Genomic DNA, 55,496 nt, shown 5'->3' with positions numbered 1-55,496 from the left:
TGCCCCTCGATAACCAGCAGGGCGCCGATTGCCATCACACCCGACTGTAACAAAAGGCGGAATGTTCGGGAAATCGCGGCGAGCATGCCCGCCGTGTCCGACGTCGAGAGTGTGACGGCGCGGTAATTGGAGTGCAGATCGTCCCACATCGACGTCACCGCATTCATCATGCCCATGGTTCTTATGGACTCGATGTTGCGCTGGCTGCTGCCGACGAGTGCATTTCTCTGTCCGCGCACGGTGTAGGCCTGTTTGGTCGCCCTTTCGGTCAGCCAGTTGGTTATGAGCGTCAGCACGACAAGGACCAAGGCGCCGCCAAGCACGGCAAAACCGATCCAGGGATGCAAGGCAAAACAGATCAGCAGATAGATGGGCAGCCAGGGAATATCAAAGAAAGCTGCTGGTCCCGGCCCGGACAGGAATTGACGTATCTGATCGAGATCGCCGACGATCTGCAGCCCGTCTACCTTGCCGTAGGCGGCAAGTGGTGCGCTGATTGATGCCCTGAAGAGCTTCTGATTGAGCTCGTCGTCCATATTGTCCGAGATGCGAGCCAATATCCGGCCGCGCAGAGCATCGAACCCCACAAGAAAGGCATAGAGAATAACCAGCAGAACAACGAGAGCGACCAGAGAAGGAATACTCTTGCTCGGCAGAATCCGGTCATAAACCTCCAGCATGAAAAGGGAGCCGGAAAGGTTGAGAATATTCATGAGTGCGCTGGCAAGGCCGACAGCGAAGAAAGCGCGCTTATTTTTTGTTAAAAAAGAATTAAAAAAAAACATATCAACACCTAAAACTGCGCGAAAATTGCACAATAAGTGAAACTAGGCAATGCTATTAGAGAATGTTCTAAATAAATTAGGCAAAGAGATAAGTAGCAATACGACTTTGATCTTGATCTGTCGATACGGAGATGGGGTCGAAGGCTGGACGTGACGCTATGTCGCCCACCAGAGTGTTATGGCGCATCGATGCAACAAAAAAGGCGGTCCAAAGACCGCCTTCTCCGTAAATCCATCAAAATGGAAATCTTATTCCGCTGCAGTTTCCGCAGCCTTTGCTGCTTCTTCTGCTGCCTTGGCTTCTGCTGCTTCGGCTGCTGCCTTTTCGGCGGCGAGAGCCTGTGCTGCTGCTACCTTTTCAGCTTCCAGACGTGCCTTTTCTTCGGCGACTGCCTGGCGCTCGGATTCGTTCAGCTTGCGGGCGCGCGTACCGGTGTTTTCAACGATACGGGCAGCCTTGCCGCGACGATCGCGCAGGTAGTAGAGCTTCGCGCGGCGAACCTTACCACGGCGAACGATTTCAACGCCTTCGACCAGCGGGGAGTAGATCGGGAATACGCGCTCGACGCCTTCGCCGTAGGAGATCTTGCGAACGGTAAAGCTCTCGGAAAGGCCGCCGCCGGAACGGGCGATGCAAACGCCTTCGTAAGCCTGAACGCGGGTACGGTTACCTTCGGTAACGCGCACGTTGACGCGCAGCGTGTCGCCCGGAGAAAACTCAGGCAGGGTGCGCTTTGCTTCGATCTTGGCAGCCTGTTCGGCTTCCAGCTGCTGAATGATATTGGTCATGTTAACCTCTGATTTCTTCTGAAACAGCCAGAGCGCTCAACGTTTCGTCTGTCGGTCAACGCCTTCAGACCATGCCGTGCGGCAGGAGCGGGTTCGCCATTCTTTGCTTGCGGTTAAAGGGGAAAACCCCAATTCCACGCGGGCACATACACGAGGCAGCGCCATTTGTCATCCCTTCATGACAATATTTTATCAATTGTGGGCGACGTACGGGCTGTTGCGAAGGTGCGTTTCCCCGGTTATGGCATGAAAACCTTGGGAGGGGCCATGTCCGTACTTATTATCATGATGCTGTTTGCGACCGGCTTTCTATCTGGCGTGGTCAATGCGATCGCCGGTGGCGGCACCTTTTTGACCTTCGGGGCGATGACGCTTGCAGGCCTGCCGCCGATTGTCGCCAATGCCACGTCGGCGATCGTGCAGTTTCCCGGTTACATCACCTCCGTGATCGCCTACGGGCCTGAAATCCGCGCCCACTGGCGCGAGGCGATCCTCCTGTCGGCCGTCTCCATCGTCGGCGGGCTGGCGGGGTCGCTTTTGCTCCTGTCGCTCGACAACCCCTCCTTCCGCCAGCTTGTGCCATGGTTGCTTCTGGCCGCAACCGTTGTTTTCGCCGCTGGCCCGTGGCTGCGACCGAAGGCCAGTGCCGAGCGTTCACCCGGTAATGTGCCGAGCCTCTTCTTTCAGGGGCTCGCCTCCATCTATGGTGGTTTTTTCGGGGCGGGCATGGGCATCATGATGCTGGCCATCCTCGGAATGACCTCGGGTGGCAGCTATCATCATCTGAATGCCCTGAAGAACCTGCTCTCGGTGGTGATCGCGATCATCGCCATTACGATCTTCGTCAGCGGCGGCGTCGTTTCCTGGTGGGCCGCCCTCATCATGTTCCCGGCGGCCGCGCTTGGCGGATATGTGGGGGTGCACACGGCAAGGCGGGTGCCGCAGTGGATCATCCGCTGGCTGGTCATTGCAGTCGGGCTGGTACTGACGGCCTATTATTTTTTCGCGGTTTAAACCTTGGCCTTTTCCAGCAGGTCGGGCCGTCTTTCCTTCGTCAACGCCAGCGCCTGCTCGTGCCGCCATTTGTCGATGACGGCGTGATTGCCAGAGGTGAGAACGGCTGGGATGTCGCGGCCTTCCCAGACCTGCGGACGGGTGTAGTGCGGATGCTCCAGAAGCCCTCCCTCGAAGCTCTCATGCACGCCTGAGAGATCGTTGCCCATGACGCCCGGCAGAATGCGGACAATGGCGTCCAGAAGCGTCAGGGCGGCCGGCTCGCCGCCGGAGAGAATGTAATCGCCGATCGACACTTCCTCCAACCCGCGCGCCTCTATGACCCGCTGGTCGACGCCTTCGAAGCGGCCACACACGATAATCGCGCCGTCGCCTGCCGCCAGTTCGCGCACTCGGTCCTGCGACAGTGGCCTGCCGCGCGGGCTCATCAGCAGACGCGGTCGCGTATCTCCATCTGAAACATGGTCGATGGCTGCGGCTAGAATGTCGGGTTTCAGCACCATGCCGGCGCCGCCGCCTGCCGGGGTGTCGTCCACGCTTCTGTGCCTGTCGGTGGCGAATTCACGGATCTGCACGGCCTCAAGTGACCATTGCTCGCGCTCCAGCGCCTTGCCCGCCAGCGAATATCCGAGATGCCCGGGAAACATTTCCGGGTAGAGCGTCAGAACTGTAGCCTTGAACGTCATGGCCTTATTTCTTGCCGAAAGGCGATGCGCCGGTTTCGTCTTTGTCGTCCGGATTGTCGATCAGGCCAGCGGCCATGGGATCGATGAGAATGCGTCTCGCCTCCAGATCGATTTCAAGCACGGCTGCTTCCGAAAAAGGGATGAGGGCGGGACGGCGGCCCGCACCTTTCAGCTCCAGGAGATCGCCTGCGCCGAAATCGTAAACGGCGCTGACGGCGCCATAGCTTTTGCCTTCGGCATCGACGGCTTCCAGCCCTTCGAGGTCGGCATAATAAAATTCGTCGTCGTCCAGCTCGTCATCCGGCAGATTGTCGCGTTCGATGAACAGTTCGAGCCCGTTCAGGCTTTCCGCCGCATTGCGGTCGTTGATACCCCTGAAGCGGACGACAACCACATTCTTGCCCTCGCGCACTTCCAGAATTTCGAAGACGCGGCCATCGGCGCTCACCAGATTGCCGTAATCGCCGAGCGCCATCGGTTCGTCCGTATAGGTGCTGACGCGGACTTCGCCGCGCAATCCCTGTGCGCCGCCGATCTTTGCCATGAGTATCGGGTTTTCCAGCTTTGCCATCGGGCCGTCCGTCTTCTGGTGTTGGTTGCGTCTGGTTTACAGCATCAGCGTGAAAATCGGAATCGATTTTCACAGGGCACGATGCGCAGATCCAACGCGTTAGAGCATAGTTCCTGACGCTCTAAAGTTTGTTGATACCAAAATAAACAAAAAACGGGCGGCATGGAAAACCACGCCACCCGTTCTCTAAAATTCTATTGCAGATTATTCTGCAGCAGAAGCTTCTGCTGCGGCAGCAGCTGCGTCTTCAGCCTTCTGCTTCTTTTCTGCAACGCGTTCCAGAGCGCGCTTGCCCGGCAGTGCCTTTTCCGGGTTGCTGCGAGCGGCGCGATCGGCAAGGCCTGCCTCTGCGAGGAAGCGCAGAACGCGGTCGGTCGGCTGTGCGCCCTTGGCGATCCATTCCTTGATGAGGTCAGCCTTCAGCTCGATGCGCTGCGGGTTGTCCTTGGCGAGCATCGGGTTCCAGGAACCGACCTTCTCCAGGAAACGGCCGTCGCGGGGCGAACGGGCGTCAGCAACGACGATCTGGTAGTACGGGCGCTTCTTGGAACCACCGCGTGCGAGACGAATTTTAAGTGCCATGTTATTTACTCCTTGAGATAGCTTGTCCGCCGGTTAGGCGGTCTTTTCATTACCGCCATGTTCGGCGGCTATTGCTTCATGATGCCGGATGACTTCCTTGATGACGAAGTTTAGAAACTTCTCGGCGAAATCCGGATCCAGATTTGCATCCTTTGCCAGACGGCGAAGGCGTTCGATCTGGTATTCCTCGCGCGCCGGGTCCGCCGGCGGCAAATTGTATTTTGCCTTCAGCACGCCCACCGCCTTGGTACAGCGGAAACGTTCGGCAAGAATGTGAACCAGTGCGGCATCGATATTGTCGATCGACTGGCGGTATTCGGAAAGCTGGGCTTTCACTTCTGCGTTGTTCACTGGCGTCGCCCTCACTTCTTTTTCGGGAAGCCGGGCAGGCCCGGCATGCCGCCAAGACCCGGCAGCTTTGTCCCGCCCAGACCGGGTAGCCCGCCGGGCAGACCACCGAGACCGGGCACTGCGCCCGGCTTGCCAAGACCGGCGGCTTCAGCCTGTTTTTGAAGCGCTTCGAGCTGCTTCGGGTCGATGTTCGACAGATCAGGCATGCCGCCGCCCATCATGCCACCAAGCCCCATCTTGCCCGCAAGGCCGCCCATCATCTGCTTCATGATGCCGCCCTTGCCCTTGCCGCCCATGGCTTTCATCATGTCGGCCATGCCACGGTGCATCTTCAAAAGCTTGTTGATTTCGGCGGCATCGGTGCCGGAACCGGCGGCGATGCGCTTTTTGCGGCTGTGTTTGAGGATATCGGGATTGGCGCGTTCGGCCTTGGTCATCGACGAGATGATGGCGATCTGGCGGTCGAACATCTTGTCGTTGAGGCCTGCGGAAGCCATCTTGTCCTTCATGCCGGCCATGCCGGGCATCAGCCCCATGATGCCGCCCATGCCACCCATCTTCTTCATCTGGGCAAGCTGGTCGGAGAGATCGTTGAGGTCGAACTTGCCCTTGGCCATCTTCTCGGCCATGGCACGGGCTTTTTCCGCATCGATGTTTTCGGCAGCCTTCTCGACCAGCGAAACGATGTCGCCCATGCCGAGAATACGGTCGGCGATACGGCGCGGATGGAACTCGTCGAGTTCGTTCATGCGCTCGCCGATACCGATCAGCTTGATCGGCTTGCCGGTGACGGCGCGCATGGAGAGGGCCGCACCACCGCGCCCGTCGCCATCCATACGGGTGAGCACGAGACCGGTGATGCCGACGCGTTCATCGAAGTTGCGCGCCAGATTGACGGCGTCCTGACCGGTCAGCGAATCCGCGACCAGCAGGATTTCATGCGGGTTGGACTTCTTCTTGATGTCGGCCATTTCCAGCATCAAGGGTTCGTCGATATGGGTGCGGCCGGCGGTGTCGAGAATGACGACGTCATGGCCGCCAAGCTTTGCGGCCTGCACGGCGCGTGCGGCGATATCTGTCGGCGACTGGCCGGCGATGACCGGCAGCGTGTCGACACCGGTCTGCACGCCCAGCTGGCGAAGCTGTTCCTGTGCGGCCGGACGACGCGTGTCGAGAGATGCCATCAGCACCTTCTTCTTGTCGCGGTCGGTCAGGCGCTTGGCGATCTTGCCTGTGGTCGTGGTCTTGCCCGAACCCTGCAGACCCACCATCATGATGACGACGGGGGCGGCCGCATGCAGGTCGATCGAGACGCCTTCGGTGCCGAGCATCTCGACAAGTTCGTCATGCACGATCTTGACGACCATCTGGCCGGGCTTGATGGATTTCAGAACGGCTGCGCCGACAGCCTTTTCGCGCACCTTGTCGGTGAAGGAACGCACGACTTCCAGCGCAACGTCCGCTTCCAGAAGCGCACGGCGAACCTCGCGCAGGGCGGCGGCAACATCGGCTTCCGTCAGCGCGCCACGGCCGGTCAGTCCATTCAGAATGGAACCAAGGCGGTCCTGGAGGTTTTCAAACATCGTTTCTTCCTTCTTCGTTCCGGGATCTCCGAAACGTCGGTGCTTTCGCTGCCAAAAACAAGACGCAAAGCCAAAAAGCACCCGAGGGCGCATCGCGCTGTCGGGTGTTGACCTCCGGGATCTCTTTATACCTTTGCGGGTCCCGGTCGGCGGCTTGGAGTCATGAAACTGCCAGCTGATTGGCCGCGATAAACAGGAAAGTGCCGTGAAAGTCAAGACAGTGCCGGTTTTCATGCGGCAAAGCGTGCCTTGTCATCTTTACGTGATCAGACGAAAGCTGCGATGGCGGTGCTTGAACGGCGTCGCCTGGCTTCCTATACCTTTCCCATGAAACGTCGAAACTTCTTTCGTTTTTCCGCACTTGGTCTGCTTGCTCTTGCGGGCGGCGGCCTGTTTGCGCGCCGCTCTAACGCCAGCGCCTATTATAGTGGGCCGGTCTCCGATCATTTCGACGGGGTGCGTTTCTTCAATCCCGGCGGTTCGCCGCCCGGCAATTTCATGGGCCTCCTGAAATGGCGCTTCAACGGTGAGCGCGCCACGTGGCCGGAAAACTACCCCAGCCCGTTTCCGTTCGCAAAGCCGGAGCCCCGCATCGACGGCAAGGACATTCGCGTCACCTTCGTCGGTCACGCCTCCTTTCTCATCCAGACGGCAGGGCTGAATATTCTCATCGATCCGGTGTGGTCGCAGCGTACCAGCCCGTTCAGCTTCGCCGGTCCCAAACGCGTCAACCCGCCCGGCATCCGTTTTGAGGATTTGCCGCCGATCGATCTGGTGCTGGTGACGCATAATCACTACGACCATCTGGATATGGAAACGCTGAAGCGCCTGCATGTCGCGCACAAGCCGCTTTTCATCACGCCGCTTGGCAATGACTCCATCATCCGCACCGGCGTCGAGGCAGCGCGCATCAAGGTGGGGGACTGGGGCGATGTCCTTGAGATTGGTTCGGTCAAAATTCATTTCGAGCCGTGCCACCATTGGTCGGCGCGTGGGCTGAATGACCGGCGCATGGCGCTGTGGGCGGCCTTCGTCATCGAAACGCCTTATGGCAAGATTTATCATATCGGCGATACCGGCTTCCACGACGGCCTCAATTATCACGCCGCGCGCAAGAAACACGGTGAGTTCCGTCTCGCCAACCTGCCTTTCGGCGCCTATGAGCCGCGCTGGTTCATGAAGGGCCAGCACCAGAACCCGGCGGAAGCGGTGGAAGGCATGAAGATCTGCGGTGCGGCACATGTCTGCGGCCACCATTGGGGCACTGTGCAACTGACCGATGAAGCGGTCGAAGCTCCTCTTGTCGCGCTGAAGGCAGCGCTTGCTGAGCAAGGGATAGAGGAGAGCCGCTTCCAGCCCATGCGGCCCGGCGAAGTCTTCGACGTACCTTCCGCCTGAGCGGCTCAGCGGTTTGCGCCGCAACAGTCTGGTAATTTGCCGCCCTTTCCGCCATATAGAGCGAAAGTGCGGGCAAAGCCCGTCTTTATTCCGGTTTCAGGTGGTTTTCAGGTTCAGTACGATGGCGGACACGGTCGAATTTGCGAAGATGAACGGGCTTGGCAACAAGATCCTCGTTGTCGACATGCGCGGCCGCAGGGATATGGTGACGCCTGCGGCGGCCATCGCGCTCAATGCCGATCCCGCCACGCAGTTCGATCAGATCATGGCGATCCACGATCCGCGTGTCGGCGGCACCGATGCATTCATCGATATCCTCAATTGCGACGGCACGAAGGCGCAGGCCTGCGGCAACGGCACGCGCTGCGTGGTGCAGGCGCTGTCCTCTGAAACCGGCAAGACCACCTTCACCTTCCAGACGGTGGCGGGCATCCTGAACGCCGTTGAGCATGAAGACGGCATGATTTCCGTTGATATGGGCCTGCCGCGTTTTCGCTGGAGCGACATTCCGCTTTCTGAAGAGTTCCACGATACGAGCCGCATCGAGTTGCAGATCGGGCCGATCGACGCGCCAATCCTGCATTCGCCCGCCGTCATGTCCATGGGAAACCCGCACGCCATTTTCTGGGTGGATCGCGATCCGATGGAGTTCGATCTGGAGCGCTTCGGCCCGCTTCTGGAAAACCACCCGATGTTCCCTGAAAAGGCCAATATCACGCTGGCGCAGGTTATTTCCGACAGTGCGCTTCGCACCCGCACCTGGGAGCGCGGCGCCGGGCTGACGCTCGCCTGCGGTTCTGCCGCATGTGCCGCTGCCGTTTCCGCTGCGCGCACCGGCCGCACGGGCAGGAAAGTCACCATCGATGTCGCCTCCAGCCATGTGCGTGTGCCGCTGACAATTGAATGGCGCGAGGACAACCACGTCATCATGACGGGGCCGGCCGAATGGGAGTGGTCCGGCATGGTCGATCCCATCAGCGGCGCCTGGTCGCGCGATGCCGTGGCTGAGCAGGGGGCCATATGAGCGGCGTCGAGGTCATAACCTTCGGCTGCCGTCTCAATACCTATGAATCGGAAGTGATGCGGGCGGAGGCCGAAAAGGCCGGACTCAACAATGCCGTCTTGGTCAATACCTGCGCGGTGACGGGCGAGGCGGTGCGCCAGGCGCGCCAGGCCATCCGTCGGGCAAGGCGCGACAACCCGCATGCGCGCATCATCGTGACCGGCTGTGCTGCCCAGACTGAAAAACAGACCTTTGCCGAGATGCCCGAAGTGGATGCGGTGCTGGGCAATGAGGAAAAGCTGAAAAGCGCCTCCTATCGCGCACTGCCGGATTTCGGCGTTTCGGCGGAAGAAAAGCTGCGCGTCAACGACATCATGAGCATCAAGGCGACGGCGCCGCAGATGGTCAAGCACATTGACGGGCATGTCCGTGCCTTCATTCAAGTGCAGAACGGCTGCGATCATCGCTGTACCTTCTGCATCATTCCCTATGGGCGGGGCAATTCCCGCTCCGTGCCGATGGGCGCTGTGGTCAAGCAGGCGCGCAGGCTGGTGGAAAGCGGCTATTCCGAAATCGTGCTGACCGGGGTGGATGCTACCAGCTACGGTGCCGACCTGCCGGGCGAACCTTCGCTAGGGCTTCTTGCCAAGACATTGCTGAAGCAGGTGCCGGAAATCTTGAGACTTCGGCTATCCTCGATCGACAGCATCGAGGCCGACCACCATCTGATGGATCTGATTGCAGGTGAGGCGCGTTTCATGCCGCATCTTCACCTGTCCCTCCAGCATGGCGACGACATGATCCTGAAACGCATGAAACGCCGTCATCTGCGGGCCGATGCCATCCGTTTCTGTCACGAGGTGCGGTCGCTCCGGCCGGATATCGCATTCGGTGCTGATATGATCGCCGGTTTTCCGACCGAGAACGAAGAGATGTTCGAAAACGCCGCGACGCTTGCGGAAGAATGCGGCATTTCCAGCCTGCACGTATTTCCCTACAGCCCGCGTGCCGGCACGCCGGCGGCGCGTATGCCGCAGCTCGACCGTGCGCTGGTGAAGGAGCGGGCGGCGAGGCTTCGTGAACGTGGCGAGGCACTCAGGCTCGTGCATCTGCAAAACATGCTCGGTTCGACGCAAACGATCCTCGTTGAAAACACCGGTTTTGCGCATACCGACAATTTCACGCTGGTGGCGGCGCCCGATCTTCTCCCGCGCACTCTTGCGCAGGTTGAGATTACCGGCCACAACGGCAAACATCTGAACATGAAGCTTCTCGCAGCGGACGCGGCCTGAAGCGGCACAGGAAAAGACACGGGAACGACCATGGCCCTCGGCTTCATCAAAAAAGTCTTTTCTTTCGGCAAGGACAAGGCCGGGACTGACGGCAAGCCGCAAGAGGATTCCGCGCTTGAACGCGCCAGAGAAAATGTCTCTTTCGATGAGGCACTGAGCGAAGCCGAAGCACATCCAATTGTCGAGAAAGACCCGGTTTCCGAACTGGAGATCGAGACGGCCGGTGGGCCTGCTCCGGATGCCGATGCGGCCCTTTCCGACGACCAGGAGGAAGAGGACGCGCCGCTTCTGCCCGGTGCCGAGCAGGCCGGAGACATCGGCGTTGTTCCGCTGTCGCTGTTGCAGGCCGAAGCCGCCGCCGAAGAACAGGCCGAGGTTTTGCCCGAAGCTGCCGATGCCGTGCTCGATGCAGATGCGATGGATGCGCTGCTCGATGAGGCGGAGGCTGCCGGTGCCGTTGAGCCCTCTGCCGTTTCGCCGATCTTGCCGAAAGGTTTTGCGGCGGCAAGCGAGCGCGAAGAGCCTGTCGCCGAAGCGCCGCAGCCGAAGCTTAGCTGGTTCCAGCGCCTGCGGGCCGGGCTTGCGCGCACCTCCTCGCAACTTACCACCCAGATTTCGGCGCTGTTCACCAAGCGCAAGCTGGATGAGGATACGCTCGACGAACTGGAAGACCTTCTCATCCAGTCGGATCTGGGTGTCGAGACCGCCATGCGCATCACGGGCGCCTTGTCTTCGGAACGTTACGGCAAGGATGTCAGCGGCGAGGATGTGGCGCGCATCATGGCGGGTGAGATCACCAAGGTCCTGAAACCTGTCGCCAAGCCGCTGGAACTCGATCTTTCACACAAGCCGCATGTCATTCTCGTCGTCGGCGTGAACGGCACTGGCAAAACCACGACCATCGGCAAGCTCGCCTCCAAGCTCTCGGGCTCTGGCCTCAAGGTCATGCTCGCGGCCGGCGATACGTTCCGTGCGGCGGCAATCGAGCAGCTCAAGATCTGGGCGGATCGCACCGGCTCGCAATTCATTGGCACCAAGCTCGGTGCGGATGCCTCGGGTCTCGCTTACGACGCCTATGAGCAGGCGCGTGCGCAAAAAAGCGATGTGCTCATCATTGATACTGCCGGCCGTTTGCAGAACAAGACGGAGCTGATGGCGGAGCTGGAAAAGATCGTGCGCGTGCTCGGCAAGCTCGATCCCGATGCGCCGCATACCGTGCTTCAGACACTGGACGCCACGACCGGGCAGAACGCCTTGAACCAGGTGGAGATATTCCGCAATGTTGCGGGTGTTTCGGGCCTGATTATGACAAAATTGGATGGCACGGCGCGGGGCGGTATCCTCGTGGCCATTGCCGCCAAACACAAGCTGCCGGTGTATTTCATTGGTGTGGGTGAAGGCGTGGACGATCTGGAGCCCTTCGAGGCGGAAGATTTCGCCAAGGCCATTGCGGGAGTTTGAGTATGGATATTGAAAGCAATTCCAAGGAAAGCGAAAAGATGGTGGCGGAAATCAGCCCGCTCCTGAAATTCGTGCTCGAGCTTGGCCCGCTTATGGTGTTCTTTTTCGCCAATTCCCGCGGCGAATGGCTGGCCTCCACTTTTCCGGTACTGACGGAGTTCGGCGGGCCGATCTTCATCGCCACCGGCCTGTTCATGATCGCAACCGCAATTGCGCTTTCCGTCTCATGGATGCTGACGCGCAAGCTGCCGATCATGCCGCTGATATCAGGCATTGTGGTTCTCGTGTTCGGTGCGCTGACGCTGTGGCTGCAGAACGATACCTTCATCAAGATGAAGCCAACCATCGTCAATGCGCTGTTCGGCGTCATTCTGCTGGGCGGCCTGTTTTTCGGCCAGTCGCTGCTTGGCTATGTCTTCAATTCGGCCTTCAGGCTGAACGATGAGGGCTGGCGCAAGCTGACGCTGCGCTGGGGCGTGTTCTTCCTCTTTCTCGCCGTGCTGAACGAGGTGGTCTGGCGCATGTTCTCAACCGACGCCTGGGTTGCGTTCAAGGTGTGGGGCACGATGCCGATCACGATCATCTTCACCATGGCGCAAATGCCGCTCGTCATGCGTCATTCGCTCGAACCGTTGAACAAGGACGAAAAATGACAGTTGCAGAGATGCCGGCTTCCCGTCCGCGCTCGTTCAAATGGTTCGGTGTCGCCGCCGGACTTCTTCTCCTGCAGATCGTCATCCTCTATGCCATGGGCCGCATTCCCATTTGCGAATGCGGTTATGTGAAGCTGTTCGAACCCGGTGTGAACACGCCGGGCAATTCCCAGCATCTTGCCGACTGGTACACGCCCTCACACATTATCCACGGCTTCCTGTTTTACGGGCTCGCCTGGCTGCTGTTTCGCAAGAAACCCCTTTCCATGCGGCTTTCTTTTGCGGTTTTGATAGAGGCAGCGTGGGAAATTCTCGAAAACTCGCCGCTCATCATCGATCGTTACCGCACGGCGACCATGGCGCTGGGTTATACCGGCGACAGCATCCTGAACTCCGCGATGGACACCGTTTTCATGGCGCTGGGTTTCCTCTTCGCCGCCCGCGTGCCGGTGTGGCTGACGGTTGTGATCGCCATCTTCTTTGAAATCTTCACCGGCTGGCTGATCCGCGATAATCTGACGCTGAACGTAGTGATGCTTGTCTGGCCCGTCGAAGCGATCAAGCAATGGCAGAACGCGCTCCCGCCAATGTGAAGATATCTGCCCGTACGTGCGTCGGAAAGGCACGAAAACCCTGCGTTATATGCAAGTTTTCTTAAGGGCATTGCGGTAGTGTCCGGGCTCAAAGGCTCGTCTTTCCGTCCGGCAGAACACTGTGCAAGATAATTTCGCCTACCTTCTCCCCTTCATCATGCTGACATTCGGTGTGGTATTCCTGTTCCTGCAGAGGACAGGCCACGCTTCGGCGCGATATTGGGGTTTCGGATATCTTTCGGCGGCGTTTGGTTTTGCCGCACCTCTGGTGCTTCGCGGCTTGCCCTTCGAAGTGCAGGCGATCGTCTCGAACCTGTTGTTCTTTTCTGCGTTTTTTCTCTACGGCCATGCGCTGCTCATCCATTTCGGACGGCCGCTTTATACGACGGCGCGACTGTCGATCGTGGCTGCGGCGGTTTTGCTGGTCTCGTTCCATGTCTTCATCACACCGGATCTGAAACGTGAGCTGGTCATCGGTGATCTTGTCTGCGCCCTGCTGCTCGCTATCCCGGTCTGGATCGTGCGGAAGCGGCCCCTGGCGCTTGCAGACAGGCTGATGGTGGCGATTGCGTCACTCGTGGTGCTCGAAACGCTGGTGCGCATCGGCATGTTGCTGGTGATGACGCCGAACGGTTCGATGATCGAACTAAGCGAATTCTTCGAATCCGATTATGCTTTCTACATGCAGCTTGCCGCGAGCATATTCGGCTTTCTGCTTGCGCTATCCGTACTTGCGAGCCAGATTTCCGTGACTGTCGACCGGCACCTGCAAGCGGCTGAGCACGATCCGCTGACGGATGTGCTGAACCGCCGTGGGTTCGACCGGCGCGTTCCCGATTTTCGCAGTGGGACACCAATAGGCGCAGTAATTGCGTGCGACATAGACCATTTTAAGCGTATCAACGATGACTATGGCCACGCCGCCGGTGATATCGTTCTCATCGGCCTTTCGGACCTTCTCAGGAAAAGCGCGCGTAGCGACGCTCTGGTGGCGCGTTTCGGTGGCGAGGAATTCGTGGTTTTCCTGCCCGGCCACACCGCCGCCGCGGCCGGTCACCTTGCCAATGCCATGCGTTTGAACCTTCTGTCGCTGGATTGGCGTAGCCGTGGCGTGTCCACCAAGGTCACGGCAAGCTTCGGCGTTTCAGCTGTTGCGAGGGGAGATCATTCAATTCACGATGCGATCAAACGCGCTGACGACAGCCTGTATGCGGCAAAGCGTGGTGGCCGCAATCAGGTCGTGCTTGAAGGAATGGGTTTGCAGGCGACAGCCGAAGGGCCGTCGCTAAGGGTGATTTCCAAGGCATAGTATCGTTCGGCGCGCGGGCTATTTTCCGGCCGCAGCGGTGATCGCCGGCAATAAATCCCGCTCGACGCTGCGGGCATCGAAGGGGCCGACCTTTTTGTAGAGGATCGTGCCGTCGGCGCCGACCAGATAGCTTTCAGGGATACCATAGACACCCCAGTCGATCGCGGCCTTGCCGTTCGGGTCGACGCCTATCGCGGCAAAGGGATTGCCGAGTTCGCCGAGAAAACGAAGCGCGTTGTCCGGTTTGTCCTTATAGTTGATGCCGACGACGGTGATGCGTTTGTCTTTCGCCAATTCCTGAAGGATGGGATGCTCCTGACGGCACGGAATGCACCAGGAGGCGAAGACGTTGACCAGCGTCAGCTTACCCTTGACGGCGGCATCGTTGAGGGCCGGCAGGTTTGAGCCTTCCAGCGGCGGCAGCGACAGTGCGGGCGCCTTGGTTCCGATGAGCGCCGATGGAATGGCGCTGATATCCAGCCCGTTGACGTCCTGATCGTAGAGCATCTTGCCGGCGATAATGGCAAAACCGCCGAAAAGCAGAAGCGGCAGAAGCGCCAGGGCATATCGTGTGCGCCCCGTGCTTTTGGCTTTGGTGTTCTGGTCCTGGCTGGCCTGCGTCATCGGGTTTCACCCGCAGAAGCGGCTTTTGCCCTGCGGCGCACGCCGGATGCTTCCAGTTCTTTCAGTTCCCGTTTGCGCGCCTGACCATCCAGAATGACCCAGGCGATGAGACAGAGGACGACAAGGCCGGTCGCCGCATAGGACATGCCGATATAAAAGGCGTGTGTCATGTTGTCATGCCTCCCGGTTTGCCATGCGGGCGGCAAGCCGCCGTTGGGCTGCCACGCGCCGGCGCCAGATTTCGTTACGCATTGCGGCGATGTGCAACGTGAAGAACAGTAGCGTGAAGCCGATCGCCATGGTCAGAAGCGGCCAGAGAAACTCCGAATCGATTGCCGAGCCGCCCATGCGGATGACGCTTGCCGGCTGGTGAAGCGTGTTCCACCATTCAACTGAAAACTTGATGATGGGAATATTCACAAAACCAACGAGGATGAGCACGGCGCTGACACGGGCGGCTCTGGAAGGGTCGTCCATGGCGCGGTTGAGCGCTATCAGGCCAAGATACATCAGAAAAAGCACGAAGACGGACGTCAGCCGCGCGTCCCATACCCACCAGGTTCCCCACATGGGTTTACCCCAGAGCGAGCCGGTAACAAGCGCAATCAGCGTGAAGGCAGCGCCTATGGGTGCGGCCGCCTTGTGGCTGACATCCGCAACCGGATGACGCCAGACGAGCGTGCCGATCGCTGAGACCGCCATGACGGTATAACACATCATCGAAAGCCAGGCGGACGGGACATGCACATACATGATGCGCACGGTATAACCCTGCTGGTAGTCGCCCTCTGTCGTGAAAGACAGATAGAGACCGGCGGCCAGCACCAGTGCCGTCAGGACCGCAAGCCAGGGCAGAATGCGTGCCGAGAGCGCCAGAAACCGCGTGGGATTGGCGAGATCACTGAATTTGGTGATGGTGAAAGTCTGCTCGTTCATGCCGTTTGTGTAACCCGAGAATGGCTGCCCCGCAATTGATCGCCGTCAATCGTAGATCGGCAATTGCGGTTTCATCAATCCATAACATTGCGCAATGCCAAAGCGGCAAAGAAAGGACCGGTCACGGCTGAAAATAACGTGATCGCGCAGAGAATGAGGAAGGGCGGCAGAAAGGGTGCCGGATCCTGCACCGCCGCATAGGACGCGCTGACGCCGAAGATCAGAACCGGAATGGCCAATGGCAGCACCAGGATGGAGACCAGAAGGCCGCCGCGCGGCAAGGCAACGGCGACAGCGGCACCCACCGCGCCGATGAAGGTAATGGCGGGCGATCCGACAAGGAGTGTGAGCATCACCGCGCCGATCGCCACTTCGTCCATATTCATGAACAGGCCGATGAGCGGCGAGGCGATGACCAGTGGCAGACCCGTTCCCACCCAATGTGCCAGGCATTTGACGAGCACGGTCAGCACAAGCGGGTTTTCCTGCATGAGTATGAGGTCTAGCGAGCCGTCATCCCGCTCTGCCTGAAACAGCCTGTCGAGGCCGAGGAGGGTGGAGAGCAGCGCGCCGATCCAGACGATGGCCGGGCCGATGCGTGCAAGCAGATTGAGATCAGGCCCGACACCGAAGGGGATGACGGCGACAACGGTCATGAAGAACAAGACGCCGATCAGCGCGCCACCGCCGGCGCGGATGGAGAGTTTCAGGTCGCGGAGGAAGAGGGCGGTCATTGGGAGTGCTCCGTGCGTGGGTCTTCACCCCCCTCTGCCCTGCCGGGCATCTCCCCCACAGGGAGGGAGATCGATCTGCGGCAAGATTTCGCCCGTCGCGCAGTTTTCGGATGGAGCGGCGAAGGTGCCTCCTGCTGATCTTCCCCCTTGTGGGGGAGATGCCCGGCAGGGCAGAGGGGGGTATACCCCCCGCGCATAGCCCTCATGCCCAAGCCTCCACACCTGCAAAGCCCGTCATCTGCAATTCCCGCGCATTGTCGAGCCCAAGAGGCTGATGGGTCGCAGCCATGACGATGCCGCCTCTCCTCAGGTGGCTCTTGACCAGATCCGTAAACATGCCGTCCGCTGCTTTGTCGAGCGCCGCTGTCGGCTCGTCGAGAATCCACACCGGCCGCCACGCGATCAAAAGCTTTGCCATGGCAAAACGTCGCTGCTGGCCTGCGGATAGGTAACCGAAGGGCAGGTGGGTGATGCCCGCAAGGCCGACGATGTCTGCCGCCTCATCGATATCGACACCGGCGCCGCCGGCGAAGTCACCGAGAAAGTCTTTCCAGAACCGCAGATTCTCCGAAACCGTCAGTTCCGTTTTCATTGCGTTGCGATGGCCGAGGTAATGGCAGGCCTCCGATGGACGCATGTCCGCTTCTATTCCTTTGCCGGCTATCTTTACCCAGCCCTGCTCGGGGCGCAGCAGGCCGGCCACAGTGCGCAGAAGCGTGGATTTTCCCGAGCCGTTGCGGCCGGTCAGCACCAGCGCTTCGCCGTCACTTAACTTGAAGGAAATGTTCATGAATATGAAATCTTCGCCGCGTCGCACGCCAAGATTTTCCGCCGTCAAATCCATGCTGCGTTTCCGTATAAGATTTTCATCGTCTCGCATAAAAAAATCGATTTGATTTCCTGAATGGTCTGGCACGTTTCTGAGAAATTATCTATATGGGTGTCAACCACGCCAGCGGCCGGCGTGAACATCATCTTGCGCCGGACTTGACGATTGCGAGGAGCAATTTTCACGTGCGGACAGCGGAAATGGTCGTACCCGCATCCTGATGTGCATGAGTGCATAGGTGTCCGCACGCACGTGTTGGCTATCAGAGTAAGCGGGGTTTTTTATCCATGCCCAAATCACTCGACAGTTTTCATTGTCGTTCCGTCCTTACCGTTGATGGTAAGGACTACGTCTATTTCAGCCTTCCCAAGGCTGAGGCAAACGGCCTGAAGGGCGTTTCCAAGCTCCCCTATTCCATGAAAGTTCTTCTGGAAAACCTGCTTCGTTTCGAGGACGGCCAGTCCGTCACCAAGGAGCATATTCTGGCCGTTGCAGAGTGGCTGAACAATAAGGGCCTGACCGAAAACGAAATCGCTTATCGTCCCGCCCGCGTTCTCATGCAGGACTTCACCGGCGTTCCGGCTGTGGTCGATCTCGCCGCTATGCGCGATGCCATGGTGTCGCTCGGTGGCGACCCGGAAAAGATCAATCCGCTCGTTCCCGTCGACCTCGTGATTGACCACTCTGTTATCGTTGACGAATTCGGCACGCCGACGGCGTTTGCCCGAAACGTCGAGCTTGAATATGAGCGCAATGGCGAGCGTTACCGCTTCCTGAAGTGGGGCCAGCAGGCATTCAAGAACTTCCGCGTAGTTCCGCCCGGTACCGGCATCTGTCACCAGGTAAACCTCGAATATCTCGGCCAGACCGTCTGGACCAAGGAAGAGGACGGCGAAACGATCGCTTACCCGGATACCTGCGTCGGCACCGACAGCCACACCACCATGATCAATGGTCTTGGCGTTCTCGGCTGGGGCGTTGGCGGTATCGAGGCTGAAGCAGCGATGCTCGGCCAGCCTGTCTCCATGCTCCTGCCTGAGGTCATCGGCTTCAAGCTGACCGGCAAGGTGAAGGAGGGCGTGACTGCGACCGACCTCGTGCTGACCGTCGTGCAGATGCTGCGCAAGAAGGGCGTGGTTTCCAAATTCGTCGAATTCTTCGGCCCCGGCCTCGATTCGATGACGCTGGCCGACCGTGCCACCATCGGAAATATGGGTCCGGAATATGGCGCTACCTGCGGCTTCTTCCCGGTTGATGGCGAGACCATCAACTATCTGACCATGTCCGGTCGCACCAAGGATCGTATCGCGCTTGTCGAAGCCTATTCGAAGGCACAGGACATGTGGCGGACCGGCGACGGTTCCGACCTCGTCTTCACCGACACCCTTGAACTCGACCTCGGCGACGTCGTGCCATCCATGGCCGGTCCGAAGCGTCCGGAAGGCCGTCTGCCGCTCGAAACCATTGCACCGAATTTCGCGACGGCTCTCGAGAACGACTACAAGAAGCCCGGTCAGCTCCACAGCCGCTATGCGGTTGAGGGTGAGGAGTTCGATCTCGGCCATGGCGATGTGGCGATTGCCGCCATCACCTCCTGCACCAACACGTCCAACCCTTCCGTTCTCATCGCTGCCGGCCTTCTCGCCCGCAATGCGGTTGCCAAGGGTCTGAAGTCCCAGCCGTGGGTGAAGACCTCGCTGGCGCCGGGGTCGCAGGTCGTTGCCGAATATCTCGACAAGTCGGGTCTGCAGAAGGATCTCGATGCGATTGGCTTCAACCTCGTCGGTTTCGGCTGCACCACCTGCATCGGCAACTCCGGCCCGCTGCCCGCACCGATCTCCAAGACGATCAACGACAAGGGCCTGATCACGGCCGGCGTTCTTTCCGGCAACCGCAACTTCGAAGGCCGTATCTCGCCCGATGTTCAGGCGAACTATCTCGCCTCGCCGCCGCTCGTCGTGGCCTACGCGCTTGCCGGTACGGTCCAGAAGGACCTGACGAAGGAGCCGATCGGCGACGACCAGAACGGCAATCCGGTCTATCTCAAGGATATCTGGCCGACCTCGCAGGAAATCCAGGAATTTATCCTGAAATACGTCACCCGCGAACTTTACGAATCGAAGTACGCTGATGTCTTCAAGGGTGACGCGAACTGGCAGGCCGTTCAGGTTCCCCCGGGCCAGACCTATGCCTGGGACGACAAGTCGACCTATGTTCAGAACCCACCTTACTTCGTGGGCATGGGCAAGACCGGTACGGGCCTTACGAACATCAAGGGCGCCCGCGTTCTCGGTCTCTTCGGCGACAAGATCACAACCGACCACATTTCCCCGGCCGGTTCGATCAAGGCTGCTTCGCCCGCCGGCGCCTATCTGACGGAGCACGGCGTGGGCGTTGCCGACTTCAACCAGTACGGTACGCGTCGCGGCAACCATGAAGTCATGATGCGCGGCACCTTCGCCAATATCCGCATCCGCAACCACATGCTCGGCCCGAACGGCAAGGAAGGTGGCTACACCATCCACTATCCGTCGAAGGAAGAGATGTCGATCTACGACGCTGCCATGAAGTACAAGGCGGAGGGCGTTCCGCTCGTCATCTTCGCCGGTGTCGAATATGGCAACGGGTCTTCCCGCGACTGGGCGGCGAAAGGCACCAACCTGCTCGGCGTCAAGGCGGTCATCGCACAGTCCTTCGAGCGTATCCACCGCTCCAATCTCGTCGGCATGGGCGTCGTTCCCTTCGTCTTCGAGGAAGGCACGACCTGGGCAAGCCTTGATCTCAAGGGTGATGAAGTCGTCGAGATCGATGGTCTCGAAGGTGAAATCAAGCCGCGTGAAAAGAAGATCGCCAAGATCACCTACAGCGACGGTTCGGTGAAGGAAGTTCCGCTTCTTTGCCGCATCGATACGCTGGATGAAGTGATCTACATGAACAATGGCGGCATTCTGCAGACCGTTCTTCGCGATCTGGTTGCCTGACAAAGCTCAGACCAACAAAGGACGCCGGGATTTTTCCCGGCGTCTTTGCGTTTCATCATCTCTTTTTTTGTGATTGCCACTCACCCCTTCGTGACTTTCTATTGAAGTGGAATAGACGCTATTTTCCGGTTTGCATCCGGTTGGGTTGATCGCATCAATTCGTCTGGATATCTGCTCCGGACAAAGGTTCTTGTAATGCCGCTGAAATTGCCCCTGTCGATATGTCTTCTCGGCACGTTCCTCGTCACATCCGCGCATGCGCAGGAGGCTGTGAAGGGCGTTGTCGAGTTGTTTACATCGCAGGGATGCGCGTCCTGCCCGCCGGCGGACGAAGCATTGCGCAAGATGATCCAGAAGGGTGATGTGGTCGGCCTCTCCTACCATGTCGACTACTGGAATTATCTTGGCTGGACAGATTCCCTGGCATCGAAGGAAAATACAGAACGGCAATATGGCTACATGCGCGCTCTCGGCCGCAACGGTGTCTATACGCCGCAGGCCATCCTGAACGGTCGCGACCACGTCAAGGGTGCGGATGTCCGCGGGATTTACGACAGGCTGGATGCTTTCAAGCGCGAGGGCCAGGGGCTGAACGTGCCGGTCGCATCTAAATTTGCCGGTGACGAGGTGGAGATCGATATTGGCGCCGGCAGCGGCAAGGCCGATGTCGTGGTCGCCTATTTCACGCGCGAACAGACGGTGGATGTGCAGAAAGGCGAAAACCAGGGGAAGAAAATGTCCTACTGGCACAGCGTCTATGACGTGCAGACCGTGGGCATGTGGGATGGTTCACCGATGACGGTGAAGCTTCCGGCGAGCGTGGTGGCAAAGGTGAAAAAGGGTGGCTGCGCCGTGCTGTTGCAAACGGCAAATGCCAGCGGCGATCCGGCGGCAATCGTCGGTGCAAGTATTTTACTGGGGAACGAAACACCCTGATCGCCTGTCTGGCGATGGAAGATCCGATCCGGGCATTGGGGGCTGGGGGTAAAGGGTCAATGCACCGGATCGGGTCATCTTGGTGCCTAGGCATCAATTGACAATAGGACTATTCCATTCAATTCGGGCCATGGTTTGACCGAAATACGGCAGGCCATGCTAAAATGGCTGCCTAAATGGTTACCTTTTTTACCCCTGCTTTTTTCTAAGGCAGCGTCCTTATGGACATCGGCTGGTGTCTTTCTGCGTCCCAGACGCTGGGTTTCGCTGCCGTCCTAAGACCGTAAAACCCTCCTCCAAAGTTGCGATCTCATGTTCAATGGCTGTTCGAGACTTGCAATTTTGTCTTCTCCGGCTCACATTAATCGGACGAGTTGGGTGGAATCGGAGGTATTGGATGACCGATCAACCGGATGTGCAGCAGGTTCAGACCGCTTCACGCGACAGTTCCACCGTTGTCGATCTCCGCGAGTACAAAAAAGACAAAGACCCTCTGCCAATTACATTCCACCGGCGTGAGCTGGACGCGATCCTGCGCATCTATGGCCGCATGGTGGGAGAGGGCGAGTGGCGCGACTATGCCATCGACCACTTGAGGGAAAAGGCGGTATTTTCAGTCTTTAAACGCTCGGGTGAAATGCCGCTCTACAGGATCGAGAAGAACCCAAAGCTGGCGGCGAAACAGGGCGCCTATTGCGTGGTGAATACGGATGGCCGCATTCTCAAACGTGGCCACGAACTGCCGCAGGTTCTCAAGGTTTTCGACAAGGTCCTGAAGCTTATCGAGTGAGATGGGACTACGGGTTACCCATTCCGCCGCTTGATGCCACAGCGGGTTGGGAGACGGTCAGGTTTTGAATTTCTTGTAAATAAAAAGGCGGCCGAATGGCCGCCTTTTGCATGTTTGCCAGTTGGGTTCCTGCCCTTACTTGTCACGGTTGCCCATGAACTGCAGGAGGAACATGAACAGGTTGATGAAGTCGAGATAGAGTGTCAGCGCACCCATGATCGCCTTGCGGCCAGCCACGGCAACTTCGTCGCCATCGAAATACATTTCCTTGATCTTCTGCGTGTCATAGGCGGTGAGGCCAGCGAAGATCAGCACGCCAATCGCGGAGATCGCGAACTGCAGCGCGGAAGAGGCGAGGAAGATGTTGACGATGGATGCGATGATGAGGCCGAACAGACCCATGATCAGGAACGAACCCATGCCCGAAAGGTCTTTCTTCGTCGTGTAACCGTAAAGCGAGAGCGCGCCGAACGAGGCAGCGGTCACGAAGAACGTCTGTACGACGCTCTGGCCGGTATAGACCAGGAAGATCGAAGACAGGGACACGCCCATCAGCGCCGCATAGACCCAGAAGGTCATCTGGGCGGCGGAAACGCTCATGTTCTGGATACGGAAGCTAAGAAAGAACACCAGTCCGAGCGGTGCGAGCATCACAACCCAGCGCAACGGCGATGCATAGAGCAACTGGGCGAAAGCCGGATTGGTGGTCGCGAGCGTGAAGGTAGCGAACGCAGCAACACCGGTGATGACCAGAGCCAGTGCCATAAGGTTGTAAACCCTAAGCATGTAGGCGCGAAGACCTTCATCGATCATCGCACCAGTCTGTGCACGGGTCTGGGCCATGCGGTTCTGGTAGTTATTGAAGTCAGCCATTGTTTCCTCTTTTGAGCTCCGTAATTGCTACGGTGTCGGGATACCTCCCGGGCGCCGCTGCGGAGCTTCAGCAAGCCTGCCCAAGAATATGATGGCAGAACGTGTCCGATACAAGGCCTTTCGCAGTCGAAAAGACACCATATGCGCGAAAAGCGCTCACGTTTCAGCGATCATTACAAAGAATTAATCGTTAAAGTTAAGCAGCGCACAACCGAAGATTATTCACCCGCCTGCCGCAAAACCGGAGCGGCCTTCTGCCCGAGAATTCGCCATGTACCCATGAGGCCGATGCCTACCGTCATGACGAGGGCGACGACGACCGTGCCGATCGCCACATCCGGCAGGAAGCTGGAGGGCAGCTTCATGATGCGGGAAATGACGAACCAGGCGGAGACGCCGCCGGCGAAAAGCGCAAAAACGGCGGTGGCGAGACCGAGCATCATATATTCATAGGAGAAGGCGCGGATCAGCAGGCTGCGTGTACCGCCCAGTGTTTTCAGGATGACCGCATCATGGGTGCGGGCACGGTTTCCGGCGGCAAGAGCGCCGGCGAGGACGAGGACGGAGGCTATGAGCGCAACGGCCGCTGCTGCGCGAATTGCGGTGGCAAGCTGGCCGACCAGCCGGTTGACCACATCGAGGGCGTCCTTCACGCGCACGCTTGTTATCGTTGGGTAGGCGTTGGTAACGGCGCGCAATATCTGGCCCTCCTCGCTTGCGGATGCGGAGGGGTCGGCGAGTGTGGCAAGCCAGGCATGTGGTGCGCCACGGAAGGTATTGGGTGAAAACACCATGACGAAATTGATCGACAGCGATTCCCATTCGACATTGCGCAGATTGGCGATCTTTGCCGTGATGCTGCGGCCGAGCACGTTGACGGTAACGGTGTCGCCGATCTTGAGGCCCAGTTCCTGCGCCTCTTTCGCCGCAAAAGAGACCAGCGGCTCGCCGCTATAATCCTGTCCCCACCATGTTCCTTCGGTCAGCTTGGCGTTTTCGGGAGCATCCTGCGAATAGGTTATGCCCCGATCACCGCGCAGCAGCCAGCGGCCGGATGGCGGCACGTCTATCTTCGTCACGTCCTCGCCATTGAGCGCCAGAATGCGGCCGCGCAGCATCGGCACCTCGGTCAGAGTGCCCTGAGGTGCTTCTTGCCTGAGAAGATCGCGGAAACCCTGCAACTCGGTGCCCTGAATATCCATGAAGAAGAAATTCGGCGCTCGTTCCGGCAGGCTGTCGGTCAGTTCGCGGCGCAGATTGCCGTCGATAAGCGTCAGGGTCACCAGCAACGTCAGCCCAAGGCCGAGGGAGAGAACGACCGAGGGGGTGAGCGCACCCGGCCGGTGAATATTGCCGATCGCCAGGCGAAGGGCGGCGGAATGAACGCGCGGGCTGCGTTTGGCAATGGCCTTGACGCCTGACGCCACCAGTCGCAGCACCACAAACGCGAAGGCGATGGCGGCAAGGAAAACCGAGGCGATGAAACGTTCTTCTGCCGAAAAGATGGCAAGTATGGCCAGCGCAGCCAACAACAAGCTCGTCACTGCAAGATAAGGCCAGGACGGCCAGCTGCCCTCCTCGAACCCCTGCTCTCGAAAAAGGGCGGTCGCGGGAACTTCGCGCGCCTGGCCGAGTGGCACGATGGCGAAGGCAAGTGTCGTCAAGATGCCGAACAGGGCGGCAAGACCAAGTGCTGCTGGATAAAAGGCAAGCTCTTTCGGCACCGGAAGCACACCCTCCAGAAACCGCATGGCGATCAGCGGGGCGATGGCGCCTACAGCTAGGCCGATGATGATGCCAACGGCGGCAATGAACACGATCTGGAAGAGATAGGTCATGGTGACCACGGAAGCCGGCGCGCCGAGGCATTTCAGCGAGGCGATCGTGGTGCGCTTGGAATCAAGGAACGCGCGAACGGCGTTCGCAACGCCGACGCCGCCAACGATGAGGGCGGTCAGGCCCACCAGCGTCAGGAATTGCGAGAAGCGGTTGACGTTTTCGGTAAGCGATGGCGCTGCCCGGTCACTCGTGCGGATGGACCAGCCGGCATCGGGAAACGTCTTGTTGGCCGCATCGGTCATCGTTGCCCGCGCTGCAGGATCGTTCAGCATGATCTTGTAGGCGTGTTCGACCAGACTTCCGTTCTGAACGAGACCTGATGCGAAAAGCGCGTCGCGGCTGACCATCAGCCTTGGGGCAAAACCGAAGCCGTCGGACAGGGCATCCGGCTCGTCGACAACCGTGCCGGTCAGTTTCAGCTTCACATTACCGAGAAGGATGTCGTCGCCGACCTTGATGCCCAGCCGCTCCAGGAGAAGCGGCGCGGCAACGGCGCCATAGGTATCGCCGTTCGCAGCCAGAAGCTCGCTCAGAGGGCGGTTTGGGTCTGCTACGAAGGCGCCGTAAAGCGGATAGGCGCCGTCTACGGCCTTCACTTCCGTCAGCGTCTGTTCGGAACCATCGGCAAGGCGCGCCATGGAGCGCAGCCCTGTGGAAACCGCAATTTTGCCGAGGCCATCGAGGTAGGCCCGTTCCTCTGCGGTTGCCTCCCTGTTGCGCAGCTCGAAGCGCACATCGCCAGCCAGTATCGATTGGCCTTCCGTCGCAATCGCGCTGGTGACGGCGCGTGACACGGAGTTGACAGCGGCAATGGCGCCGGTTCCGAGCGCGATGCAGGCGAGGAAAATATAGAAGCCACGCAAACCGCCGCGAATTTCGCGCCGCGCGAGCCTCAATGCGTTTTTGATGTTGGCAACAGACGGGAGAATGGAGCCGATCATGCCGACACCGCCCGGGCCATATGGGCAGTGGCGCTGTCACCCTCTATCTCGCCGGAGCGCACCTTGATCTGTCTTGAGCAACGGGCGGCCAGTGACGGATCATGGGTGACAAGGATCATCGTCATGCCGCGTTCGGCCTGTTTTGAGAAAAGAAGATCGGCGATCTGCTGGCCCGTATCCGCATCCAGATTGCCGGTCGGTTCGTCTGCGATCAACACGGCGGGGGAGGGTGCAAGCGCGCGGGCGATCGCAACACGCTGCTGTTCGCCACCGGAGAGCTGGCCGGGATAATGGTTGAGGCGTTCGCCGAGACCGACAGCGACGAGTTCCCGTTTGGCGATCTCGAAGGGGTTCGGCACGTTGGCCAGTTCCAGCGGAACGGCTACGTTTTCCAGCGCCGTCATATTGGCGATGAGGTGGAAAGACTGGAAAACGATGCCGATATTCTTGCCGCGGAAATCCGCGAGAGCATCCTCGCCGAGCTTATGCAATTCCGTGCCCGCTATGACGATCTCGCCGCTATCCAGCCTTTCGAGACCGGCAAGCACCATGAGAAGCGTCGATTTTCCCGAACCGGAAGGGCCGACGATCCCCACCGCCTCGCTTTCGCCAATGGCAAGATCGATGCTCTTGAGAACGTGAACGGAGGCGGCGGCGTTGCCGAGCGTGAGGTCGGCCTTCTTAAGCTCTATGATGCTTTTCGTCACAATTCTCGTTCCTATATATGATGAAAACAGTCTGGCGGTGTCGATGCGGACGGTATTTCAGACAATGCAAACCAAGTTAGGAAAGCCGTGATGAGATTTAAAGCTGCCCTGTTTCACTTCATCGTCATTTTCGCCGCCGCCTTTTCCGCCTCGGCGGCCATGGCGCAGGAGCGGACATTGCAACTGGTTGGCCTGGGCGACAGTCTCATGGCGGGTTACCAGTTACCCCCCACCGATGGCTATACGGCACAGCTTGAAGCTGCATTAAAGGCCAAGGGCATCAATGTTACCGTCACCAATGCCGGTGTGTCCGGCGATACATCCTCAGGCGGTCTGGCTCGGGCGGAGTGGTCGGTTCCCGATGGCACCGACGGGGTCATTCTGGAACTCGGCGCCAATGATGCGTTGCGCGGTATTGCGCCGGAACAGACGGAAAAGAACCTCGACGCCATCATTTCCGGCTTTCAGAAACGCAACATAGCGGTGCTGCTGGTCGGCATTATGGCACCGCCGAACATGGGTGACGATTACGCCAAGCGCTTCAACCCGATCTATCCGCAGCTTGCAGAAAAATACAACCTGCCGCTTTATCCGTTTTTTCTGGATGGCGTGGTGACGGATGATAAGTTGAAGCTGGAGGACAAGATGCATCCCAATACGCAGGGTGTGGCGATGATGGTGGAGAAATCTTTGCCGGCTGTTGAAAGCTTCATCAAGACAATCGGTGCGCAAAAAAAATAAGCACTTGCGCCCGCCTGCATTGCATGATTCGCTATGCTTGTTCTGCCAAGAGATTCGGGGAGCTCGCCATGCCGAGACTGTTTATCGCCCTCGAAATTCCGCGCAATGCGGCTATGAGCCTGTCATTGTTGCGCGGTGGTCTGCCGGGAGCCCGGTGGATCGATGTGGAGAATTATCACATAACCCTGCGTTTTATCGGCGATATCGACGGGAGAACCGCCGATGAGGTCGTTGACAGGCTGGACCGGATCGACAGGCCGGAATTCCAGCTCAGTCTCAACGGGATGGGTTCCTTCGGCTCCAAGAAACCGCATTCGATCTGGGCGGGGGTTTCCCCCTCGCCGGAAATGAATGCGCTTCAGGCGGAGGTCGAAAGAATCTGTCAGAGGATCGGCCTGCCGCCGGATCCGCGCAAGTTCATGCCGCATGTGACGCTGGCGCGGTTGCGCTCTTCACGGCTGGACGATGTGGTGCAGTATCTTTCCGGGCGCGGCAATTTCCGCACATCCGCCTTCACGGTCGGTCGTTTCGTGCTGATGTCGTCCAAGGAATCGGTGGGTGGCGGACCCTACATCGTGGAAGAGGTGTTCCCGCTTCACGAAGCGCGGTCCAGCGCCATCTTCTCGAGCAACGAGCTGCATCCTGCAAAAAGCATGTTGTAGACGGCCAGAAATCCGTCGTCGCCACCGAAGTAGGGATCGGGGACGTTTTCGTTGCGTCCCGAAGCGTAGTCCAGGAACAGGTGGATTTTGTGCTTCCGGTTTTCGGGCGCCTTTCGGAGCAGTTTCGCGAGATTTCCTCCGTCCATGGCAAGGATGAGATCGAAGGTCTCGAAATCGGCCTGGCTGACCTGCCGCGCACGCTGCAGGGAAATATCGATCCCATGCTTGCGGGCGATTGCGATGGATCTGCGATCCGGGGCGGTACCGGTGTGCCAACCGCCGGTGCCGGCGGAATCGACAGTGAGTTGGCGAGACAGGCCTCCGGTTTCGGCAAGGTTTGTCAAAATGCCTTCGGCAAGCGGTGAGCGGCAGATATTGCCCATGCAGACAAAAATAACGGCTGTATGTTTCATTGAATATGCGTCGATCCGGTCGTTGAGGCGTTAATGTTTGTCCGAAACAGCGGATCGCATGTCAAGCGGAGGCAAGATGCATGAAATATCCCAGACTTGAACCGGAAGCCATCCGGCAGGCGCTTTTAAAACTCGAAGGCTGGTCCTTGCGCGAGGACGGGGCGGCAATCGTCCGGTCGTTCAAATTTGCGAGTTTTGCGGAGGCTTTTGGTTTCATGGCCGAGTCCGCACTCGTGGCAGAAAAGCTCAATCATCATCCAGAATGGTCCAACGTCTATTCGCGCGTCAGGGTCTGCCTCACCACCCACGATTCGCAGGGCGTTACCGAGCGGGATTTTCTGCTCGCGGAGGCCATGCAGAAGGCGGCAATGGGCCGTGGGAATTGAACGGCGGGCTTTAACTCCCATATAATAACCGTGACCGGAGGACCGTCGATCATGGATGATGTGAAAATCGGTGAAATTCTTTTGCCCGGGGAAACGGGCAGCCAGGGCGAACGCGAACGCGTCGTGCGCGCCAAATTCTGGCCGAAGCTGAAGCGTGTGATGACCAAGGTGCCCTTCGCGCGCGATGCGGCAGCAGCCTATTATTGCGCGATCGACCGGGATACTCCGCTGCGTGCCAAGGGCATTATTCTGGCCGCGCTTGCCTATTTCATCATGCCGTTTGATGCCATACCGGACATGCTGGCGGTCGTTGGTTTTACCGACGACATCGCGGTCATTACGGCCGCGCTTGCGATGATCCGCGCCCACATCAAGATGGAGCACTACGATGCAGCGGATGCCATGCTGAAACGGCAGCAGGAGGCCGAATAACACGTCTGTGATGACGAGGCTCCTCGGAGCCGGGCAGGTGACAAATTGTTGCCTGAATTTGTGTGTCATAGACATGACGGGGAGGGCGTGCCACGCCTTTCTTCTCAGGGTGCGGGCGTAGCCGATCTGTAACACTTCAAGACGTTTTCGGCATTTTATACGTGTTGTTGACGGTTTGGTAACCGCTTCCTGACCACAATGAGAAAAGACGATCCGCACCTGAACGTGGCCGATCCATAAACATGGAGCCCGCCGCTGCTTCGGGCCAATGGAAGACAATAACCCGGCAGGAAATTCTATGTTTGTAAGAAGTGTAGCAACCGCAGTGGCCATTTTGCTGACCAGCGTCGGCGTAGCATCTGCACAGTCGCCCACGCGCATCCAGCAGTTCAATGCATGGGGCGCCTATTCGTACAAATCGGGCAACAGCACCGTCTGCTACGTTCTTTCCATCCCCACTTCCAAGGAACCGGCGAGCGTCGATCACGGCGATATCTTCTTCATCGTGTCGCAGCGTCCGGGCCAGAATATTTCCTACGAGCCGCAGGCCATGGTGGGTTACCCGCTGAAGCAGGGCTCCAAGGTCAATGTCACGATCGACAACAAGAACTTCGTGATGTTTACCAAGGACAAGGCTGCCTGGGTTGAAAATGCTGCCGAAGAACCCGCTCTCGTGGCCGCGATGAAAGGCGGCAAGTCGATGACGGTGAAGGCGGTCTCCGGCCGCGGCACCGCGACTTCCTATTCCTATTCGCTTTCGGGCATTTCGGCTGCTTTCAAGCAGATCGAAAGCTGCAAGTAATCCTGACGCTTCGTCAGCTTTGTGATTGGCCGGTCATCGACCGGCCATTTGCGTTTTTGCTTGTTTGATGCTAAAGGCGCGGCAACATTGACAGGCGGATGCGCGAAAAGTGCTCCGCCTTTGATTTTCTCGACATGCAGACGATTTTCCGCCTTTCCTAAAGGCCGGTCGTGCGATGCATTGGATGATGGGATAGCGTGATGTCCGTATTGCATGCCCCTGCCGGTCTGGCAGTTAAAACTCCCCTGATCGCCAATAGCGATCTCATGTCCGGCAAGCCGTCGCTGATCGGCATGACGCGTGAGGAAATGGGCGAGGCGCTGGCCGAGATCGGCGTGCCGCAGAAGCAGGTGAAGATGCGTGTCAGCCAGTTGTGGAACTGGCTATATGTGCGCGGCGTCTCGGATTTCGACAACATGACCAATGTTGCCAAGGAACTCAGGGAAAAGCTGAAAGCAGCCTTCACCATTGCCCGCCCGGAAATCGTCGAGGAGCAGATTTCCAACGACGGCACCCGCAAATGGCTGATGCGTTTTCCGCCGCGCGGTGCGGGACGCCCTGTCGAGATCGAGACGGTCTATATTCCCGAAGAAGGACGCGGCACGCTTTGCATTTCGAGCCAGGTGGGCTGTTCGCTGACGTGTTCCTTCTGTCACACCGGCACGCAGCGTCTGGTGCGGAACCTGACGGCCGAGGAAATTCTCTCCCAGCTTCTGCTCGCCCGCGACCGGCTCGGCGATTTTCCTGACGGTTCGACGCCGGTCGGCGCCTATGTGCCGAGCGAAGGCCGCAAGGTCTCCAACATCGTGATGATGGGCATGGGCGAACCGCTCTACAATTTCGAACATGTGAAGACCGCACTTCTGATCGCCACCGATGGTGACGGCCTGTCGCTCTCCAAGCGTCGCGTGACCCTGTCCACCTCGGGCGTCGTGCCGGAAATCTTCCGCACGGGCGATGAGATCGGCGTCATGCTGGCGATTTCACTGCATGCGGTGCGCGACGATCTGCGCGACATGCTGGTGCCGATCAACAAGAAATACCCGCTGAAGGAGCTGATCGAGGCTTGCCGCAATTATCCGGGTGTCTCCAACGCCCGCCGCATCACCTTCGAATATGTGATGCTGAAGGATGTGAACGACAGTCTGGAAGACGCCAAGATGCTGGTGCAGCTTCTGAGGGGCGTTCCAGCCAAGATCAATCTCATTCCGTTCAATCCGTGGCCAGGCACGAATTACCAGTGCTCCGAATGGGCGCAGATCGAGAAGTTCGCGGATTTCATCAATCAGGCGGGTTACGCTTCGCCGATCCGTACGCCGCGCGGCCGCGATATTCTCGCTGCCTGCGGCCAGCTGAAATCGGAATCCGAGCGCATGCGCAAAACCGAAAGGCTGGCTTTCGAGGCGATGATGATTGCCAACCACGGTGCGGACGACTGAATCGACGCCAATCGCGGCAGAAAGCTTGGTTCGTTACGGTTCTTTGATTGATTTCGGGCGGTCTTGTTTCTAATAAGACGGCAATAAGAAACCAACTGGAGGATACCTATGCGTGCATTCATTCTGGCGCTCGCAGCCGCGAGCGCCCTCGTTCTGCCGGCCAAGGCTGAAAACGTCACCGTTGCCGTCACCGCCATTGTCGAACATCCGGCGCTTGACGCCGCACGTGACGGCGTCAAGGCAGCGCTTGCCGAAGCCGGTTACAAGGAAGGCGAGAACCTCAAGTTCCTCTACGAGTCCGCGCAGGGTAATCCAGGCACCGCAGCGCAGATTGCGCGTCAGTTCGTGGGCGAAGCCCCCAATGTCATCGTGCCGATCTCCACACCGTCCGCCCAGGCTGTCGTTGCAGCGACGCGCGACATTCCGGTTGTCTTCACGGCTGTTTCCGATCCGGTTGGCGCACAGCTCGTTAAGGACATGCAAAAGCCCGGCCGCAACGTGACCGGACTTTCCGACATGCTGCCGGTTGCTGAGCATCTGGCGCTGATCAAGGAAATTTCGCCCAACGCCAAGTCCATCGGCTTTATCTACAACTCCGCCGAGGCCAACTCCGTCTCGACGCTTGCAGCGCTGAAGGCTGAGGCTGAAAAGGCCGGCCTGAAGGTCGTTGAATCTGTCGCCACAAAATCCGCCGAAGTGCAGGGCGCGACGCGCGCACTGGTCGGCAAGGCCGACGTGATCTACGTGCCGACCGACAATACCATCGTTTCCGCTTTCGAGGCGGCAGCTGGCGTTGCGAGTGAGGCGAAAATTCCGCTTTATGCCGCCGATACGGATTCCGTTGCGCGCGGTGCGGTTGCGGCTCTCGGCTTCAATTATTACGACGTTGGCAAGCAGACCGGTGCTGTCGTTGTTCGCATTCTCAAGGGTGAGAAGCCCGGCGACATTCCGGCAACCGTTGCCGTCGGCACCGATCTGGTGATCAATAAGAAGGCTGCTGAAAAAGCTGGCGTCACCTTCCCCGAAAGTGTGACGAAGCGCGCCACCAAGGTCATCGACTAAACCGGACTTCGGGCGGCGGTCACTCGCCGCCCGTTTTGCGCGGCACGCAATGGTGCCCGTATCCGCCGACGCGGCGGCAATAACAAGGACATTACCGTGAGCCAAATCGCTTTCTGGGGTGCCGTGGAACTGGGACTGGTCTTCGCCTTCGTGGCGATCGGCGTCTATCTCGCTTTCCGGGTACTTGATTTTCCTGATCTGACCGTTGACGGTTCCTTTCCGCTCGGCGCAGCCGTTGCGGCAGTGATGATCATCGCCGGCCTCAATGCCTGGGTCGCGACGGCGATTGCGATGGTTGCCGGCGCCGGTGCTGGCATCGTTACGGCCACGCTCAACGTTCGGTTCAAGATACTCAACCTGCTTGCGTCAATCCTGACGATGATCGCGCTATTTTCGGTGAACCTTCGGGTGATGGGAAAACCGAATGTGGCGCTGCTCAATCAGGATACGATGATCTCGCCGTTCTACGGTCTCGGTCTTTCCGAATATCTCGTGCGGCCACTCTTTATCGGCGTTCTGGTATTGCTCGCTGTCATTCTCGTCTGGCGTTTCCTTGAGAGCGACGCGGGCCTTGCCATGCGGGCGACGGGCGCGAATGCGCGGATGGCGCGCGCCCAAGGGGTGAAGACCGGCAACCAGATCTATCTTGGCATGGCGCTTTCGAATGCACTGGTCGCGCTCGGCGGCGCGCTTTTTGCGCAGACCAATGGCTTTGCCGATGTGACTGCCGGTGTCGGCACCATCGTCGTCGGGCTTGCGGCCGTCATCATCGGCGAAACGCTGTTCGGCTCGCGGGGCATTCTGATTGCGCTCATCGGCTGTGTTTTCGGCTCCATCGCCTACCGCCTTGCCATCCAGCTCGCTTTGTCGAGCGATGTGCTGGGTCTCAAGGCCTCCGATCTCAATTTCGTTACGGCGGTACTGGTAGCCATTGCATTGATCCTGCCTCGACTGCGCCGCGGGGGAGCAACATCGTGATTTCCCTTTCCGACATTCAGGTCATCTTCGGGCGTGGCACACCGCTGCAAAAGCAGGCGCTGGCCAAGATCGATCTTACCATCGAGGATGGTTCCTTCGTTACCGTGATCGGCTCCAACGGTGCCGGCAAATCCACACTTCTCGGCGTTCTCGCGGGCGATGTCCTGCCGACGGCCGGAAAGGTGATGGTTGGTGGCGCCGATGTCACACGCAAAACGACCGCCAGCCGGGCTGGGCGGGTGGCGCGCGTGTTTCAGGACCCATTGGCTGGCAGCTGTGGCGCGCTCACAATTGAGGAGAACCTTGCGCTTGCGGCGTCTCGCGGAGAGCGTCGCGGCTTGTTGCCGGCGCTTGGGCGCGGCAGGCGGGATTTCTTCCGGGAGCGTATCGCTTCGCTCAATCTCGGTCTGGAAAATCGTTTGAAGGACCGCATGGACCTGTTGTCCGGCGGGCAAAGGCAGGCGGTCTCGCTTGTCATGGCAACGCTTTCCGGTTCGGACGTGTTGCTGCTTGACGAACATACGGCAGCACTCGATCCCGGCATGGCGGAGTTCGTGATGGAGCTGACCCGCAAGGTGGTTTCCGAGCGCAAGCTGACGACGCTGATGGTTACCCATTCCATGCGTCAGGCGCTGGACTATGGCGACCGCACGATCATGCTGCACGCCGGTGAGATCGTGCTCGATGTGTCCGGCGAAAGCCGCAAGGGTCTTCAGGTCGAAGATCTTATCGACATGTTCCGCAAGATACGCGGCCAGACGCTTGATGACGATGAGCTATTGATCGGCTGATGAGTTATCCGAAAGGCGCCTGCGGGCGCCTTTTTTATTTGTGCGTCATCGCGTCTGGGTGAGGAAAATCTTGACGGCGAAAAGCGAAAATACACCGGCGATCGTATAATCCAGCCCGCGCAGAACCTTCTTGTTGCGCTGGAGCCAGGCCGACAGCACATCGGCGGCAACGACGATGCCGATGCCGATCGGCAGCGCCACGATGATTGACCAGAGCCCAAGGAAAATAAGCTTGCCGGTTACATGCGGATCGGATGCGCTGACGAATTGCGGCAGGAAGGTCATGAAAAAGATGATGACCTTTGGATTGAGCAGATTGACCCAAATACCGTTCAGCAAGGCGGATTTCAGTGAAGATTGCTGTTTTTCGCCCGTGGTCTTGACCATCACGAAATCCGAGCCCTTGCGGATCGCCTGAATGGCGAGCCAGACAAGATAGGCGGCCCCGCCGGTCTTCAGGATGAGGAAGGCTGTCGGCGATGCGACGATGAGGGCCGCGACGCCGAAGGCAACCAGCATCGTATGCACGGTAATACCGAGATTGGTGCCCACAAGGGTCATGAAACCCGCTGCCCGGCCCTCGCGTATTGACCGGCTGATCCATAGCGTCATGTCAGGACCGGGCGTTACCGCCAGAAGCAGGATGGCGACGGTGAAGGCGGCAAGTGTTGGCAGGCTCGGAACGAAATCCATCGCGGCACCCGTAAAGCTGGAGACTGCCGTTGCTTAACGCGAATTCGCGTTTCTGCCAATGTTTTTGCGCGCCGGGACATTGGTACGAAAACCGGGGATGATCAAAAGTGGATAGCCGCCGCAACTTTCAAAGTGCGGCGGCGTCGGGCGATCAGTTTTTGAGGAAGCTGGTGAAGGCGGCGGAATATTCGGTGTGCCAGCGCGACAGTGGCGGACGATTTTGGACGATGTCTTGAGCGGCCCAAAGAATACGTTTCTCGTCCGTCGGGCGATCCACTTCGCCATCCGGGCAGAGAATGTAGAAATCGCCCCTGGCGATGCTCTCGATCATGAAATCAACGGTCTGCTCGCCGGTCCAGGCTCCTGCTGGTTTTTCCGTCCTGCCATTTGCCGTGAGGCCGGTGAAGACGAAACCGGGGATCAGGAGATGGGCGGAAACCGCGCTGTTCGGAATATTGCGCAGCTCGTGCTGTAGCGCTTCCGTGAAGGCTTTGACGCCGGCCTTCGAGACATTATAGGCCGGATCGCCCGGCGGGGTGGTGATGCCCTGTTTCGAACCGGTATTGATGATGAGCGCGGCCTCGCCATGGGCGACCATGCCCTGCCCAAACACCCGGCTGCCGTTCACGACACCCATCAGGTTGACGTTGATGACTTTTTCCCAGTTGGCCTGAGCGCCGAAGATGGCGCTGCCCGGCTGGATGCCGGCATTGTTCATCAACACATGAACCCGCCCGAAACGCTGGATGACAGCGCGTTCCAGCGCCTCAAGCTCATCGAGTTTCGACACGTCGGTCGGTATTGCGACGATCTGTGCTTCGCCGTCCTTTGCGATGGTCAGAATATCAGCATGCGCTGCGGCAAGCCTGTCACCGTCGAGATCGACGAGGACGACGCTCATGCCGAAACCGGCAAATTTCCGGGCAGCGGCAAGTCCGATACCGGAGGCCGCGCCGGTGATGACGGCGACATTATCTTCCTTGAATGCGGGGTGGATGGTCGTCATAGGTTTTCCTTTCGCGTCGTTTTGTGCTGTTTCCAGCCGTTTGCAACGTTGCCTGCACCCTGAGTGGCTTCATTCACGGTCTTCAAGTTGATCGCGCCGCTTCATGTTAAAGCGCGAAATCGCATAATGCATGTGACAATTCGTTCGTTCCAGTCATGACGCGCTGTTGCGGGGATCTGACCTTTCGCAAATGCCTATTGCCCTTTCGTCCTATTCGTTGTTTTGTCGGGCATCTTTTCCGAAAATCGCTTCACAGTTTTCGGGTTGCACTGTAAAAGTGCCGAAATCCCAAGGAAATGGCGGTACCCCGATGCCGTCATCATGCAGATGGACATCATAATGGCACTCCCGAAAGACGTTAAGAAAGTCGTTCTCGCCTATTCCGGCGGCCTCGACACCTCGATCATCTTGAAGTGGCTTCAGACGGAACTCGGCGCTGAGGTCGTGACCTTTACCGCCGATCTCGGCCAGGGCGAAGAGCTTGAGCCGGCGCGCAAGAAGGCCGAGTTGCTGGGCATCAAGGAAATCTTCGTCGAGGACGTCCGCGAAGAGTTCGTGCGTGATTTCGTTTTTCCGATGTTCCGTGCCAACGCCGTTTATGAAGGTGTCTATCTGCTCGGTACCTCCATCGCCCGCCCGCTGATTTCCAAGCACCTGATCGAGATCGCCAAGAAGACCGGCGCCGATGCCATTGCGCATGGCGCCACCGGCAAGGGCAACGACCAGGTCCGTTTCGAGCTTTCGGCCTATGCGCTGAACCCGGATATCAAGATCATCGCCCCATGGCGCGACTGGACTTTCAAGAGCCGGACCGACCTTCTGGAATTTGCCGAAAAGAACCAGATTCCCGTGGCCAAGGACAAGAAGGGCGAAGCGCCGTTCTCCGTCGACGCCAACCTGCTGCACTCCTCGTCCGAGGGCAAGGTTCTGGAAGACCCGGCTAAGGAAGCCCCGGAATATGTGCACATGCGCACCATTTCCCCGGAAGCGGCGCCTGACAAGGCAACCGTTATCAAGGTCGGTTTCCGCAAGGGTGATGCCTGCTCCATCAATGGTGTGGAAATGTCGCCTGCCACGCTTCTGGCGACGCTCAACAATTATGGTCGCGAAAACGGCATCGGCCGTCTCGATCTGGTCGAGAACCGCTTCGTCGGCATGAAGTCGCGTGGCGTCTACGAAACGCCCGGCGGCACCATCCTGCTGGCTGCGCATCGTGCGATCGAATCCATCACGCTCGACCGGGGTGCCGCGCATCTGAAGGACGATCTGATGCCGCGTTACGCCGAACTCATCTATTACGGCTTCTGGTTCTCGCCCGAGCGCGAGATGCTGCAGGCCCTGATCGACAAGAGCCAGGAGCATGTGGAAGGCGAAGTGACGCTGAAGCTCTACAAGGGCAATGTCATGGTGACTGGCCGCGAGAGCGCGAAGTCGCTCTATTCCGACGCGCTGGTGACGTTCGAGGACGACCACGGTGCTTATGACCAGAAGGACGCAGCTGGCTTCATCAAGCTCAATGCCCTGCGCCTGCGCACCCTTGCGAAGCGTAATCTCGGCAAGTAATTCTGCTGAAGCATGAATTGGAAAAACCCGCAGGTGGCAACGCCTGCGGGTTTTTTCATGTCTCTCTTCTGGAAACGGCGCGAAAGCCGATGTAGCTGGCAACGGCCACGAATTCCATAACCGGAATGATGATGCCGAAGCTGGTCAGCGGGGAACCAATGAGCGAGGCCATTGCCCCACCCGCAAAACCAGATCCCATCTGGATGAAACCCATCATGGCCGATGCCGAGCCGGCGATATGCGGGAAGGGGGCGAGGGCCGCCGTGACCATCGAAGGCGTCAACAGCGCGATCCCGACCGTCGCCACCGCGACGGGTCCCATGATGGAGAGGAAGGATGGCGGCACGAGGAAAACCGACAGCATGATGAGAAGACCGCCCGTGCCGGAAAAACAAAGGCCAAGCACGACGGAACGCCGGTCGCCCAGTCTTGGCGCAATGTAACGCAACGCAATCGAACCGAAGAAATAGGCGCCTGTTTGCATCAGCATGCCGACACCGAAGGCCGTGGGGGACATGCCGACTTCGTTGATAAGGATGAAGGTCAGCATGGTGGCTTGCGCATAAAGTGCGCCGATGGAGCCGCCGAGCACGAGGGCGGCCAGAAGAAAACGCGGCTGCTTCAGCAATGTGCCATAGGCCGACAGAAGGTGTCGGGGTCGGATCCTGGTTTTGTCAGGCACCGTCGTTTCACGCAGAAAAAGCACCACCGAAAGGATGGCGATAGCTCCGAGACCGGCCATGAGGAAAAACACCGATTGCCAGCCAAAAGCCGCAAGCGACAGACCACCGATCGTCGGCCCCATCGCAGGGCCGATCGCCAGCATGATGCCGATGAGGTTCATGATGCTGGAGGCTTCCGGGCCGGTGAACTGATCGCGCACCACGGCGCGCGCAACAGTCATGCCAACGGAAGCGCCGATGCCCTGAACGAGGCGCGCGAACAGCAGCACTTCGATGGTTGGGGCCAAGAGGGCGAGCACACCGCCGCCCAGAAAGATCGACAGGAAGACGAGGCTCGCCTTGCGCCGTCCGAAGGCATCGGATGCCGGCCCGGCAAGCAATTGGGCTAAGGCAAAACCGGCAAAATAGAGCGACAGGCTGAGTTTTATGGCGGAGTCGCTGGTTGCGAAAACCCGTGTCAGTTCCGGCATGGCCGGCGTGTAAATCGACATGGAAATGGGCGCCAGCGCTGTCAGCAATGCTCCGAGCAAAGCCGTGCGTTTTCTGGACATGATCGTTTTCGACATTGCGATCAGCCGTTCTGGCCCTGCTGTTCCGGTTGCAGATTGTTGCGAAGCGTCTGCAGGAAGCTACGGAAAAGCGCGACTTCCTCTTCGTTCAGTCCCTGTGTGGCCTGAAGAACGAGCTGGTCGATTTCGTGACCGACAGCTTCCAGCATGTCGGCGGATGTTTTCGTCAGGACGATACGTTTGGAACGCCTGTCCTGCGGGTCCTGCCGGCGTTCTATCAGATTGAGTGACTGCAACTTGTCGAGATAGGCGCAGATCGTCATGGGTTCGATGCCGAGACGGGCGGCGATGTCAGCCTGCTTGCTGCCATCGATAACCGCAACTGTCAGCAATGCTCTTGCCTCGCCGGGGGTAAGGCCCAGTCCGGCTTCCGAGATACGGCGCTCAAATGCACTGTTCAGCAGGCGTGCGCCGCTGTTCAGCAAAAATGCCAATGAATCTTTTTCGCGTGTGCCCATGCTTCGCCTTTTGGTAAGTCAGCCTTACTAAGTTTCGGACGATAAGCAATGGCGCATAAATCATATTATCGAAAATTGCGTAAAGTATTCGTCAGTTTGATTGCGGACGTCCAACAACATTGCCTGTCATCGTCACGTCGAAGCAAAAAAAGACAATACACCCTGCATTTTTTCCACTTCATCCGTCGTGCCAATGGAACGGGCAATCTCGATCCGGTCAGAAAAATACGTCACAAAGTCGAAATCCGTGTCGTCGGTCACGTCGGCAATGTCAATCACCTCGCCATTGGCATTCAGCGTCTGTGCCGGAAGTTCGGACGAAAGCTCAAGCCAGGTATCGTGGCTGATTTTTCCGGTATCGTAATATTCCTGCGCGATTTCCCGCAATTGCCGGGGGCTGACACGGGTGAAATCGATGCGGTCTATCGTTTCTTCAAAGCCGGTGGCCGCGTCGGATGGGGCTGCCTTGCCGAAATCGGGGCTTCCCACGGGGCTGCTGTTTTTGGGATTGTCCCTGAAAAGGAAACTATTGGCAGACCTTAAAGAATAAATCTCCATAATACATATCTCCATCATGGGATATTATTGCGAGAAATCAAAACATGCCGTCGCCATGCCGGTCAATACTTGGCGGCGTTGACGATCATGTCTTCCACACCAAATTCCGGCATATTGAATTGGCGGTGGAGGCATGCCCATATGGGCGTAAACCGGAATTGTACAAGGAAGATGAAATGCCATCCACGACCGCGCCCTATCCCGCACTCGTTACCTGGAACGGTCAGAACGGTCTGCCGAAATTCGATGCGGTCAAGGATGAGAATTTTGCTCCGGCCTTTGAAGCCGCCCTTTTGTCCCATGAACAGGAAATCGATGCGATTGCCGGCAATCCGCAGGCGCCGACCTTCGAAAACACCGTGACCGCGCTTGAAATCGCCGGCGACGAACTCTCGCGCATTTCGGCGCTGTTCTGGAATAAGGCGGGTGCCCACACCAACAGCGTCATTCAGGCACTGGAGCGGGAAATCGCGCCGAAAATGTCACGGCACTATTCCAAGATCGGCATGAACGAGTCGCTGTTCAGACGCATCGACACGCTATGGGAAACGCGCGATGCGCTTTCCCTGATCGGCGAGGAAAAACGCGTTCTCGAACGGCACTGGAAGGGTTTCGTGCGCTCCGGCGCAAAGTTGCAGAAGGACCGTCAGGAGCGTCTGGCGGCCATCAATGAAGAGCTTGCCGGTCTCGGCGCCAAATTCGGGCAGAATGTTCTGGCGGATGAAAAGAGCTGGAAACTTCTGCTTTCTACCGACGACGAGCTTTCCGGCATTCCCGGTTTTCTGCGTGATGCCATGGCGGGTGCCGCGCGCGAACATGGCGAAGACGGCAAATTTGCCGTTACCCTTTCCCGCTCCATCATCGAGCCATTCCTGACCTTCTCCGAACGCCGCGACTTGCGCGAGCAAGCCTTCAAGGCCTGGGTGGCTCGCGGCGAAAATGGTGGCGATACCGACAACCGCGCAACCGTCCGCCGTACGCTGGAACTGCGTGAGGAAAAGGCACAGCTTCTCGGCTACAAGAATTTTGCTGCCTACAAGCTGGACGACACGATGGCAAAAACGCCGGATGCCGTGAACGGTCTTCTGGGCCAGGTCTGGGAAAAGGCCGTGCTGCGCGCAGGTGAGGAGGAGGCTGAACTTGCCGCCATCATCGCCGCGGAGGGCAAGAACCACGAGGTGATGCCCTGGGACTGGCGCCATTACGCCGAAAAGCTGCGGGCACAGAAATTCAGCTTCTCCGAAACTGAATTGAAACCGTATCTGCAATTGGAAAAGATCATCGATGCGTGTTTCGATGTGGCCAACCGGCTCTTTGCAATTCGTGCCGTCGAGATCAAGGGTGTCGCCGCCTATCATCCCGATGTGCGGGTTTTTGAAATCCGCGACGACAAGGGCGACCTGAAGGCCATGTTCCTCGGCGATTATTTCGCCCGCCCGTCCAAGCGTTCCGGCGCGTGGATGAGTTCGTTCCAGTCGCAGCACAAGCTGCCTTTGAAGAACGGCACTGTCGGTGAAATACCGATCATCTACAATGTCTGCAATTTTGCAAAACCGGCAGAGGGGAAGCCTGCGCTGCTTTCGCTCGATGATGCGCGCACGCTGTTTCACGAATTCGGCCACGCCCTGCACGGCATGTTATCTGATGTCACCTATCCTTCCGTTTCCGGAACGGGTGTGTCGCGCGATTTCGTCGAGTTGCCGTCGCAGCTTTACGAACACTGGCTGACCGTGCCGGAAATTCTGGAGAAATATGCCCTGCATTATGAAACCGGGGCGCCGATGCCAAAGGCGCTGCTGGACAAGGTTCTGGCAGCACAGACCTTCAATGCCGGTTTCAGCACGGTGGAATTCACTTCTTCGGCTATCGTCGATATGGCGTTCCATACCCGTGACAGCGTCGGCGATCCCATGGTCGTGCAAGGTGAGGTGCTTTCCGCCCTGAACATGCCGAAGTCCATTGTCATGCGGCATGCGACGCCACATTTCCAGCATGTGTTTTCCGGTGATGGTTATTCGGCCGGTTATTATTCCTACATGTGGTCGGAGGTGCTGGACGCCGACGCGTTTTCTGCCTTCGAGGAAACCGGCAATGCCTTCGATGGTGAAATGGCGCGCAAGCTGAAAGAGAATATCTATTCAGTCGGTGGCTCGATCGATCCGGAGGAGGCCTATCTCGCTTTTCGCGGCAAGATGCCAAGTCCCGATGCCATGCTTTTGAAGCGCGGCCTCGTATAAAAGACTGTCATATTCTTGAGCTAGAACCTGAGCGCAGGGGGCATATGACAATGCCCCCCTTTCGCATTTGCAAAAAAAAGGTTATGAGCGCGCCAAACTAAATTGGCGCATCTCCCGACGGTAGCGCCCAACCTCAGAGATTTTGAACAATGGCAATTCGCAACATCGCGATTATCGCGCACGTTGACCATGGAAAAACGACGCTCGTTGACGAGCTTCTGAAGCAGTCCGGCTCGTTCCGCGACAACCAGCGCGTTGCGGAACGCGTGATGGATAGCAACGATCTCGAAAAGGAACGCGGCATCACCATTCTTGCCAAGGCGACTTCGGTGGAGTGGAAGGGTGTTCGCATCAACATCGTCGACACCCCCGGCCACGCCGATTTCGGCGGCGAAGTTGAGCGTATCCTGTCGATGGTGGATGGCGCGATCGTTCTGGTCGATAGTTCCGAAGGCCCGATGCCGCAGACGAAATTCGTCGTCAGCAAGGCGCTGAAGGTTGGTCTTCGTCCGATCGTCGCGATCAACAAGATCGACCGTCCGGATGGCCGCCATGAAGAAGTCATCAACGAAGTTTTCGACCTTTTCGCAAACCTCGATGCTACCGACGAGCAGCTCGACTTCCCGATCCTTTACGGTTCCGGCCGTGACGGCTGGATGAACGTCAACCCAGAAGGTCCGAAGGATCAGGGTCTTGCACCGTTGCTCGATCTGGTTCTCGAGCATGTTCCGGAGCCTACGGTTGAAGAAGGTCCGTTCCGTCTGATCGGTACCATCCTCGAAGCCAACCCCTTCCTCGGCCGTATCATCACCGGCCGTATCGCTTCCGGTTCGATCAAGCCGAACCAGGCCGTGAAGGTACTTGGCCAGGACGGCAAGACGATCGAAACCGGTCGTATTTCCAAGATCCTCGCATTCCGCGGCATTGAGCGCACGTCCATCGATGAGGCCCATGCGGGTGACATCGTCGCCATCGCTGGTCTTTCCAAGGGCACTGTTGCCGATACCTTCTGTGACCCTTCCGTCACCGAGGCGATGACCGCACAGCCGATCGATCCGCCGACCGTTACCATGTCCTTCATCGTCAACGACAGCCCGCTTGCCGGCACCGAAGGCGACAAGGTCACGAGCCGCGTCATCCGCGACCGTCTGTTCAAGGAAGCCGAAGGCAACGTCGCGCTGAAGATTGAAGAGGCTGAAGGCAAGGATTCGTTCTTCGTTTCCGGGCGTGGCGAATTGCAGCTGGCAGTTCTCATCGAAACGATGCGTCGTGAAGGCTTCGAGCTTGCAGTTTCGCGTCCGCGCGTTGTCATGCACAAGGATGAGAACGGCGCCATGATGGAGCCGATCGAAGAAGTCGTGATCGACGTCGATGAAGAGCACTCCGGCGTCGTCGTTCAGAAGATGTCCGAGCGCAAGGCTGAAATGGCTGAACTCCGTCCCTCCGGCGGTAATCGCGTTCGTCTGAAGTTCTACGCTCCGACCCGCGGCCTGATCGGCTACCAGTCGGAACTTTTGACCGACACGCGCGGCACGGCGATCATGAACCGTCTGTTCCACGACTATCAGCCGTACAAGGGTGCGATTGCTGGTCGCGTTAACGGCGTTCTTTTGTCGAACGGTTCGGGCGAAGCTGTCGCCTACGCCATGTTCAACCTGGAAGATCGTGGCCCGATGATCATCGAGCCGGGTGAGAAGGTTTATGCCGGAATGATTATCGGCATTCACTCTCGCGATAACGATCTCGAAGTGAACGTGCTGAAGGGCAAGCAGCTGACCAACATCCGCGCCGCCGGCAAGGATGAAGCCGTAAAGCTGACGCCGCCGATCCGCATGACGCTCGACCGCGCGCTTTCCTGGATCCAGGACGACGAGCTGATGGAAGTGACGCCGAAGTCCATCCGTCTGCGCAAGATGTTCCTCGACGCCAACGATCGCAAGCGTTTCGAAAAGGCGAAGCTCGCAGTTTGATTGCGGCTTCCCGTCAAGAATTGAAAAAACCCGGCCGCGAGCCGGGTTTTTTTATGCGCATGTTTTATTTGTGCATGAGTCGAAAGACCCTTGTGTCAAAGGTTAAGGATGCGTTAATTTTTCTCGGTCGTCCACATGAATAGGCTGTGGGTAAGCTTGCTGTCGTTAACCTTTATGGCTGGCAAGTTTTCATGGTCGGGGCCAGAATCGCGTTATGAAAACGTTATCCATAGATGTTCGCCGAGCCGAACCGCAAGATGCGCGCGCAATAGCCGAAGCGCACCGTCTGTCATGGCAACAGGCCTATGCCGGGCTGATCCCGCACCGACCGCTGACGCAGATGCTGGAGCGCCGCGGCGAAATCTGGTGGAAGAAGGCGACCCGGGGTTCCGCAACCATGCTGGTGGTGGAAGTGAAGGGCGTGGTTGCCGGATATGCCACGCTGGGCTTAAGCCGTGCGCGTGGGCTGCCGCATGACGGCGAAATCTACGAGCTTTATCTGCGGCCGGAATATCAGGGCATCGGGCTTGGCTCGCTGCTGTTCACGGAAGCTCGCCGGCTGCTGACCTCGCTCGGCTGCAACGGTGTTGTGGTCTGGTGCCTCGAAGATAGCGAGGTCGCCAATCGGTTTTTCCGTTCGCATGGCGGCCGGGACATCGCCGAGGGCATGGAAGATTTCGGCGGTAGGTCACTACGCAAGATCGGTTTCGTCTGGAACTGAGTACGCAGCCGGGTGATTTCACGCCGGTTTCATTTTTTCCGGTCGGCCATTCGCAATCCCGATGCCCTCAAATTCGGCATTCTGCCTTATCCGCCTAAAGCCATGTTGCAATACGGCGACTTTCCCAGTATCGAAAACCAAATCCAACCCCGTCGAATGAGGGAAGCGAATGCGTATCGATGCAATTTCCATTGGCAAGAATCCGCCGGAAGACGTGAATGTTATTGTCGAGGTGCCGGTTGGCGGCCAGCCGATCAAGTACGAGATGGACAAGGACGCCGGTGCGCTGATCGTCGATCGCTTCCTCTACACGCCAATGACCTATCCGGGTAACTATGGCTTCGTGCCGCACACGCTTTCCGACGATGGCGACCCGATCGACGTTCTTATCTGCAATACCCGCCCGCTGGTTCCTGGCTGCGTGATCAATGTGCGCCCCATCGGCGTCATGATCATGGAAGACGACGGCGGCAAGGACGAGAAGATCCTCGCCGTTCCGGTTCCGAAGCTGACGCGCCGTTACGACAAGGTCCACAACTACACCGACCTGCCGGAAATCACGCTGAAGCAGATCGAGCACTTCTTCGAGCACTACAAGGATCTGGAGCCCGGCAAGTGGGTGAAGATGGGCGGTTGGCAGGATGTCGACGTTGCCAAGAAGCTTATCGTCGAAGCCATCGAGCGCTACAAGACGCAGGGCTGATTTCAGCCGTTGCTTTAGACTCCCAGCTTTCTAAAAAGCTTTTTCGAAATCCTCCGGGTCGGTATCGATCCGGAGGATTTTTTTACGCGCTGTTTCACCTGAAATGAAGGTGATGGACGATTTGGGCAGTCCGAGTTTTTTCGCCAGCAAAATGACCAGGGCCTTGTTCGCCTTGCCGCCTTCAGGTACTGCGCTGACGCGGCCCTTCAGATGGGCATTTCCGTCAGCATCCTGCTCCACGCCGTCAATGGCATCGCGTCCCCCGTTCGGGGTGAGGCGAACGGACAGGCGTATGTGATCGCCGTGTTTTTGCCAGAGGTCGCTCAAGCGACCATGGGATAGAGCGTATTCCACATGAAGGAGCGGATGAAGAAGATGATCAGCAGCAGGATGATCGGCGAAATATCGATGCCGCCGAGATTAGGCAGAATGCTACGGATTGGGCGCAGAACCGGCTCGGTGACGTTGACCAGAAAGCTGCCGATGGCATTCACGAACTGGTTGCGGGAGTTGATGACGTTGAAGGCGTAAAGCCAGGAAAAAATGGCGCTGGCGATCAGCACCCACGTATAGAGGTTCAAAGCCAGATCGATGGTCTGAAACAGGGCAAGCATCAATATCTCCGTATCTTGATTGCAAGACATTTAGACATTCGCTCGTGAACCGGCAAGTGTTGCGCCTATAGGGCTGGCGATTCTTGTCGTATCGCTCTATTGCAGACTTCTCATATTGTCTCGAGAGCACCCAGCCGATGTCCCTGCCTTCTGCCGAAAACCGCTTCGGTGCATTCCGGCATAGTTCCTATCGCCGTTTTTTCAGCGCCCGGTTTTTTTCGGCCTTCGCAATCCAGATCGTTAGCGTTTCCGTGGGCTGGCAGATGTATGAGGTCACCGGCAATGCCTTTTATCTCGGCTTGATCGGTCTTTTCCAGTTTCTGCCATCGCTGCTTTTGATCCTTGTCACTGGAACGGTGGCGGACAGGCACAATCGCCGGCGCATTATGGCCGTATGCCTTCTGATCGCGGCCGGTTGCGCGGCGGCTCTGCTCGGCCTGACGTTGGCACACAGCTTTTCTCCCTGGCCGGTCTTTGCCATTCTCGTCGTGTTCGGCATAGAGCGGGCTTTCATGGGGCCGGCGGTGCAATCGCTGGCTCCCAATCTTGTGCCTGTCGAGGATTTGCCGAACGCCATCGCCTGGAACTCCTCTTCATGGCAGATGGCGTCCATTCTTGGCCCTGTCGCCGGTGGCCTGCTTTATGGTCTCGGCGCTTCCGTGGCCTATAGCGTGGCGCTCGTGCTGTTCATCGTGTCCGCTATGCTGGCGGTGACGATCCGCAAACCGGAGCAACGGGGTCCGGCAAAAGCGATCAGCCTCGAGACCATGCTGGCCGGGTTCAAATTCATCTCGCAGGAAAAAGTGGTTCTCGGCGCCATCTCGCTCGATCTTTTTGCCGTGTTGCTCGGCGGCGCTGTCGCCCTGATGCCGATTTTCGCCAAGGAAGTGCTGACACTCGGGCCTTGGGGGCTTGGGCTTCTGCGCGCGGCACCCGGTATCGGCGCCATAACCGTCGCGGTCATTCTGGCGTTCAGGCCCATCCGCCACCATGCCGGCCTGCTGATGTTCGTCGGTGTCGGGTTTTTCGGCATTTCCACCGTGGTGTTCGGACTTTCTCAAACCGCATGGGTGTCGATTGCCGCTTTGGTGGTCATGGGCGCATCGGACATGGTGTCGGTTTATGTGCGGGAAACGTTGATTGCGCTCTGGACGCCGGATGAGGTGCGCGGGCGCGTGAATGCGGTGAACATGGTGTTTGTCGGGGCGTCCAACGAGCTGGGTGAGTTCCGTGCCGGCACCATGGCCCATGTCGTCGGGGCCGTGCCAGCCGTCGTCATCGGCGGGGCGGGCACGCTTGCGGTTGCGGTCATCTGGGCACTCGGCTTTTCGAAGCTGCGCAGGATCGACAATCTGGATGCACCACGCTGACGCGCATCAGCGCTGCGGTTTGCCTTCGAAAACCAGATCAAGGAAATTGCCAAGCCAGGACCGGAGCGGTGTGTCGAACAACATGCGCCCCTCCAGATGCTGGCTGCCGACCTGTGCATTGGGCATACCGAAGCGCTGTGCGCCACGCACCACCCAGCTGTGCATCATCGCGCGGGTCAGTTCTGCGTGAAACTGAAGGCCCCAGGCGTTTTTTCCGTATCGGTAAGCCTGGTTGGGATAGGTTTCGCCCGATGCCAGAAGCTCCGCTCCCCGCGGCAAATCGAACCCTTCGCGGTGGAAATGATAGACCATCTTCGGCCAATGCGGCATCAGCAATCGCCCGTGTTCGGTCGCATGAAGCGGATACCAGCCGATTTCCACCTTGCCTTCACGGTCGGCCTCTACCTTACCACCCAGATGTTTGGACAGCATTTGTGCGCCGAGGCAGATACCGAGAAAGGGTTTGTTTTCCTTCAGCGGCACTTTCAGCCAGTCAATTTCGGCTTTGATATAGTCATGCGGGTCGTTGGCGCTCATCGGGCCGCCGAAGATGATGGCGCCCGCATGTTTCTCCAGCGTTTGCGGCAGATCGTCTCCAAGCGCGGGGCGCCTTATATCCAGCCGATAGCCTTTTTCCACCAGCATCTGGCCGACGCGGCCCGGCGTGGAACGTTCCTGATGCAGGATGACGAGCAGCGAAGGTTGTTTTCTCTGTTGCCTGGAGGGGTCAAACAGCATCGTCTTCGTTTTCGCTTTCTTCAGCGGGTCCTGACCTGGTGGCGGCCTGCTGACGTTGCAGAACCCTGTCGCGCACGGAAACACCGAGTAGATCGGCCACGCGCCAGATCACATGATCTTCCATCTCGCTTCGTTCGCCGTCAGCGTAAACAATATCCCAGAGGATGCCAATAAGCTCCACGCGCTGCTCTTCATCGAGATGGCGGCGGATGTCGGTGGTGAAGCGATAATAGTCTACCGCTTCCTTGCCGGCCTCCTGGCCGGCGGCAAGAAGCGCGTCCAGCTTGCCGGCATCGAGATGATAATAGTCGTGGAGGATCTCACGAAGGCGATCACGCTCGCTTTTGGAGACCGTGCCGTCCGCTTCCATTACCTGAAAACAGAGGGCGGCCACCGCGACCCTCAGATCATCGGGGCTGAATTCATCCGCATGCTGGCCAACGAGGTTTTGAATAAACGACTGGATCTGGTTGAACATCGATAGCCTGTCAGAAGAGTTTTAGCCGGGTTTTGGGTTCGGCTTCCACGCCGGGTTTCTTGACGCCGGGATCATCCGGTGCACCACCGAAAAATGGCACTGGTTCTGTCTTCGCATCCGCTGGCCTGGCTTCCACCGGAACTTCATTTGTTGCCGGCTTTTTCTCCTTCGGGGCAGATACGTCCGGCTTGACCTCGATGGGTGCGGGTTTCGTCACAACAATGGGCTGAGGTGCCACTTCAACAACGATCGGGGTCGGAGCCTGTTCGGTCCTTGCCGGTGCTGCCGCAATCGCATTTTCGATTGTCAGGTCTTCGACAGGTCCTTCAAGCTGGCCAAAAGGCGCTTTCCACTCGAAGGCGTCGAGACGGCCTGTCACGGGCGAAACCGGAAGCCATTTCTCCGAAGTGACACCATCTGCCACCCAGACGGGATCACGTGGTGCGCGCAGCGCCTGCGCCATCCAGTAACGCACCCGCCCCTGATCGCCGGTTTCGGCTTCCTCGATGTCGGCCATCAGCAGGAAGATGCTTTCGCGCGGCTCGATCCGGGCGGCGGCTTCCGCTTTGGCACGCGCCTTGGCAAATTCCTTGGCGTCGAGAGCTGCCTGCGCCACGGCAAACAGGGATTCGATGTTGTTGGGTTTCAGGCTCTCAAGCCGTTCGGCACGTTTAAGGCGATCGATGGCCGTATCGCCGCTGCGCGCCCGAACATAGAGATCGGCGATCTGCGAGTGGGGATCGTTCTTCCATACCGGTTCCAGAACCGCTGCGGCCTTGCGCAGATTGTCTTCGCGCAGATAGGATTTTGCTGCGATCAATGCTGCGGGCACAAGGCTTTTTGCAAGCTTCAGGGCTTGTTTTGCGTCTTCGCGTGCACCCACTGGGTCGCTCTCCAGTTTTTCACCGGCCTTTGCGGTAAGAAGCACAGCTTTCAGCCGCTCAGCCTCGCCGCGTTGGATAACGCCGGCTGCTTTTTGCTGGTCGAGCAGGCGGATCGCGTCATCCCACTCGCCGTTGCGGCAGCGGGTTTCCAGCGTCGCCTGTGCTGCCCAGGGCAGGTAAGGGGCTTTTTCGGCTGCGTCCTCGGCATATTGCTGGGCTGCTTCATGGGCTCCCTGTCGGCGCGCCTCGATATAAAGGCCGCGAAGGCCAAGTTCGCGGGTTTCAGGATCGCGGGCCATCGCCTCGAATTTGCGCCGCGCCTCGTCATATTTGCCTTCGATGAGGTCGGCCTGCGCATCAAGCAGGTGGATCAGCGGCTCCTGATCAGCACTGAGAAGCCCCTGCGTGCGGGCAGTCATCTTGCGGGCCAGAATGGCATTGCCGGCGCCGGCGGCGATGAGGCCGGTGGAGAGCGCCTGATAACCACGGTCACGCTTGCGGGCGCGAAAATAGCGTCGTGCCGCGTTCGGCGATGTCCATATGGCATTGACGACCCACCAGACCAGCATGACGGCCGCAACGAATGCAGCAACGATGGAGGCGGCGACCATCAGGCTCATTTCGATCAGCTGGCCCTGCCAGACGAGTGAGAGGACACCGGGCCTGTCCGCCAGCCAGGAGAAACCGAAACCGAGCGCCAGAACGATGAGGACGAAAGTCAGAATTCTGGTCATGCCTTACCCCTGCTTGCCGGTGCTGGTGATGGCGCGGTTTAACGTGCCTCTCACCAGGTTTTCGACCTCGATGCGCGCATCCAGAGATTTTTTATAGTCGGCGGATGCTGTCTTGGCGGCCTCGGGAAGCCCATTCCATTCAAGTGCCGCACCCTGCAGATCTCCGTTGCGCAACTTGTTTTCCATGCGCGCGATCATGGCGTCGGGGGTCTCGCCTTCGATGTTTCCGACGGGGCGGACCTTCACCAGCGAAAAGGCGCTTTCCGTCAGACGTTCCATGATGCCCTGATTGGGGTCGGGCCGATTGATCGCCAAGAGCATCGCATTCGCAACGTCGGGGAATTTCTGCATCAGCTCCGAGCGCGATGGCACGCCGGTTGCGGCGAAAGACTGCAAGGATGCGATTGCCGGATCGTCCGGGGTTACCTTAGACAATGTGTCGAGTTCAGTGAGGAACGGCCCACCGCGATCAATCGCGGCTTTCAGTGCGGCCGACGCGATGGCGCGGGCGACTTCTATATCGTCGCGCGGTTCATTGATCTTGGTTTCCGCGTCAGTCAGGCGGCGTGTCAGCTCCGCCGTTGCTGAGGCCTGCGCGGAACGCTCTGACGTGAGCGCGGATTCCAGCGCGGTTATTTTTTCCGAAAGTGCGTCCACCTGCGGGGCTTCGCCCTTTGCGCCCTCAAGAGCGGCGATGCGCTGTTCCAGCGCCGAGGTATCCCCTCCTGCCGCGGGAACATTGGCGAGCTGCTGACGCAGGCTCCCTAGCTCGGTTCTCAATGCGGCAATCTCATCGCTTCCGGTCTTGCTCACATTAAACGAGGGTAGAATGCCGGCATATTGCATGCTGCCAGCAGCTGCGAGCGCCACGAGGCCACCCACGATACCCGCCGCGATCACACCGGAGGTTGCCGCCTGTTTGCGCGCGGGTTGCTGTGGCGTGGATGGCTTGGCCGGTCCGGAGGATGACGCGCCTGTCGATGGCTTTGCACCAGTAGTCGCGCTTCCGGATGCTGCGGACGACGATGTGGAAGCAAAAGTCGCAGGCTTTGCGCCCGCCGCGGAAGCGGAAGCAGCGCTTGCGTCAGTCGCGCTGGTCACCGGTTTCGCTTCGGGTTTCGGCGAAGCTGTCTCGGGCTGTTTGTCGGCAGGTTTTTCCACCTGGGGCTTGCCGGTTGCCGGTTCCGCCTTGTGAACGTTCGGTGCAGGCTCCATGGGTGTTTTATGCGTCTGTTCCCAAACGGGAGCCGGGCTGGACGTTTCGGCTGCTTCTGGCTTGGGAGGAACGTTTGGCTGAGCTGCTGCCGGTGTCGTCTCGCCGGTCTTGTCATCAGTCTTTGCAGCATCCACGTCGGCGGAAATTGCTTTCACGTCTTTTGCGTCCAGGTCGATGGTGACCGGTTCGGCGTTTGACTTGGAGTGGCGTGGCGGCTTTCCCGATACCATGACAACCTCATTTCTGCCTGCAATAGTCTAAACCTAGTCAGTGACGGCGGCAAAGGAAAGAGGCGAGCCTGAATTAGGTTCCAGACTTTCGGTGGAGAAGTTCAAACATGGCTGCCTCGTTTGCCCCTTCGGCGGCTGCGGCGTTCGCGCGGAAGATTTCCGGAACCAGTGAAAGCACATTGCGGCTGATGCAGACGAATTGTGTGGTGGTCAGCGCCGCCACATATTTTTCCGACGATGCGTGGCGGAAAAAGGCCCGTGCGGCTTCCGACGAATAGAGCAGGACCACATCGGCAGCTGTCTTCACAAGTGCTGTTTCGAGCATATCGTCTGAAAGATCTGACGGCTGCATTTCGTAACAATCGACGGTTCGGAAGGAAATTCCCGCGGCGGCAATGCCGTCCTCGAACACGGCGCCTCGCGGTGTGCCGGCAAGATAGAGCAATGGATCTGTGCTCTCCGTTAGGGGGCGATGCTCCGAGACAAGCCCCGCGAGAGCCACCGCATCACCAGATCCGGTGAGGATGTTTTGGAAGCCGATTTCCCTCGCCGCTTCCGCCGTCGCCTCGCCGACGGCGAAAAGCGGTTTCGAAAGATGGGGCGCAAGTCGGTGGCGGAAATCTCTAAGCGCCCGCAAGGCCTCGGCGCTGGTCACGGCAATGGCCGACAGCGGCTCCGATAGCGCTGATATGGCGCGCTCGCCGTGGTGGACGGGATGAAACAGCGGAAGAAGCACCGGCTCGTGACCGAGGGCTTCAAGCTTTGCGGCCGTCTTTTCGCCCGAACGAAGCGGCCGGGTGACGACGATCCGCATCGGCTCAGCTCCAGCCGTCGAAGAAGTTGCTGCCTGCCCTGGCGCGCACGTCTTCACCGGCCCTGCGACCCAAGTCCTCGGCATCCTTGCGAGCACCGGAAATCTCGACGCTGTGGCTCGTCTGTCCGTCCGGTGTGAGGATCAGGCCGGAGAAATGAAGTTCCTCGCCGTGGCAGGTAGCAAAGCCCGCAATCGGGGTGCGACAGGAACCATCGAGGGCGGCCAGAAAGGCGCGCTCGCAGGTAACCGCATCGTAGGTGGGTATGTCGTTGATAGGTGAAAGCAACTCGTCCATGCGTGTGTCGCCAATACGGCTCTCGACGCAGATCGCGCCCTGCGCGGGGGCTGGTGGAAATTCCTTCGGGTCGAGAATGTCCGTCGGGACATTCTCCATGCCCAGCCGTTTCAGGCCGGCAAAGGCGAGAAGCGTGGCATCCGCCTGGCCTTCCTCCAGTTTGCGCAGGCGGGTTTCGACCTGGCCGCGAAAGATGATGACGCTCAGGTCGGGACGCAGGCGGCGGATCAGCGCTTGGCGGCGCAAGGATGCGGAGCCGACAACGGCGCCCTGCGGTAGTTCCAGAAGCTTCGGTGCGGTGCGACCAATGAAGGCGTCGCGCATATCCTCGCGCGGCAGGAAAGCGGAAAGATAAAGGCCCTTCGGCAAAACGGTCGGCATGTCCTTGGAGGAATGCACGGCAATATCGAGCTCGCCGGAAAGAAGCTGGCTCTCCAGTTCTTCCGTGAACAGGCCCTTGCCGCCGATCTCCGACAAAGCGCGGTCGGTTATCCGGTCACCCTTGGTGGAAAGCACGACGATTTCGAACATATCTTCCGGCAGACCGTGTGCCGACATCAGCCGGTTACGGGTCTCGTAAGCCTGTGCGAGCGCCAGAGGGCTGCCGCGCGTGCCGATTCGGAAAGGTTTTGTTTGCATCCGCGTCTATCCATTGTTACCGGAGTTGTCTTAGACCAACTCAGCGCATGATCGCAATGAACGAACAGAATTGATGACCCCCTTTCTTCGTATCCTCGGCATAGAGACAAGCTGTGACGAAACCGCTGCATCCATTGTGGTTCGGCATGCGGACGGACGTGGCGAGATCGTGTCCGACGTCGTTTTGTCGCAGCTTGAGGAACACAGCGCCTATGGCGGCGTGGTGCCCGAAATTGCTGCCCGCGCCCATGTCGAGGCGCTGGACACGCTGGTGGAAGAAGCGCTGGAACAGGCGGGTGTCACCCTTGCCGATGTCGATGCCATCGCGGCCACGTCCGGCCCCGGCCTCATCGGCGGTCTGCTGGTGGGCCTAATGACCGGCAAGGCGATTGCGAAGGCTGCAGACAAGCCGCTTTACGCCATCAACCATCTCGAAGGCCATGCGCTGACGGCGCGTCTGACCGAAGGTCTTTCCTTCCCCTATCTGATGCTGCTGGTCTCCGGCGGCCACACCCAGCTTGTGCTGGTTCGCGGTGTGGGTGAATACGAGCGCTGGGGTACGACCATTGATGACGCGCTTGGAGAAGCCTTCGACAAAACTGCTAAGCTTCTGGGATTGCCCTATCCCGGCGGGCCTGCGGTTGAAAAGGCAGCAGCGAAAGGCAACCCTGACCGTTTTGCACTGCCGCGCCCGATGGTCGGCGAGACGAGACTCGATTTTTCCTTCTCCGGTCTGAAGACAGCGGTGCGGCAGGCGGCGACCGCGATCGCTCCGCTTTCGGATCAGGATATTGCCGATATCTGCGCCTCCTTCCAGAAGGCGGTGTCACGCACGCTCAAGGACCGTATCGGTCGTGGGCTTGCCCGCTTTAAGGAAGAGTTTCCGCATCTCGAGACGAAGCCCGCTTTGGTCGTGGCCGGCGGCGTTGCCGCCAATACGGAAATCCGCCAGACCCTCCAGGCGCTTTGTGATGTCCACGGGTTCCGCTTTGTCGCACCGCCGCACCGGCTCTGCACTGACAATGCCGCGATGATTGCCTGGGCCGGGCTGGAGCGGATGGCATGCGGCCGGGAACCCGATGCGCTGGAGATCGCGCCGCGCTCGCGCTGGCCGCTTGATGGCAGCGCGGAGACATTGATCGGTTTCGGCAAAAGGGGAGCCAAGGCCTGATGCAGCGGGAGAAAATCGTCGTCATCGGCGCTGGCGCCTTCGGAACCGCGCTCGCCGTCGTCATCGCGCTGGAGAATCGGCATGACGTGACCCTGCTCGGCCGTGATGCGTCCCTGATGGCCGATCTTAGGGCTGATCGCATTCACGAGGCTGTCCTGCCGGGTGTAGACCTGCCGGATGCGCTGGAATTTTCCGTTGTGCCGGATGTGCTGGCCGATGCAGGCATCGTGTTGTTTGCCATGCCCTCTCAGGCCCATGCCGATGCGGCGCGCCATTACGGTCCTTATCTGGCTAATGATTGTATCATCGTTACCTGTGCCAAGGGCATCGACCGGGTGTCCGGCCGGCTGCTGACGGAACTTCTGGAAGCGGAACTGCCGCATCATCCAATCGCCGTTCTCTCCGGTCCGGGGTTTGCGGCCGATATCGCGCGCGGACTGCCGACGGCGATGGCGATAGCGGCGGAAGACGCTGTCATCGCCGAGCGGCTGGCGACCACGATTTCCGGCAGAACCTTCAGGCTTTATGCCTCGACCGACCGCACGGGCGTGCAGCTTGGCGGCGCGCTGAAGAATGTGCTCGCCATTGCCGCCGGCATCGTTGAAGGTGCGGGCCTCGGCGATTCCGCACGGGCGGCGTTGATTTCGCGGGGGCTTGCCGAGATGTCGCGTCTGGTCGTTGCCATGGGCGGCAAGGCCGATACCGTGCGCGGTCTTTCCGGCCTTGGCGATCTCGTGCTGACCGCCACAAGCCACCAGTCGCGAAACCTGCGTTTCGGCATCGCGCTTGGCCGGGGCGAAGGCAAGGACATGTCCGGCGGGCTGGTGGAGGGCGCCTTTGCGGCAGCCGTTGCCGCCCGGCTCGGCGAACATCACGCTGTCGACATGCCGGTGACCGAGGCGGTTGCGGCCATCATCGACGGCAATCTAGACGTGGCGAGCGCCATGCAACAATTGATGACAAGGCCCATCACCACTGAATGAGTGTGGCCTTCGGATAGTTTTTACGCATGTCCTGGTCCCAAAACCGCTTACACTTTTGGGAGACATGCGCCAGCGAGGAGACGAAAATGCTGTTTGCCTTTATCTGCAAAGACAAGCCCGGCCATCTGAACGTGCGCATGGACACGCGCCCGGCTCATCTGGAGCACCTGAACAAGTTGAACGCCGAAGGCACGCTGAAGATT

Annotated in this window: 58 protein-coding genes (2 of these 58 only partly in view); 29 read left to right on the top strand and 29 right to left on the bottom strand. The window is 58.8% G+C overall.

Annotated features, from left to right (window positions below; translation table 11 throughout):
* Together ACQZ45_RS16825 and rplS are read right to left on the bottom strand one after the other, a co-directional pair.
* Positions 1–785 carry the start of a type I secretion system permease/ATPase gene (locus ACQZ45_RS16825; RefSeq protein WP_113291843.1) on the bottom strand. It extends 952 nt beyond the left edge of the window, so only the first 785 of its 1,737 coding nucleotides appear in the window; its start codon is at positions 783–785; its stop codon lies off the left edge, out of view.
* A 249-nt stretch (positions 786–1,034) separates the two neighbouring features.
* Positions 1,035–1,574: a 50S ribosomal protein L19 gene (rplS, locus tag ACQZ45_RS16820; protein ID WP_003492508.1), complete on the bottom strand. Its 540-nt coding sequence runs from the start codon at positions 1,572–1,574 to the stop codon at positions 1,035–1,037.
* Between the two features lie 267 nt (positions 1,575–1,841).
* On the opposite strand from rplS, the gene ACQZ45_RS16815 reads away from it, so the two are divergent.
* The gene (locus ACQZ45_RS16815; RefSeq protein ID WP_013636926.1) at positions 1,842–2,588 is read left to right on the top strand and encodes a sulfite exporter TauE/SafE family protein; all 747 of its coding nucleotides are present in this window, start codon (positions 1,842–1,844) and stop codon (positions 2,586–2,588) included.
* Here the strand turns inward: ACQZ45_RS16815 and trmD are convergent.
* The 5 genes from trmD to ffh form a co-directional block, all read right to left on the bottom strand.
* Positions 2,585–3,274: a tRNA (guanosine(37)-N1)-methyltransferase TrmD gene (gene trmD, locus ACQZ45_RS16810; RefSeq protein ID WP_013636925.1), complete on the bottom strand. Its 690-nt coding sequence runs from the start codon at positions 3,272–3,274 to the stop codon at positions 2,585–2,587. The genes ACQZ45_RS16815 and trmD overlap by 4 nt on opposite strands.
* 4 nt (positions 3,275–3,278) lie before the next feature.
* On the bottom strand, positions 3,279–3,845 hold the full coding sequence (gene rimM, locus ACQZ45_RS16805) for a ribosome maturation factor RimM (protein WP_003516610.1): 567 nt from the start codon (positions 3,843–3,845) through the stop codon (positions 3,279–3,281).
* Positions 3,846–4,049: 204 nt separating this feature from the next.
* The gene (rpsP, locus tag ACQZ45_RS16800) at positions 4,050–4,427 is read right to left on the bottom strand and encodes a 30S ribosomal protein S16 (RefSeq protein ID WP_003516612.1); all 378 of its coding nucleotides are present in this window, start codon (positions 4,425–4,427) and stop codon (positions 4,050–4,052) included.
* A 33-nt stretch (positions 4,428–4,460) separates the two neighbouring features.
* Complete coding sequence (locus tag ACQZ45_RS16795) at positions 4,461–4,778, bottom strand: chorismate mutase (protein WP_013636924.1); 318 nt, start codon at positions 4,776–4,778, stop codon at positions 4,461–4,463.
* Positions 4,779–4,789: 11 nt separating this feature from the next.
* The gene (ffh, locus tag ACQZ45_RS16790) at positions 4,790–6,361 is read right to left on the bottom strand and encodes a signal recognition particle protein (RefSeq protein WP_113291844.1); all 1,572 of its coding nucleotides are present in this window, start codon (positions 6,359–6,361) and stop codon (positions 4,790–4,792) included.
* Positions 6,362–6,643: 282 nt separating this feature from the next.
* Between ffh and ACQZ45_RS16785 the strand changes: the two genes are divergently transcribed.
* From ACQZ45_RS16785 to ACQZ45_RS16755, 7 genes are all read left to right on the top strand, one after another.
* Positions 6,644–7,759 carry an MBL fold metallo-hydrolase gene (locus tag ACQZ45_RS16785; protein ID WP_162736204.1) on the top strand — a complete coding sequence of 372 codons (1,116 nt, stop codon included), beginning with the start codon at positions 6,644–6,646 and terminating at the stop codon, positions 7,757–7,759.
* 121 nt (positions 7,760–7,880) lie between these two features.
* Entirely contained in the window at positions 7,881–8,783 is a 903-nt protein-coding gene (dapF, locus tag ACQZ45_RS16780) for a diaminopimelate epimerase (protein WP_113157526.1), read from the top strand.
* Positions 8,780–10,054 carry a tRNA (N(6)-L-threonylcarbamoyladenosine(37)-C(2))-methylthiotransferase MtaB gene (gene mtaB, locus ACQZ45_RS16775; RefSeq protein ID WP_448742383.1) on the top strand — a complete coding sequence of 425 codons (1,275 nt, stop codon included), beginning with the start codon at positions 8,780–8,782 and terminating at the stop codon, positions 10,052–10,054. The genes dapF and mtaB overlap by 4 nt, the downstream gene beginning before the upstream one ends.
* Positions 10,055–10,084: 30 nt before the next feature.
* Positions 10,085–11,515, top strand: a complete 1,431-nt coding sequence (gene ftsY, locus ACQZ45_RS16770) for a signal recognition particle-docking protein FtsY (RefSeq protein ID WP_065705167.1) — start codon at positions 10,085–10,087, stop codon at positions 11,513–11,515.
* Positions 11,516–11,517: 2 nt separating this feature from the next.
* Positions 11,518–12,168, top strand: a complete 651-nt coding sequence (locus ACQZ45_RS16765) for a septation protein A (RefSeq protein WP_003516625.1) — start codon at positions 11,518–11,520, stop codon at positions 12,166–12,168.
* The gene (locus ACQZ45_RS16760; protein ID WP_003516627.1) at positions 12,165–12,761 is read left to right on the top strand and encodes a DUF2585 domain-containing protein; all 597 of its coding nucleotides are present in this window, start codon (positions 12,165–12,167) and stop codon (positions 12,759–12,761) included. The genes ACQZ45_RS16765 and ACQZ45_RS16760 overlap by 4 nt, the downstream gene beginning before the upstream one ends.
* 121 nt (positions 12,762–12,882) lie before the next feature.
* A complete protein-coding gene (locus tag ACQZ45_RS16755; protein ID WP_019566028.1) occupies positions 12,883–14,070 on the top strand; it encodes a GGDEF domain-containing protein in 1,188 nt (395 codons plus the stop codon).
* An 18-nt stretch (positions 14,071–14,088) separates the two neighbouring features.
* On the opposite strand, the gene ACQZ45_RS16750 is transcribed toward ACQZ45_RS16755, so the two are convergent.
* The 5 genes from ACQZ45_RS16750 to ccmA form a co-directional block, all read right to left on the bottom strand.
* Positions 14,089–14,694, bottom strand: coding sequence for a DsbE family thiol:disulfide interchange protein (locus ACQZ45_RS16750; RefSeq protein ID WP_013636917.1), 606 nt, complete (start codon positions 14,692–14,694; stop codon positions 14,089–14,091).
* Entirely contained in the window at positions 14,691–14,864 is a 174-nt protein-coding gene (gene ccmD / locus ACQZ45_RS16745) for a heme exporter protein CcmD (protein ID WP_003516630.1), read from the bottom strand. The genes ACQZ45_RS16750 and ccmD overlap by 4 nt, the downstream gene beginning before the upstream one ends.
* A gap of 4 nt (positions 14,865–14,868) precedes the next feature.
* On the bottom strand, positions 14,869–15,630 hold the full coding sequence (locus ACQZ45_RS16740; protein WP_019566029.1) for a heme ABC transporter permease: 762 nt from the start codon (positions 15,628–15,630) through the stop codon (positions 14,869–14,871).
* 74 nt (positions 15,631–15,704) lie between these two features.
* Complete coding sequence (gene ccmB, locus ACQZ45_RS16735) at positions 15,705–16,364, bottom strand: heme exporter protein CcmB (RefSeq protein WP_003516632.1); 660 nt, start codon at positions 16,362–16,364, stop codon at positions 15,705–15,707.
* A gap of 202 nt (positions 16,365–16,566) precedes the next feature.
* Positions 16,567–17,208 (bottom strand): heme ABC exporter ATP-binding protein CcmA, encoded by a 642-nt coding sequence (gene ccmA, locus ACQZ45_RS16730; RefSeq protein WP_038492420.1) that lies wholly within the window; start codon positions 17,206–17,208, stop codon positions 16,567–16,569.
* 272 nt (positions 17,209–17,480) lie between these two features.
* Here ccmA and acnA point away from each other — a divergent pair, with 272 nt between their 5' ends.
* The 3 genes from acnA to ACQZ45_RS16715 all read left to right on the top strand — a co-directional run bounded on the left by acnA (position 17,481) and on the right by ACQZ45_RS16715 (position 21,900).
* Positions 17,481–20,174, top strand: coding sequence for an aconitate hydratase AcnA (gene acnA, locus ACQZ45_RS16725; RefSeq protein ID WP_003516634.1), 2,694 nt, complete (start codon positions 17,481–17,483; stop codon positions 20,172–20,174).
* Between the two features lie 195 nt (positions 20,175–20,369).
* The gene (locus tag ACQZ45_RS16720) at positions 20,370–21,110 is read left to right on the top strand and encodes a DUF1223 domain-containing protein (protein WP_003516643.1); all 741 of its coding nucleotides are present in this window, start codon (positions 20,370–20,372) and stop codon (positions 21,108–21,110) included.
* Positions 21,111–21,507: 397 nt separating this feature from the next.
* The gene (locus ACQZ45_RS16715; RefSeq protein ID WP_003516645.1) at positions 21,508–21,900 is read left to right on the top strand and encodes a DUF2794 domain-containing protein; all 393 of its coding nucleotides are present in this window, start codon (positions 21,508–21,510) and stop codon (positions 21,898–21,900) included.
* Positions 21,901–22,035: 135 nt separating this feature from the next.
* Here the strand turns inward: ACQZ45_RS16715 and ACQZ45_RS16710 are convergent, their stop codons facing one another.
* The 3 genes from ACQZ45_RS16710 to ACQZ45_RS16700 all read right to left on the bottom strand — a co-directional run bounded on the left by ACQZ45_RS16710 (position 22,036) and on the right by ACQZ45_RS16700 (position 26,260).
* A complete protein-coding gene (locus ACQZ45_RS16710) occupies positions 22,036–22,773 on the bottom strand; it encodes a Bax inhibitor-1/YccA family protein (protein ID WP_003516647.1) in 738 nt (245 codons plus the stop codon).
* A gap of 218 nt (positions 22,774–22,991) precedes the next feature.
* Entirely contained in the window at positions 22,992–25,553 is a 2,562-nt protein-coding gene (locus ACQZ45_RS16705; RefSeq protein ID WP_113291847.1) for an ABC transporter permease, read from the bottom strand.
* Positions 25,550–26,260, bottom strand: a complete 711-nt coding sequence (locus ACQZ45_RS16700; protein ID WP_003516652.1) for an ABC transporter ATP-binding protein — start codon at positions 26,258–26,260, stop codon at positions 25,550–25,552. The genes ACQZ45_RS16705 and ACQZ45_RS16700 overlap by 4 nt, the downstream gene beginning before the upstream one ends.
* 90 nt (positions 26,261–26,350) lie before the next feature.
* On the opposite strand from ACQZ45_RS16700, the gene ACQZ45_RS16695 reads away from it, so the two are divergent.
* Positions 26,351–27,001, top strand: a complete 651-nt coding sequence (locus ACQZ45_RS16695) for an arylesterase (protein ID WP_025594574.1) — start codon at positions 26,351–26,353, stop codon at positions 26,999–27,001.
* 68 nt (positions 27,002–27,069) lie between these two features.
* Entirely contained in the window at positions 27,070–27,663 is a 594-nt protein-coding gene (gene thpR / locus ACQZ45_RS16690; protein WP_003516655.1) for an RNA 2',3'-cyclic phosphodiesterase, read from the top strand.
* On the opposite strand, the gene ACQZ45_RS16685 is transcribed toward thpR, so the two are convergent.
* Complete coding sequence (locus tag ACQZ45_RS16685; protein ID WP_065688683.1) at positions 27,597–28,076, bottom strand: low molecular weight protein-tyrosine-phosphatase; 480 nt, start codon at positions 28,074–28,076, stop codon at positions 27,597–27,599. The genes thpR and ACQZ45_RS16685 overlap by 67 nt on opposite strands.
* 80 nt (positions 28,077–28,156) lie before the next feature.
* Here ACQZ45_RS16685 and ACQZ45_RS16680 point away from each other — a divergent pair, with 80 nt between their 5' ends.
* From ACQZ45_RS16680 to ACQZ45_RS16650, 7 genes are all read left to right on the top strand, one after another.
* On the top strand, positions 28,157–28,462 hold the full coding sequence (locus ACQZ45_RS16680; RefSeq protein ID WP_113291848.1) for a 4a-hydroxytetrahydrobiopterin dehydratase: 306 nt from the start codon (positions 28,157–28,159) through the stop codon (positions 28,460–28,462).
* A gap of 51 nt (positions 28,463–28,513) precedes the next feature.
* Positions 28,514–28,894: a YkvA family protein gene (locus tag ACQZ45_RS16675; protein WP_003516660.1), complete on the top strand. Its 381-nt coding sequence runs from the start codon at positions 28,514–28,516 to the stop codon at positions 28,892–28,894.
* Positions 28,895–29,192: 298 nt separating this feature from the next.
* Positions 29,193–29,696, top strand: a complete 504-nt coding sequence (locus tag ACQZ45_RS16670) for an invasion associated locus B family protein (RefSeq protein ID WP_003516662.1) — start codon at positions 29,193–29,195, stop codon at positions 29,694–29,696.
* 266 nt (positions 29,697–29,962) lie between these two features.
* Positions 29,963–31,135 (top strand): 23S rRNA (adenine(2503)-C(2))-methyltransferase RlmN, encoded by a 1,173-nt coding sequence (gene rlmN, locus ACQZ45_RS16665; RefSeq protein ID WP_075807724.1) that lies wholly within the window; start codon positions 29,963–29,965, stop codon positions 31,133–31,135.
* A gap of 108 nt (positions 31,136–31,243) precedes the next feature.
* Positions 31,244–32,197 carry an ABC transporter substrate-binding protein gene (locus ACQZ45_RS16660; RefSeq protein WP_065688681.1) on the top strand — a complete coding sequence of 318 codons (954 nt, stop codon included), beginning with the start codon at positions 31,244–31,246 and terminating at the stop codon, positions 32,195–32,197.
* Positions 32,198–32,293: 96 nt separating this feature from the next.
* Positions 32,294–33,175, top strand: coding sequence for an ABC transporter permease (locus tag ACQZ45_RS16655; RefSeq protein ID WP_003516669.1), 882 nt, complete (start codon positions 32,294–32,296; stop codon positions 33,173–33,175).
* Positions 33,172–33,966 (top strand): ABC transporter ATP-binding protein, encoded by a 795-nt coding sequence (locus ACQZ45_RS16650; protein ID WP_019566037.1) that lies wholly within the window; start codon positions 33,172–33,174, stop codon positions 33,964–33,966. Before ACQZ45_RS16655 ends, ACQZ45_RS16650 begins: the two co-directional genes overlap by 4 nt.
* A 45-nt stretch (positions 33,967–34,011) precedes the next feature.
* Here ACQZ45_RS16650 and ACQZ45_RS16645 read toward each other — a convergent pair whose 3' ends face one another.
* Together ACQZ45_RS16645 and ACQZ45_RS16640 are read right to left on the bottom strand one after the other, a co-directional pair.
* Positions 34,012–34,659: a LysE family translocator gene (locus ACQZ45_RS16645; RefSeq protein ID WP_003516674.1), complete on the bottom strand. Its 648-nt coding sequence runs from the start codon at positions 34,657–34,659 to the stop codon at positions 34,012–34,014.
* Between the two features lie 151 nt (positions 34,660–34,810).
* A complete protein-coding gene (locus tag ACQZ45_RS16640; RefSeq protein WP_003516675.1) occupies positions 34,811–35,665 on the bottom strand; it encodes an SDR family NAD(P)-dependent oxidoreductase in 855 nt (284 codons plus the stop codon).
* Positions 35,666–36,004: 339 nt separating this feature from the next.
* Here ACQZ45_RS16640 and ACQZ45_RS16635 point away from each other — a divergent pair, with 339 nt between their 5' ends.
* On the top strand, positions 36,005–37,228 hold the full coding sequence (locus ACQZ45_RS16635; RefSeq protein ID WP_003516677.1) for an argininosuccinate synthase: 1,224 nt from the start codon (positions 36,005–36,007) through the stop codon (positions 37,226–37,228).
* Between the two features lie 55 nt (positions 37,229–37,283).
* Here ACQZ45_RS16635 and ACQZ45_RS16630 read toward each other — a convergent pair whose 3' ends face one another.
* The 3 genes from ACQZ45_RS16630 to ACQZ45_RS16620 all read right to left on the bottom strand — a co-directional run bounded on the left by ACQZ45_RS16630 (position 37,284) and on the right by ACQZ45_RS16620 (position 39,496).
* Entirely contained in the window at positions 37,284–38,462 is a 1,179-nt protein-coding gene (locus ACQZ45_RS16630; RefSeq protein WP_080800730.1) for a multidrug effflux MFS transporter, read from the bottom strand.
* A gap of 20 nt (positions 38,463–38,482) precedes the next feature.
* Positions 38,483–38,938, bottom strand: coding sequence for a MarR family winged helix-turn-helix transcriptional regulator (locus ACQZ45_RS16625; RefSeq protein WP_113291849.1), 456 nt, complete (start codon positions 38,936–38,938; stop codon positions 38,483–38,485).
* Between the two features lie 132 nt (positions 38,939–39,070).
* Positions 39,071–39,496 (bottom strand): hypothetical protein, encoded by a 426-nt coding sequence (locus ACQZ45_RS16620; RefSeq protein ID WP_025594566.1) that lies wholly within the window; start codon positions 39,494–39,496, stop codon positions 39,071–39,073.
* A 176-nt stretch (positions 39,497–39,672) separates the two neighbouring features.
* On the opposite strand from ACQZ45_RS16620, the gene ACQZ45_RS16615 reads away from it, so the two are divergent.
* The 4 genes from ACQZ45_RS16615 (at position 39,673) to ppa (ending at position 45,127) form a co-directional block, all read left to right on the top strand.
* Entirely contained in the window at positions 39,673–41,733 is a 2,061-nt protein-coding gene (locus tag ACQZ45_RS16615) for a M3 family metallopeptidase (protein WP_025594564.1), read from the top strand.
* Positions 41,734–41,882: 149 nt separating this feature from the next.
* Complete coding sequence (gene typA, locus ACQZ45_RS16610) at positions 41,883–43,703, top strand: translational GTPase TypA (RefSeq protein WP_003516684.1); 1,821 nt, start codon at positions 41,883–41,885, stop codon at positions 43,701–43,703.
* A gap of 214 nt (positions 43,704–43,917) precedes the next feature.
* A complete protein-coding gene (locus tag ACQZ45_RS16605) occupies positions 43,918–44,424 on the top strand; it encodes a GNAT family N-acetyltransferase (RefSeq protein WP_003516685.1) in 507 nt (168 codons plus the stop codon).
* A gap of 169 nt (positions 44,425–44,593) precedes the next feature.
* Entirely contained in the window at positions 44,594–45,127 is a 534-nt protein-coding gene (gene ppa / locus ACQZ45_RS16600) for an inorganic diphosphatase (RefSeq protein ID WP_003516686.1), read from the top strand.
* Between the two features lie 30 nt (positions 45,128–45,157).
* Here ppa and ACQZ45_RS16595 read toward each other — a convergent pair whose 3' ends face one another.
* The gene (locus ACQZ45_RS16595) at positions 45,158–45,454 is read right to left on the bottom strand and encodes a DUF167 domain-containing protein (protein WP_113291850.1); all 297 of its coding nucleotides are present in this window, start codon (positions 45,452–45,454) and stop codon (positions 45,158–45,160) included.
* Complete coding sequence (locus ACQZ45_RS16590) at positions 45,451–45,741, bottom strand: YggT family protein (protein ID WP_003516688.1); 291 nt, start codon at positions 45,739–45,741, stop codon at positions 45,451–45,453. The genes ACQZ45_RS16595 and ACQZ45_RS16590 overlap by 4 nt, the downstream gene beginning before the upstream one ends.
* A 137-nt stretch (positions 45,742–45,878) precedes the next feature.
* Between ACQZ45_RS16590 and ACQZ45_RS16585 the strand changes: the two genes are divergently transcribed.
* A complete protein-coding gene (locus ACQZ45_RS16585) occupies positions 45,879–47,111 on the top strand; it encodes an MFS transporter (RefSeq protein ID WP_003516689.1) in 1,233 nt (410 codons plus the stop codon).
* 6 nt (positions 47,112–47,117) lie between these two features.
* On the opposite strand, the gene ACQZ45_RS16580 is transcribed toward ACQZ45_RS16585, so the two are convergent.
* The 6 genes from ACQZ45_RS16580 to hemC all read right to left on the bottom strand — a co-directional run bounded on the left by ACQZ45_RS16580 (position 47,118) and on the right by hemC (position 53,139).
* Positions 47,118–47,849: a glutamine amidotransferase gene (locus ACQZ45_RS16580; RefSeq protein ID WP_003516697.1), complete on the bottom strand. Its 732-nt coding sequence runs from the start codon at positions 47,847–47,849 to the stop codon at positions 47,118–47,120.
* On the bottom strand, positions 47,839–48,327 hold the full coding sequence (locus ACQZ45_RS16575) for a tellurite resistance TerB family protein (RefSeq protein ID WP_003516699.1): 489 nt from the start codon (positions 48,325–48,327) through the stop codon (positions 47,839–47,841). Before ACQZ45_RS16575 ends, ACQZ45_RS16580 begins: the two co-directional genes overlap by 11 nt.
* A 10-nt stretch (positions 48,328–48,337) precedes the next feature.
* On the bottom strand, positions 48,338–49,945 hold the full coding sequence (locus ACQZ45_RS16570; RefSeq protein ID WP_113291851.1) for a heme biosynthesis protein HemY: 1,608 nt from the start codon (positions 49,943–49,945) through the stop codon (positions 48,338–48,340).
* 3 nt (positions 49,946–49,948) lie between these two features.
* Positions 49,949–51,391 (bottom strand): COG4223 family protein, encoded by a 1,443-nt coding sequence (locus ACQZ45_RS16565; protein ID WP_113291852.1) that lies wholly within the window; start codon positions 51,389–51,391, stop codon positions 49,949–49,951.
* Between the two features lie 73 nt (positions 51,392–51,464).
* A complete protein-coding gene (locus ACQZ45_RS16560; protein ID WP_003516705.1) occupies positions 51,465–52,205 on the bottom strand; it encodes a uroporphyrinogen-III synthase in 741 nt (246 codons plus the stop codon).
* Between the two features lie 4 nt (positions 52,206–52,209).
* Positions 52,210–53,139, bottom strand: a complete 930-nt coding sequence (gene hemC, locus ACQZ45_RS16555) for a hydroxymethylbilane synthase (protein ID WP_003516706.1) — start codon at positions 53,137–53,139, stop codon at positions 52,210–52,212.
* 73 nt (positions 53,140–53,212) lie between these two features.
* Between hemC and tsaD the strand changes: the two genes are divergently transcribed.
* From tsaD to ACQZ45_RS16540, 3 genes are all read left to right on the top strand, one after another.
* Positions 53,213–54,310 (top strand): tRNA (adenosine(37)-N6)-threonylcarbamoyltransferase complex transferase subunit TsaD, encoded by a 1,098-nt coding sequence (gene tsaD / locus ACQZ45_RS16550; RefSeq protein WP_003516708.1) that lies wholly within the window; start codon positions 53,213–53,215, stop codon positions 54,308–54,310.
* A complete protein-coding gene (locus ACQZ45_RS16545) occupies positions 54,310–55,293 on the top strand; it encodes an NAD(P)H-dependent glycerol-3-phosphate dehydrogenase (RefSeq protein WP_003516710.1) in 984 nt (327 codons plus the stop codon). The genes tsaD and ACQZ45_RS16545 overlap by 1 nt, the downstream gene beginning before the upstream one ends.
* 86 nt (positions 55,294–55,379) lie before the next feature.
* Positions 55,380–55,496: the beginning of a YciI-like protein gene (locus tag ACQZ45_RS16540; RefSeq protein WP_003516711.1), read on the top strand. 177 nt of this gene lie beyond the right edge of the window; the window shows 117 of its 294 coding nt (coding positions 1–117); its start codon is at positions 55,380–55,382; its stop codon lies off the right edge, out of view.

The organism is Agrobacterium sp. 16-2014-1-2a, from assembly GCF_053522705.1.
This window is presented reverse-complemented; position numbering and strand designations above follow the sequence as displayed.

Excerpts from the sequence above, each read along its gene's own strand:
- rimM (WP_003516610.1), bottom strand. The coding sequence starts at position 3,845 with ATGGCAAAGCTGGAAAACCCGATACTCATGGCAAAGATCGGCGGCGCA.
- rplS (WP_003492508.1), bottom strand. The coding sequence starts at position 1,574 with ATGACCAATATCATTCAGCAGCTGGAAGCCGAACAGGCTGCCAAGATC.
- ACQZ45_RS16620 (WP_025594566.1), bottom strand. The coding sequence starts at position 39,496 with ATGGAGATTTATTCTTTAAGGTCTGCCAATAGTTTCCTTTTCAGGGAC.
- ACQZ45_RS16740 (WP_019566029.1), bottom strand. The coding sequence starts at position 15,630 with ATGAACGAGCAGACTTTCACCATCACCAAATTCAGTGATCTCGCCAAT.
- tsaD (WP_003516708.1), top strand. The coding sequence starts at position 53,213 with ATGACCCCCTTTCTTCGTATCCTCGGCATAGAGACAAGCTGTGACGAA.
- ACQZ45_RS16680 (WP_113291848.1), top strand. The coding sequence starts at position 28,157 with ATGAAATATCCCAGACTTGAACCGGAAGCCATCCGGCAGGCGCTTTTA.
- ACQZ45_RS16630 (WP_080800730.1), bottom strand. The coding sequence starts at position 38,462 with ATGTCCAGAAAACGCACGGCTTTGCTCGGAGCATTGCTGACAGCGCTG.
- ACQZ45_RS16785 (WP_162736204.1), top strand. The coding sequence starts at position 6,644 with ATGGCGGTGCTTGAACGGCGTCGCCTGGCTTCCTATACCTTTCCCATG.
- ACQZ45_RS16605 (WP_003516685.1), top strand. The coding sequence starts at position 43,918 with ATGAAAACGTTATCCATAGATGTTCGCCGAGCCGAACCGCAAGATGCG.
- dapF (WP_113157526.1), top strand. The coding sequence starts at position 7,881 with ATGGCGGACACGGTCGAATTTGCGAAGATGAACGGGCTTGGCAACAAG.
- trmD (WP_013636925.1), bottom strand. The coding sequence starts at position 3,274 with ATGACGTTCAAGGCTACAGTTCTGACGCTCTACCCGGAAATGTTTCCC.
- ACQZ45_RS16585 (WP_003516689.1), top strand. The coding sequence starts at position 45,879 with ATGTCCCTGCCTTCTGCCGAAAACCGCTTCGGTGCATTCCGGCATAGT.
- ACQZ45_RS16660 (WP_065688681.1), top strand. The coding sequence starts at position 31,244 with ATGCGTGCATTCATTCTGGCGCTCGCAGCCGCGAGCGCCCTCGTTCTG.
- ACQZ45_RS16640 (WP_003516675.1), bottom strand. The coding sequence starts at position 35,665 with ATGACGACCATCCACCCCGCATTCAAGGAAGATAATGTCGCCGTCATC.
- ACQZ45_RS16565 (WP_113291852.1), bottom strand. The coding sequence starts at position 51,391 with ATGGTATCGGGAAAGCCGCCACGCCACTCCAAGTCAAACGCCGAACCG.
- rpsP (WP_003516612.1), bottom strand. The coding sequence starts at position 4,427 with ATGGCACTTAAAATTCGTCTCGCACGCGGTGGTTCCAAGAAGCGCCCG.
- rlmN (WP_075807724.1), top strand. The coding sequence starts at position 29,963 with ATGTCCGGCAAGCCGTCGCTGATCGGCATGACGCGTGAGGAAATGGGC.
- acnA (WP_003516634.1), top strand. The coding sequence starts at position 17,481 with ATGCCCAAATCACTCGACAGTTTTCATTGTCGTTCCGTCCTTACCGTT.
- ACQZ45_RS16695 (WP_025594574.1), top strand. The coding sequence starts at position 26,351 with ATGAGATTTAAAGCTGCCCTGTTTCACTTCATCGTCATTTTCGCCGCC.
- typA (WP_003516684.1), top strand. The coding sequence starts at position 41,883 with ATGGCAATTCGCAACATCGCGATTATCGCGCACGTTGACCATGGAAAA.
- ACQZ45_RS16590 (WP_003516688.1), bottom strand. The coding sequence starts at position 45,741 with ATGCTTGCCCTGTTTCAGACCATCGATCTGGCTTTGAACCTCTATACG.
- mtaB (WP_448742383.1), top strand. The coding sequence starts at position 8,780 with ATGAGCGGCGTCGAGGTCATAACCTTCGGCTGCCGTCTCAATACCTAT.
- ACQZ45_RS16570 (WP_113291851.1), bottom strand. The coding sequence starts at position 49,945 with ATGACCAGAATTCTGACTTTCGTCCTCATCGTTCTGGCGCTCGGTTTC.
- ACQZ45_RS16670 (WP_003516662.1), top strand. The coding sequence starts at position 29,193 with ATGTTTGTAAGAAGTGTAGCAACCGCAGTGGCCATTTTGCTGACCAGC.
- ACQZ45_RS16715 (WP_003516645.1), top strand. The coding sequence starts at position 21,508 with ATGACCGATCAACCGGATGTGCAGCAGGTTCAGACCGCTTCACGCGAC.
- ffh (WP_113291844.1), bottom strand. The coding sequence starts at position 6,361 with ATGTTTGAAAACCTCCAGGACCGCCTTGGTTCCATTCTGAATGGACTG.
- ACQZ45_RS16625 (WP_113291849.1), bottom strand. The coding sequence starts at position 38,938 with ATGGGCACACGCGAAAAAGATTCATTGGCATTTTTGCTGAACAGCGGC.
- ACQZ45_RS16580 (WP_003516697.1), bottom strand. The coding sequence starts at position 47,849 with ATGCTGTTTGACCCCTCCAGGCAACAGAGAAAACAACCTTCGCTGCTC.
- ACQZ45_RS16765 (WP_003516625.1), top strand. The coding sequence starts at position 11,518 with ATGGATATTGAAAGCAATTCCAAGGAAAGCGAAAAGATGGTGGCGGAA.
- ACQZ45_RS16575 (WP_003516699.1), bottom strand. The coding sequence starts at position 48,327 with ATGTTCAACCAGATCCAGTCGTTTATTCAAAACCTCGTTGGCCAGCAT.
- ACQZ45_RS16615 (WP_025594564.1), top strand. The coding sequence starts at position 39,673 with ATGCCATCCACGACCGCGCCCTATCCCGCACTCGTTACCTGGAACGGT.
- ACQZ45_RS16645 (WP_003516674.1), bottom strand. The coding sequence starts at position 34,659 with ATGGATTTCGTTCCGAGCCTGCCAACACTTGCCGCCTTCACCGTCGCC.
- ccmD (WP_003516630.1), bottom strand. The coding sequence starts at position 14,864 with ATGACACACGCCTTTTATATCGGCATGTCCTATGCGGCGACCGGCCTT.
- ACQZ45_RS16635 (WP_003516677.1), top strand. The coding sequence starts at position 36,005 with ATGGCACTCCCGAAAGACGTTAAGAAAGTCGTTCTCGCCTATTCCGGC.
- hemC (WP_003516706.1), bottom strand. The coding sequence starts at position 53,139 with ATGCAAACAAAACCTTTCCGAATCGGCACGCGCGGCAGCCCTCTGGCG.
- ACQZ45_RS16750 (WP_013636917.1), bottom strand. The coding sequence starts at position 14,694 with ATGACGCAGGCCAGCCAGGACCAGAACACCAAAGCCAAAAGCACGGGG.
- ACQZ45_RS16705 (WP_113291847.1), bottom strand. The coding sequence starts at position 25,553 with ATGATCGGCTCCATTCTCCCGTCTGTTGCCAACATCAAAAACGCATTG.
- ftsY (WP_065705167.1), top strand. The coding sequence starts at position 10,085 with ATGGCCCTCGGCTTCATCAAAAAAGTCTTTTCTTTCGGCAAGGACAAG.
- ACQZ45_RS16675 (WP_003516660.1), top strand. The coding sequence starts at position 28,514 with ATGGATGATGTGAAAATCGGTGAAATTCTTTTGCCCGGGGAAACGGGC.
- thpR (WP_003516655.1), top strand. The coding sequence starts at position 27,070 with ATGCCGAGACTGTTTATCGCCCTCGAAATTCCGCGCAATGCGGCTATG.
- ccmA (WP_038492420.1), bottom strand. The coding sequence starts at position 17,208 with ATGGATTTGACGGCGGAAAATCTTGGCGTGCGACGCGGCGAAGATTTC.
- ccmB (WP_003516632.1), bottom strand. The coding sequence starts at position 16,364 with ATGACCGCCCTCTTCCTCCGCGACCTGAAACTCTCCATCCGCGCCGGC.
- ACQZ45_RS16815 (WP_013636926.1), top strand. The coding sequence starts at position 1,842 with ATGTCCGTACTTATTATCATGATGCTGTTTGCGACCGGCTTTCTATCT.
- ACQZ45_RS16560 (WP_003516705.1), bottom strand. The coding sequence starts at position 52,205 with ATGCGGATCGTCGTCACCCGGCCGCTTCGTTCGGGCGAAAAGACGGCC.
- ppa (WP_003516686.1), top strand. The coding sequence starts at position 44,594 with ATGCGTATCGATGCAATTTCCATTGGCAAGAATCCGCCGGAAGACGTG.
- ACQZ45_RS16685 (WP_065688683.1), bottom strand. The coding sequence starts at position 28,076 with ATGAAACATACAGCCGTTATTTTTGTCTGCATGGGCAATATCTGCCGC.
- ACQZ45_RS16760 (WP_003516627.1), top strand. The coding sequence starts at position 12,165 with ATGACAGTTGCAGAGATGCCGGCTTCCCGTCCGCGCTCGTTCAAATGG.
- ACQZ45_RS16720 (WP_003516643.1), top strand. The coding sequence starts at position 20,370 with ATGCCGCTGAAATTGCCCCTGTCGATATGTCTTCTCGGCACGTTCCTC.
- ACQZ45_RS16710 (WP_003516647.1), bottom strand. The coding sequence starts at position 22,773 with ATGGCTGACTTCAATAACTACCAGAACCGCATGGCCCAGACCCGTGCA.
- ACQZ45_RS16545 (WP_003516710.1), top strand. The coding sequence starts at position 54,310 with ATGCAGCGGGAGAAAATCGTCGTCATCGGCGCTGGCGCCTTCGGAACC.